This is a genomic window from Pantoea sp. JZ29 (genome assembly GCF_035190385.1).
GTDB classification, from domain to species: Bacteria; Pseudomonadota; Gammaproteobacteria; order Enterobacterales; family Enterobacteriaceae; genus Pantoea; species Pantoea stewartii.
The window spans coordinates 1,209,649-1,267,319 of sequence record NZ_CP045241.1 but is presented as its reverse complement, the minus strand read 5'-3'; the positions used below and the strand labels follow the sequence as shown (position 1 = coordinate 1,267,319).

Annotated in this window: 51 protein-coding genes and 1 pseudogene (2 of these 52 only partly in view); 27 read left to right on the top strand and 25 right to left on the bottom strand. The window is 55.4% G+C overall.

All coding sequences use genetic code 11. The features are described 5' to 3' along the window. Window positions 1–1,669: the 5' portion of an NAD-dependent DNA ligase LigA gene (gene ligA / locus GC090_RS06025; RefSeq protein ID WP_324021110.1), read on the bottom strand. Its footprint begins 350 nt before the window's first position; the window shows 1,669 of its 2,019 coding nt (coding positions 1–1,669); its start codon is at window positions 1,667–1,669; its stop codon lies beyond the left edge, outside the window. Between the two features lie 67 nt (window positions 1,670–1,736). Further along, window positions 1,737–2,735 (bottom strand): cell division protein ZipA, encoded by a 999-nt coding sequence (gene zipA / locus GC090_RS06020; RefSeq protein ID WP_324021108.1) that lies wholly within the window; start codon window positions 2,733–2,735, stop codon window positions 1,737–1,739. A 218-nt stretch (window positions 2,736–2,953) separates the two neighbouring features. Between zipA and cysZ the strand changes: the two genes are divergently transcribed. From cysZ to crr, 5 genes are all read left to right on the top strand, one after another. Then, complete coding sequence (gene cysZ, locus GC090_RS06015; RefSeq protein WP_054687328.1) at window positions 2,954–3,721, top strand: sulfate transporter CysZ; 768 nt, start codon at window positions 2,954–2,956, stop codon at window positions 3,719–3,721. A gap of 141 nt (window positions 3,722–3,862) precedes the next feature. After that, window positions 3,863–4,831: a cysteine synthase A gene (gene cysK / locus GC090_RS06010; RefSeq protein WP_033740801.1), complete on the top strand. Its 969-nt coding sequence runs from the start codon at window positions 3,863–3,865 to the stop codon at window positions 4,829–4,831. 390 nt (window positions 4,832–5,221) lie between these two features. Beyond that, window positions 5,222–5,479 (top strand): phosphocarrier protein Hpr, encoded by a 258-nt coding sequence (gene ptsH / locus GC090_RS06005; RefSeq protein WP_003848868.1) that lies wholly within the window; start codon window positions 5,222–5,224, stop codon window positions 5,477–5,479. A gap of 159 nt (window positions 5,480–5,638) precedes the next feature. Further along, window positions 5,639–7,366, top strand: coding sequence for a phosphoenolpyruvate-protein phosphotransferase PtsI (gene ptsI, locus GC090_RS06000; RefSeq protein ID WP_006117799.1), 1,728 nt, complete (start codon window positions 5,639–5,641; stop codon window positions 7,364–7,366). A gap of 42 nt (window positions 7,367–7,408) precedes the next feature. Continuing rightward, window positions 7,409–7,909, top strand: a complete 501-nt coding sequence (gene crr, locus GC090_RS05995; protein ID WP_006117800.1) for a PTS glucose transporter subunit IIA — start codon at window positions 7,409–7,411, stop codon at window positions 7,907–7,909. Between the two features lie 50 nt (window positions 7,910–7,959). On the opposite strand, the gene GC090_RS05990 is transcribed toward crr, so the two are convergent. The 10 genes from GC090_RS05990 to GC090_RS05945 all read right to left on the bottom strand — a co-directional run bounded on the left by GC090_RS05990 (window position 7,960) and on the right by GC090_RS05945 (window position 16,719). After that, window positions 7,960–9,309: an ATP-binding protein gene (locus GC090_RS05990; RefSeq protein ID WP_006117801.1), complete on the bottom strand. Its 1,350-nt coding sequence runs from the start codon at window positions 9,307–9,309 to the stop codon at window positions 7,960–7,962. Continuing rightward, complete coding sequence (locus GC090_RS05985) at window positions 9,306–9,986, bottom strand: response regulator transcription factor (protein WP_006117802.1); 681 nt, start codon at window positions 9,984–9,986, stop codon at window positions 9,306–9,308. Before GC090_RS05985 ends, GC090_RS05990 begins: the two co-directional genes overlap by 4 nt. A gap of 165 nt (window positions 9,987–10,151) precedes the next feature. Next, window positions 10,152–11,033 carry a cysteine synthase CysM gene (gene cysM / locus GC090_RS05980; RefSeq protein WP_054633373.1) on the bottom strand — a complete coding sequence of 294 codons (882 nt, stop codon included), beginning with the start codon at window positions 11,031–11,033 and terminating at the stop codon, window positions 10,152–10,154. Between the two features lie 115 nt (window positions 11,034–11,148). After that, complete coding sequence (gene cysA / locus GC090_RS05975; RefSeq protein WP_205950625.1) at window positions 11,149–12,237, bottom strand: sulfate/thiosulfate ABC transporter ATP-binding protein CysA; 1,089 nt, start codon at window positions 12,235–12,237, stop codon at window positions 11,149–11,151. Next, window positions 12,227–13,102, bottom strand: a complete 876-nt coding sequence (gene cysW, locus GC090_RS05970) for a sulfate/thiosulfate ABC transporter permease CysW (RefSeq protein WP_324021104.1) — start codon at window positions 13,100–13,102, stop codon at window positions 12,227–12,229. The genes cysA and cysW overlap by 11 nt, the downstream gene beginning before the upstream one ends. Beyond that, entirely contained in the window at window positions 13,102–13,935 is an 834-nt protein-coding gene (cysT, locus tag GC090_RS05965; RefSeq protein ID WP_006117806.1) for a sulfate/thiosulfate ABC transporter permease CysT, read from the bottom strand. Before cysT ends, cysW begins: the two co-directional genes overlap by 1 nt. Beyond that, on the bottom strand, window positions 13,935–14,951 hold the full coding sequence (locus GC090_RS05960) for a sulfate ABC transporter substrate-binding protein (RefSeq protein WP_172912874.1): 1,017 nt from the start codon (window positions 14,949–14,951) through the stop codon (window positions 13,935–13,937). The genes cysT and GC090_RS05960 overlap by 1 nt, the downstream gene beginning before the upstream one ends. A gap of 207 nt (window positions 14,952–15,158) precedes the next feature. Further along, entirely contained in the window at window positions 15,159–15,779 is a 621-nt protein-coding gene (locus tag GC090_RS05955) for an RpoE-regulated lipoprotein (protein ID WP_033740806.1), read from the bottom strand. Window positions 15,780–15,842: 63 nt separating this feature from the next. Further along, a complete protein-coding gene (locus tag GC090_RS05950; protein ID WP_033740808.1) occupies window positions 15,843–16,304 on the bottom strand; it encodes a DUF2919 domain-containing protein in 462 nt (153 codons plus the stop codon). Then, entirely contained in the window at window positions 16,294–16,719 is a 426-nt protein-coding gene (locus GC090_RS05945) for a GNAT family acetyltransferase (RefSeq protein WP_006117810.1), read from the bottom strand. Before GC090_RS05945 ends, GC090_RS05950 begins: the two co-directional genes overlap by 11 nt. A 209-nt stretch (window positions 16,720–16,928) precedes the next feature. Between GC090_RS05945 and amiA the strand changes: the two genes are divergently transcribed. Further along, on the top strand, window positions 16,929–17,774 hold the full coding sequence (amiA, locus tag GC090_RS05940) for an N-acetylmuramoyl-L-alanine amidase AmiA (protein ID WP_324021102.1): 846 nt from the start codon (window positions 16,929–16,931) through the stop codon (window positions 17,772–17,774). A 48-nt stretch (window positions 17,775–17,822) separates the two neighbouring features. Further along, window positions 17,823–18,737 carry an oxygen-dependent coproporphyrinogen oxidase gene (hemF, locus tag GC090_RS05935; protein ID WP_033740812.1) on the top strand — a complete coding sequence of 305 codons (915 nt, stop codon included), beginning with the start codon at window positions 17,823–17,825 and terminating at the stop codon, window positions 18,735–18,737. Between the two features lie 59 nt (window positions 18,738–18,796). On the opposite strand, the gene maeB is transcribed toward hemF, so the two are convergent. Continuing rightward, window positions 18,797–21,076: an NADP-dependent oxaloacetate-decarboxylating malate dehydrogenase gene (gene maeB / locus GC090_RS05930; RefSeq protein ID WP_324021100.1), complete on the bottom strand. Its 2,280-nt coding sequence runs from the start codon at window positions 21,074–21,076 to the stop codon at window positions 18,797–18,799. 360 nt (window positions 21,077–21,436) lie between these two features. On the opposite strand from maeB, the gene tal reads away from it, so the two are divergent. The 3 genes from tal (at window position 21,437) to GC090_RS05915 (ending at window position 25,122) form a co-directional block, all read left to right on the top strand. Then, entirely contained in the window at window positions 21,437–22,387 is a 951-nt protein-coding gene (gene tal / locus GC090_RS05925) for a transaldolase (RefSeq protein ID WP_033740815.1), read from the top strand. A gap of 63 nt (window positions 22,388–22,450) precedes the next feature. Next, window positions 22,451–24,451, top strand: a complete 2,001-nt coding sequence (gene tkt, locus GC090_RS05920) for a transketolase (RefSeq protein ID WP_033740817.1) — start codon at window positions 22,451–22,453, stop codon at window positions 24,449–24,451. A gap of 275 nt (window positions 24,452–24,726) precedes the next feature. Next, window positions 24,727–25,122, top strand: coding sequence for a VOC family protein (locus tag GC090_RS05915; protein ID WP_039339885.1), 396 nt, complete (start codon window positions 24,727–24,729; stop codon window positions 25,120–25,122). 159 nt (window positions 25,123–25,281) lie between these two features. Here the strand turns inward: GC090_RS05915 and GC090_RS05910 are convergent, their stop codons facing one another. Beyond that, window positions 25,282–26,643 carry a 2-hydroxycarboxylate transporter family protein gene (locus GC090_RS05910; protein ID WP_033740821.1) on the bottom strand — a complete coding sequence of 454 codons (1,362 nt, stop codon included), beginning with the start codon at window positions 26,641–26,643 and terminating at the stop codon, window positions 25,282–25,284. A 305-nt stretch (window positions 26,644–26,948) separates the two neighbouring features. Here GC090_RS05910 and GC090_RS05905 point away from each other — a divergent pair, with 305 nt between their 5' ends. The 3 genes from GC090_RS05905 (at window position 26,949) to ampH (ending at window position 30,637) form a co-directional block, all read left to right on the top strand. Continuing rightward, window positions 26,949–28,586 carry an ATP-binding protein gene (locus GC090_RS05905; RefSeq protein WP_324021097.1) on the top strand — a complete coding sequence of 546 codons (1,638 nt, stop codon included), beginning with the start codon at window positions 26,949–26,951 and terminating at the stop codon, window positions 28,584–28,586. Then, on the top strand, window positions 28,576–29,262 hold the full coding sequence (locus tag GC090_RS05900) for a response regulator (RefSeq protein WP_033740823.1): 687 nt from the start codon (window positions 28,576–28,578) through the stop codon (window positions 29,260–29,262). The genes GC090_RS05905 and GC090_RS05900 overlap by 11 nt, the downstream gene beginning before the upstream one ends. Window positions 29,263–29,473: 211 nt before the next feature. Continuing rightward, the gene (gene ampH, locus GC090_RS05895) at window positions 29,474–30,637 is read left to right on the top strand and encodes a D-alanyl-D-alanine-carboxypeptidase/endopeptidase AmpH (protein ID WP_324021525.1); all 1,164 of its coding nucleotides are present in this window, start codon (window positions 29,474–29,476) and stop codon (window positions 30,635–30,637) included. Here ampH and GC090_RS05890 read toward each other — a convergent pair. Next, complete coding sequence (locus tag GC090_RS05890; protein ID WP_006118388.1) at window positions 30,634–31,701, bottom strand: DUF1176 domain-containing protein; 1,068 nt, start codon at window positions 31,699–31,701, stop codon at window positions 30,634–30,636. The genes ampH and GC090_RS05890 overlap by 4 nt on opposite strands. 488 nt (window positions 31,702–32,189) lie before the next feature. On the opposite strand from GC090_RS05890, the gene GC090_RS05885 reads away from it, so the two are divergent. The 8 genes and pseudogenes from GC090_RS05885 to GC090_RS05850 all read left to right on the top strand — a co-directional run bounded on the left by GC090_RS05885 (window position 32,190) and on the right by GC090_RS05850 (window position 40,109). Beyond that, entirely contained in the window at window positions 32,190–33,020 is an 831-nt protein-coding gene (locus tag GC090_RS05885; protein WP_006118387.1) for a DeoR/GlpR family DNA-binding transcription regulator, read from the top strand. 11 nt (window positions 33,021–33,031) lie between these two features. Further along, window positions 33,032–34,012, top strand: coding sequence for a substrate-binding domain-containing protein (locus GC090_RS05880; RefSeq protein ID WP_324021095.1), 981 nt, complete (start codon window positions 33,032–33,034; stop codon window positions 34,010–34,012). A 2-nt stretch (window positions 34,013–34,014) separates the two neighbouring features. Further along, a complete protein-coding gene (locus tag GC090_RS05875) occupies window positions 34,015–35,520 on the top strand; it encodes a sugar ABC transporter ATP-binding protein (protein WP_110268322.1) in 1,506 nt (501 codons plus the stop codon). Next, window positions 35,513–36,501, top strand: a pseudogene (locus GC090_RS05870) (ABC transporter permease). Before GC090_RS05875 ends, GC090_RS05870 begins: the two are co-directional and overlap by 8 nt. Before the next feature lie 14 nt (window positions 36,502–36,515). Further along, window positions 36,516–37,568, top strand: a complete 1,053-nt coding sequence (locus GC090_RS05865; RefSeq protein ID WP_205955550.1) for an ABC transporter permease — start codon at window positions 36,516–36,518, stop codon at window positions 37,566–37,568. Next, entirely contained in the window at window positions 37,568–38,260 is a 693-nt protein-coding gene (alsE, locus tag GC090_RS05860) for a D-allulose 6-phosphate 3-epimerase (RefSeq protein WP_324021093.1), read from the top strand. The genes GC090_RS05865 and alsE overlap by 1 nt, the downstream gene beginning before the upstream one ends. Further along, entirely contained in the window at window positions 38,257–39,153 is an 897-nt protein-coding gene (alsK, locus tag GC090_RS05855; RefSeq protein WP_324021091.1) for an allose kinase, read from the top strand. Before alsE ends, alsK begins: the two co-directional genes overlap by 4 nt. Continuing rightward, entirely contained in the window at window positions 39,150–40,109 is a 960-nt protein-coding gene (locus GC090_RS05850; RefSeq protein ID WP_033740832.1) for a ribokinase, read from the top strand. The genes alsK and GC090_RS05850 overlap by 4 nt, the downstream gene beginning before the upstream one ends. A 45-nt stretch (window positions 40,110–40,154) precedes the next feature. Here the strand turns inward: GC090_RS05850 and nudK are convergent, their stop codons facing one another. From nudK to GC090_RS05835, 3 genes are all read right to left on the bottom strand, one after another. After that, complete coding sequence (gene nudK, locus GC090_RS05845) at window positions 40,155–40,733, bottom strand: GDP-mannose pyrophosphatase NudK (RefSeq protein ID WP_033740833.1); 579 nt, start codon at window positions 40,731–40,733, stop codon at window positions 40,155–40,157. 162 nt (window positions 40,734–40,895) lie between these two features. Further along, window positions 40,896–42,368: an L-asparagine permease gene (gene ansP, locus GC090_RS05840; RefSeq protein ID WP_033740834.1), complete on the bottom strand. Its 1,473-nt coding sequence runs from the start codon at window positions 42,366–42,368 to the stop codon at window positions 40,896–40,898. 272 nt (window positions 42,369–42,640) lie between these two features. Continuing rightward, window positions 42,641–42,913, bottom strand: a complete 273-nt coding sequence (locus GC090_RS05835; RefSeq protein ID WP_006118378.1) for a YdgH/BhsA/McbA family protein — start codon at window positions 42,911–42,913, stop codon at window positions 42,641–42,643. Window positions 42,914–43,163: 250 nt separating this feature from the next. Here GC090_RS05835 and narQ point away from each other — a divergent pair, with 250 nt between their 5' ends. The 3 genes from narQ (at window position 43,164) to acrD (ending at window position 48,947) form a co-directional block, all read left to right on the top strand. Beyond that, complete coding sequence (narQ, locus tag GC090_RS05830; protein WP_324021089.1) at window positions 43,164–44,852, top strand: nitrate/nitrite two-component system sensor histidine kinase NarQ; 1,689 nt, start codon at window positions 43,164–43,166, stop codon at window positions 44,850–44,852. A gap of 180 nt (window positions 44,853–45,032) precedes the next feature. Further along, window positions 45,033–45,665, top strand: a complete 633-nt coding sequence (locus GC090_RS05825) for a response regulator (protein ID WP_033740837.1) — start codon at window positions 45,033–45,035, stop codon at window positions 45,663–45,665. Window positions 45,666–45,830: 165 nt separating this feature from the next. Next, window positions 45,831–48,947, top strand: a complete 3,117-nt coding sequence (gene acrD / locus GC090_RS05820; protein ID WP_033740838.1) for a multidrug efflux RND transporter permease AcrD — start codon at window positions 45,831–45,833, stop codon at window positions 48,945–48,947. Window positions 48,948–49,073: 126 nt separating this feature from the next. Here acrD and ypfM read toward each other — a convergent pair whose 3' ends face one another. Further along, window positions 49,074–49,136 (bottom strand): protein YpfM, encoded by a 63-nt coding sequence (ypfM, locus tag GC090_RS23255; RefSeq protein WP_139015967.1) that lies wholly within the window; start codon window positions 49,134–49,136, stop codon window positions 49,074–49,076. Between the two features lie 386 nt (window positions 49,137–49,522). On the opposite strand from ypfM, the gene GC090_RS05815 reads away from it, so the two are divergent. From GC090_RS05815 to GC090_RS05805, 3 genes are all read left to right on the top strand, one after another. Then, window positions 49,523–49,891: an ArsC family reductase gene (locus GC090_RS05815; protein WP_133745420.1), complete on the top strand. Its 369-nt coding sequence runs from the start codon at window positions 49,523–49,525 to the stop codon at window positions 49,889–49,891. A 1-nt stretch (window position 49,892) separates the two neighbouring features. Beyond that, window positions 49,893–51,020: a succinyl-diaminopimelate desuccinylase gene (gene dapE / locus GC090_RS05810; RefSeq protein ID WP_324021087.1), complete on the top strand. Its 1,128-nt coding sequence runs from the start codon at window positions 49,893–49,895 to the stop codon at window positions 51,018–51,020. A 67-nt stretch (window positions 51,021–51,087) separates the two neighbouring features. Further along, window positions 51,088–51,231 carry a YpfN family protein gene (locus tag GC090_RS05805; protein WP_191091058.1) on the top strand — a complete coding sequence of 48 codons (144 nt, stop codon included), beginning with the start codon at window positions 51,088–51,090 and terminating at the stop codon, window positions 51,229–51,231. A gap of 37 nt (window positions 51,232–51,268) precedes the next feature. Here GC090_RS05805 and ypfH read toward each other — a convergent pair whose 3' ends face one another. From ypfH to dapA, 6 genes are all read right to left on the bottom strand, one after another. Further along, window positions 51,269–51,949, bottom strand: a complete 681-nt coding sequence (ypfH, locus tag GC090_RS05800) for an esterase (RefSeq protein WP_324021084.1) — start codon at window positions 51,947–51,949, stop codon at window positions 51,269–51,271. A gap of 73 nt (window positions 51,950–52,022) precedes the next feature. Then, window positions 52,023–53,990, bottom strand: coding sequence for a tRNA(Met) cytidine acetyltransferase TmcA (locus tag GC090_RS05795; protein WP_324021082.1), 1,968 nt, complete (start codon window positions 53,988–53,990; stop codon window positions 52,023–52,025). Next, on the bottom strand, window positions 53,987–54,850 hold the full coding sequence (locus GC090_RS05790; RefSeq protein WP_006120429.1) for a KPN_02809 family neutral zinc metallopeptidase: 864 nt from the start codon (window positions 54,848–54,850) through the stop codon (window positions 53,987–53,989). The genes GC090_RS05795 and GC090_RS05790 overlap by 4 nt, the downstream gene beginning before the upstream one ends. A 129-nt stretch (window positions 54,851–54,979) precedes the next feature. After that, a complete protein-coding gene (gene purC / locus GC090_RS05785) occupies window positions 54,980–55,693 on the bottom strand; it encodes a phosphoribosylaminoimidazolesuccinocarboxamide synthase (RefSeq protein WP_033740988.1) in 714 nt (237 codons plus the stop codon). Between the two features lie 143 nt (window positions 55,694–55,836). Then, window positions 55,837–56,868 carry an outer membrane protein assembly factor BamC gene (gene bamC / locus GC090_RS05780; protein WP_033740841.1) on the bottom strand — a complete coding sequence of 344 codons (1,032 nt, stop codon included), beginning with the start codon at window positions 56,866–56,868 and terminating at the stop codon, window positions 55,837–55,839. Between the two features lie 14 nt (window positions 56,869–56,882). Next, a protein-coding gene (gene dapA / locus GC090_RS05775) for a 4-hydroxy-tetrahydrodipicolinate synthase (RefSeq protein ID WP_033740842.1) crosses the window boundary here: on the bottom strand, window positions 56,883–57,671 show its 3' portion. It continues 90 nt past the right edge of the window; only the last 789 of its 879 coding nucleotides appear in the window; its start codon lies off the right edge, out of view; its stop codon occupies window positions 56,883–56,885.

Sequence of the window (57,671 nt, the reverse complement as noted above, 5' to 3'; positions counted from 1 at the left end):
CGACGACCGTGCCCACATCCTGAACCGCAATCAGCGCGTCCAGATCGGCATCCATGACCTTTTGCAGATCGCCAAAATGACTGGCCAGGTTTGCCGCCGTGGCTTCGCCGACTTCGCGAATACCCAGCGCATAGAGGAAACGCGCCAGCGTAGTGGATTTGGCTTTTTCCAGCGCGTCGACCACATTCTGCGCCGACTTCGCGCCCATACGATCTAACCCGGTCAGGGTTTCACGGCTGAGCCGGAACAGATCGGCCGGGGTTTTGACGTACTCTTTCTCGACCAGTTGATCGATAATCTTGTCACCCATGCCGTCAACGTCCATGGCGCGCCGCGACACAAAATGCTTCAGCGCTTCTTTGCGCTGTGCGCCACAGATTAAGCCACCGGTACACCGCGTGACCGCCTCGCCCTCAACGCGTTCAACATCGGAACCGCATACCGGGCACTGAGAGGGAAACACGATCTCACGGGCATTGTCAGGCCGTTCGGTGGTTACAACGTTGACCACCTGAGGAATCACATCGCCGGCACGACGAATCACGACTTTGTCGCCAATGCGCAGGCCAAGGCGTTCAATTTCATCGGCATTATGCAATGTGGCATTGCTGACCATCACGCCTGCCACCTGAACGGGTTCCAGCCGGGCAACAGGTGTAATAGCGCCCGTCCGCCCCACCTGGAACTCGACGTCACGCACAATCGTCATCTGCTCCTGCGCAGGAAACTTGAACGCCACGGCCCAGCGCGGCGCGCGCGCGACAAAGCCCAGCTTTTCCTGCAATTCCTGCGAATCGACTTTAATCACCACGCCGTCGATATCAAAACCCAGCGTGGCCCGCTCTGATTCAACCTCGTGATAAAACGCCAGCGCTTCATCGGCGTTCTGCACCAGACGAATACGGTCGCTGACCGGCAGGCCCCAGGCTTTGAACTGTTGCAGTCGCGCCATGTGGCTGCGGGGCATCTCGCCCCCTTCCAGCAGGCCCAGTCCATAGCAGAAGAACGTTAGCGGTCGTTTCGCGGTGATACGGGGATCCAGCTGGCGCAACGAGCCCGCTGCCGCATTGCGTGGATTGGCAAAGACTTTGCCCTCTGTACGGCGCGCCTCGGCATTGAGTTTTTCAAAGCCGCTTTGCGTCATAAACACTTCTCCACGCACTTCTACTCTGGCGGGAATATTGTCCCCTTTGAGGCGCAGCGGAATGGCACGGATCGTCCGCACATTCGTCGTGATATTTTCGCCTGTTGTGCCATCGCCGCGCGTCGCCGCGCGCGTTAATAAGCCATCTTCATACAGCAGGCTGACCGCCAGGCCATCCAGCTTGAGTTCACAGCAATAGGTGAGATCGTCGGTGCTTTTCAGACGATCCTGGACACGCTTATTGAAGGCCCTGAAGCTGGGTTCATCGAACGCGTTATCCAGTGACAGCATCGGCACTTCATGGCGTACCTGCTCAAACACCATCAACGGGGCGGCCCCTACGCGCTGCGTGGGGGAATCAGGCGTGATCAGATCAGGATGCTGTGCTTCCAGATCCCGCAGTTCCCGCATGAGGCGATCGTATTCCGCATCCGGCACTTCCGGCGCGTCCATAACGTGATACAGGTATTCGTGATGGCGCAACGTGGTGCGCAGTTCAGTGATGTGTTCCTGGACGGATTTCATATAACCCCATCAGATAAAAAACCCCCGACAGGCGGGGGTTCATCATAATAATTTGAAAAAGTGTGGATTACTCGCGGGATTCGACCACATCGCGGATACGCGCTTTGTAGGTTTCCAGCTTTTGCGGCGTCATCATCCGGCGTTCGTCATCCAGTACCACACCGCCCACATCGTCCGCGATACGCTGCGCGGACTGTAGCATCAGCTTAAAGTTCTGATTCGCATCGCCATACGACGGCACCATCATGAAAATGGAGACGCCAGGCGTGGTGAAGTCGGTCATTTCGTCAGGATTGAAGGAACCGGGTTTCACCATGTTAGCCAGACTAAACAGCACAGGACCGCTGCCTGCCGGACTGAGATGACGATGGAAAATGTTCATTTCACCAAACTGAAAACCGGCCTGCAAAATGCCCTGTAGCAAGGCTTCACCATTCAGCTGACCGCCTGAGTGCGCCGCGACATGCAGCACAAGCACCGCTTCTTTGGGCTTACTGCTGGTCTGCGGACGAGGTTCAGGTTGTTTCGGCTGCGGCGGCGGACTGACCACCTCAGGCTCTGGCTCATAGTCAGGCTCAGGTTCGGCCTGATAAACAGGATTGGGCTGAACGCTGTCCAGCGGATCGCTATCCAACAACGGATCGGCCTGAACCGGCGGTGCGGTAAAGGCTGGTGGCTGGCGAGTCGGTGCAGGCCGTTGTGGCGCACGTTCCGGTTGCGGTGCCGGGTCAAAAAGAGGATCGCTTTCAGGCTGCGGCGCAGAAGGCTGACGCGGGCGCTCCTTAACAGGCTCACGCCGCACTTCAGGCTGTGGCTCGTGGATGTCGTCAAAACGAGGCTCCTGGTGCCCGCGCGTATTACGCACACGCACTTCACCGACGCCGTCATCAACGTCGTCGGTCAGCGTCTCATCATCATGTTCATCACGTTGTTTCAAACGTTTGTGCGGGCGATCGCGGAAGACTGAAGAGCGTTCTTTACGGCTGGTCCACAGTCCGTGAATAAGAAGCGCTATAATGGCGATCGCGCCAACAACGATTAATATCAGACGCAAATCCTGCATCATTGTATTCTCTGTTGTTCCAATACCTTGCCACCGCGGCAAACTTTATTCTCTAACTGTATTTGCCCTGCCAGATAAGTGCAAGTCTGTGCAGTATTTTCTCACAAATAAGATAGCTTACCGCCACTTTTTCGTTGTTTTTTTACCCAAACGGCACCTGGTCAGCAGAAAAAGCCAGGTTATAGTAGGCGCGCCTTAACATCTTCAGGAGAACTGGCTCGATGGCTGTGAATAATTCCGTTTCCTCTTTTAATGGCGTGCACTATTTTAGCCAGGGCTGGAAGCTAATCAGGTTACCGGGCATACGGCGCTTCGTCATCATCCCCTTGCTGGTCAACATCCTGCTGCTAGGCGGCGCCTTTGTCTGGTTATTTTTCCGTCTTGACGAGTGGATCCCCAAACTGATGTCGCATGTGCCGGACTGGCTGCAATGGCTCAGCTATGTGCTGTGGCCGCTGTCGGTGATTTCGGTGGTGCTGGTGTTTAGCTATTTCTTTTCAACGATAGCCAACCTGATTGCCGCGCCGTTTTGCGGCCTGCTGGCGGAACAACTTGAGGGGCGGCTGACGGGTAAACCACTGCCTGACAGCGGCTGGCTGGGCATGGTTAAAGACGTGCCGCGCATCATGAAACGCGAATTACAAAAGCTGGGCTACTACCTGCCCCGCGCACTGGGCCTGTTATTACTTTATTTAGTTCCGGGTTTTGGGCAGACGGTGGCACCCGTGCTGTGGTTTATGTTCAGCGCCTGGATGTTGTCTGTTCAGTATTGCGACTATCCTTTCGATAACCATAAAGTCAGTTTTCAGCAGATGCGTCATGCCTTACGCCAGCACAAGACAGCCAATATGCAGTTTGGCGCGCTGGTGAGCCTCTTTACAATGATTCCCGTGGTGAACCTGGCCATTATGCCGGTCGCCGTGTGCGGGGCCACCGCGATGTGGGTTGATCGCTACCGGGCGAACCTGGCTCGTGAAAGCCTGCGCTGAACATATCAACTATCCTTATGCAATTTTCGGCAGGTCTTATCGCCATGAGACATATAGATATATGATTTCTTTCCTTCCGCCACGGGGCAGAACAGGTATGCTCAGAGGGTTCCCAATAATTCATACAGTTAAGGACAGGCTATGAGTAAGATCTATGAAGACAACTCTTTGACAATTGGTCATACGCCGCTGGTTCGACTGAACCGCATCGGTAACGGCCGCATCCTTGCGAAGGTTGAGTCCCGTAACCCGAGCTTCAGTGTGAAATGCCGTATCGGTGCCAACATGATTTGGGACGCAGAAAAACGCGGTATTCTTAAGCAAGGTATTGAACTGGTTGAACCGACCAGCGGTAACACCGGTATTGCATTAGCCTACGTGGCCGCCGCGCGCGGTTACAAACTGACGCTGACCATGCCGGACACCATGTCTGTTGAGCGCCGTAAGTTGCTTAAAGCCCTGGGCGCAAATCTGGTCCTGACCGAAGGCGCAAAAGGCATGAAAGGCGCGATCGCCAAAGCCGAAGAGATCGTGGCCAGCGATCCCGACAAGTATTTGCTGCTGCAGCAGTTCAGTAACCCGGCCAACCCGGAAATTCACGAGAAAACCACCGGTCCCGAAATCTGGGAAGACACGGATGGTGAAGTGGATGTGTTCATTGCCGGTGTGGGGACCGGCGGCACGCTGACAGGCGTAAGCCGTTACATCAAAAACACCCAGGGTAAGAAATCCTTGATCACCGTGGCCGTAGAACCCACTGACTCACCGGTGATTGCGCAGGCGATGGCGGGCGAAGAGCTGAAACCCGGCCCACATAAGATTCAGGGGATTGGCGCGGGCTTTATTCCGGGTAACCTGGATTTGGCGCTGATCGATTTAGCTGTCGGCATCACTAATGATGAAGCGATCGCCACGGCCCGTCGCCTGATGGAAGAAGAAGGCATTCTGGCCGGTATCTCTTCGGGTGCCGCCGTTGCCGCCGCGCTGAAGTTGCAGGAAGATGAAGCCTACGCCAACAAAAACATCGTTGTCATTCTTCCTTCTTCCGGTGAGCGCTATCTCAGCACCGCGCTGTTCGCCGATCTTTTCACGGAAAAAGAGCTGCAATAGCCCGTAGTTCGCCCTGGACAAACGCTTAAAAAGCACCCTGACGGGTGCTTTTTTGTGGCACAGATCTCACTTTTACCATGCAGCCAATTGATTTCAGTCGTGTGGCTCTGGTATTTAGACTGCCAATTATTTCGATGCCTGAAATTAATCCTCCTTTGAAGTGGATCAAGCTGAATCAAGTTTCAGATTTAGTGAAAGGGCGAATCACGGCATAATTACCCGGTGACGTGCTCAACTCGTGTTTTGACACGCAGCGGGAATGAAACACTCATTCAAGCGCATTTGTTCGATTGTAAGTTGTATACCCGCGCACCTACACAGGCTAAAGTTACGGCTCCAGGCTAGACTTTAGATCCATAACACTCATCCTGAAAACGTTGGGGAAATAGAATGTTCCAGCAAGAAGTTACCATTACCGCACCAAACGGACTGCATACTCGCCCTGCTGCGCAATTTGTCAAAGAAGCTAAAGCCTTCCAGTCAGAAATCACCGTGACCTCCAACGGCAAATCGGCCAGCGCCAAAAGCCTGTTTAAGCTGCAGACTCTGGGTCTGACTCAGGGCACCGTTGTCACACTTTCTGCGGAAGGTGAAGATGAGCAAAAAGCCGTAGAGCATCTGGTTAAGCTGATGGCGGAACTGGAGTAATCTCCTTTCTGCTCCGCTTAAAACGACTCTTCTGCGCCATTGTGTGCAACATCTTGATCGCGGACAACCTGTCCGCGTTATTGCTTTCGTAGAGTACGTGTCACACGACTATGGCAACGCAACGAGTCCAGTCAGCCATCGTGATAAAAAGGTAGGGTTATGATTTCAGGCATTTTAGCATCACCAGGTATCGCTTTCGGCAAAGCTCTGCTGCTGAAAGAAGACGAGATCGTCATCAACCGTAAAAAAATTTCAGATGACCAGGTTGAGCAGGAGGTTCAGCGCTTTCTGCAAGGGCGTAGCAAAGCGGCTGAGCAACTTGAAGCCATTCGTATCAAAGCCAGCGAATCCCTGGGTGAAGAAAAAGCAGCCATCTTCGAAGGCCACATTATGTTGCTGGAAGACGAAGAGCTGGAGCAGGAAATCATCGACCTGATCAAAAAAGATCACGCCACTGCTGATGCTGCTGTGAACTCCGTCATCGACGCCCAGGCAAAAGCCCTGGAGGAGCTGGACGACGAATACCTGAAAGAGCGTGCGGCAGACGTGCGTGACATCGGTAAGCGTCTGCTGCAAAACATATTAGGTCTGCACATTGTCGACCTGAGCGCAATCCAGGAAGAATCTATTCTGGTGGCGAAAGATTTAACGCCATCCGAAACCGCACAGCTGAATCTGAAAAAGGTGCTGGGCTTTATTACCGATTTGGGTGGCCGTACCTCGCACACCTCAATCATGGCACGCTCATTAGAAATCCCGGCGATTGTCGGCACCGGTAACGTGACCGCCACCATCAAAAACGGCGATTTCATCATCCTGGACGGGGTGAACAATGCGATTCACGTTAATCCGTCTGAGGCGGTTCAGGAAGAGCTGAAAGCGGTTCAGAATCAGTATCTGTCTGAAAAACATGAGCTGGCGAAGCTGAAAGATCTGCCGGCTGTTACGCTGGATGGCCATCAGGTTGAAGTCTGCGCCAACATCGGTACGGTACGCGATATCGCCGGTGCCGAGCGCAACGGTGCAGAAGGTGTTGGCCTGTACCGCACTGAGTTCCTGTTTATGGATCGCGACTCACTGCCGACTGAAGAAGAGCAGTTCCAGGCGTATAAAGCGGTCGCAGAAGCCATGGGATCGCAGGCCGTGATCGTCCGTACCATGGATATTGGCGGTGATAAAGACCTGCCTTACATGAACCTGCCTAAAGAAGAAAACCCGTTCCTGGGCTGGCGCGCCATCCGTATTGCGATGGATCGTAAGGAAATTCTGCATGCACAGCTGCGTGCTATCTTACGTGCCTCTTCTTTCGGTAAGCTGCGCATCATGTTCCCGATGATCATTTCGGTTGAAGAAGTGCGTACGCTGAAAGCGGAACTGGAGCTGCTGAAAGCGCAGTTACGCGAAGAAGGTAAAGCGTTTGACGAGTCAATCGAAGTGGGCATTATGGTGGAAACGCCTGCCTCTGCCGTGATTGCACGTCACCTGGCGAAAGAAGTCGACTTCTTTAGCATTGGGACAAACGATTTGACGCAGTATACTCTTGCAGTAGATCGTGGTAATGATTTGATTTCGCACCTGTATAACCCGATGACGCCTTCGGTACTGAACCTCATCAAGCAAGTCATTGATGCGTCTCATGCTGAAGGTAAATGGACTGGCATGTGTGGTGAGCTGGCAGGTGACGAACGTGCTACACTACTGTTACTGGGAATGGGGCTGGACGAATTCAGCATGAGTGCCATTTCTATCCCTGGCATCAAGAAAATTATTCGTAATACACATTTCGAAGATGCGAAGGCGTTGGCAGAGCAGGCACTGGCTCAACCTACGGCGGAAGACTTGATGAACCTGGTGAACAAGTTCATTAAAGAAAAAACGCTCTGCTGATCCACGAGATGCTGGCCCCAAATTACTGCTTAGGAGAAGATCATGGGTTTGTTTTCTAAACTTTTTGGCGAAAAAACAGATAGCGCTGGGACAATTGATATCGTAGCGCCTCTGTCTGGCGAAATCGTGAATATTGAAGACGTACCAGATGTGGTGTTTGCAGAAAAAATCGTGGGTGACGGTATTGCGATCAAACCAAGCGGCAACAAAATGGTTGCGCCGGTTGATGGGACTATCGGCAAGATTTTCGAAACCAACCATGCCTTTTCAATCGAATCCGATAATGGCATTGAGCTGTTCGTGCATTTCGGCATCGATACCGTCGAACTGAAAGGCGAAGGCTTCAAACGCATCGCCGAAGAAGGTCAGAAGGTTAAAAAAGGCGACGTGGTGATCGAATTCGATCTGCCGCTGCTGGAAGAGAAAGCAAAATCCACACTGACCCCTGTTGTCATTTCCAATATGGATGAAATCAAGGATTTGACAAAACTGTCTGGTCAGGTCGTCGTGGGTGAAACCCCGGTGATTCGCATCAAAAAGTAATACACAAACGGCACCTCAGGGTGCCGTTCTCTTATGCTTCACGTCTCTGCTTAATGCGGCTGCCAGCGGGGCAAACGCAGTGTCAGCTCCAGTCCGCCTTCAGGCCGGTTAACCGCCCTGACCTCGCCATGATGCGCCAGTACCACTTTACGCACAATTGCCAGCCCCAGCCCGTAGCCTTTACCCAGTAACGGCGAATTGACCCGGACAAAGGGATCAAAGATGCTGGACAGCTTATTCTCATCGACGCCTGGTCCCTGATCCCGCACCTGAATCGCCAGCCACTGTTGCTCAACCTGCAGGCTGACCTCAATGCGCTGACCCGGCAGCGAAAAGCGTAAAGCATTACGCAGCACGTTCTCAATGCCTCGCCGGCATAACTCAGCATTCCCGCGTACGGTATGATCGGCCTGCTCATCAACGTTAAACACGACCTCGACGCCGGGGATCTGCGCTTCATAACGGAGATCGGTAACCACCGCCTCTAATAAGCCGGCCAAATCAAAATAGTGTTCGCCCGGCACACTTTCATGCTCGGCACGCGCCAGGGTTAACAGTTCACCAATCATCTTATCCAGCCGCTGTGCCTCTTCGTCGATGCGATCCAGCGAGTCATTCACGTTTTCTGGCCGCTGTCGCGCCAGGCCCGTTGCCAGCTGCAGACGGGCAAGCGGCGAGCGCAGTTCATGAGAGATGTCATGAAGCAGGGCTTCACGGGCACGCACCAACGTGTCCAGGCGTTCAACCATGGCATCGAACGCCTGCGCCACGCTGGAGAGCTCGTCATGACGCTTACGCAGCGCAGGATAGAGCCTGATGCTTAAGTCGCCATTGGCTACCCGCGAAAAACCTTCACGCAGTTGTCGCATAGGGCGCGTCAGGTTCCATGCCAGCAGCAGGCTAAACAGCAACCCCACAGACCCGGCGAAAATGAACATGGGCTCAGGAATATTCAGGAAATTATGTGGCCGCCCCTCCCGGCTCATTGTGCGTATGCCTTTCAGATCGTACAGCAGCTCATAGCTCTTGCCGTCCGGGCTCTGTGCCTGGCGCACAAGATGGTCGGGAAAAAAGGATTTTTCGGGCGTTTCGGGCGCAAGCGGCGGTGCCTCTGCGTTGCGGAGATTATCCAGTGCGCGTACATGCAAAAACGCCCGATCTTCCGGGGCCCACTCCGCCATCATCGCATCCAGCGCTGACGGGCCGCCCCGCTCCAGCACCGACACGGCTGACGCCATCAGCGCGTCAGCCAGCCGCTGGGTGACCAAATATTCAGGGGGATGATGCCGTGTACCGGAAAGTGAGAAACCCAGCCAGATCAGCTGACTGATAATCAGGAAAACCAGCCAGAACCCCAGCAGGATCTTCCAGAACATGCGCCCACGGTAAGTTTGATTCATCGAATGCGATAACCAATGCTGCGAACGGTTTCGATGGTGATGCTGTCGGCGGTGAGCGCGCTGAGCTTCTGACGGATATTACTGATATGCACATCCACGCTGCGATCGTACGCTTCACGCGGTCGTCCCAGGCCTTTCTCAGACAGCTCGTCTTTCGTCACCACCCGGTCCGGTGAACGCAGCAGCAAATCCAGCAGATTAAATTCAGAGGCGGTCAGATCAAAGGCTTTCCCCTGCCATTCCGTCACGCGGTTGGCCGCATTGAGTGTTAACTCTCCCCATTGCAGCGTCTCTTTTTTATCCTGCAGAGGCGCATGCTCTTCAATCCGACGCAGTACGGCACGCAAGCGCGCCACCAACTCACGGGGATAACACGGCTTGGGCATATAGTCATCGGCCCCCATTTCCAGGCCGATAACCCGATCAATATTGTCGCCCTTGGCCGTCAGCATAATCACCGGCAGACGGCTTTGCTGGCGCACCTGGCGCAGGACATCGGTGCCGCTCATATCCGGCAGCATAATATCCAGAATCATGGCGCTGTACTCACCGGACAGCGCCCCCTGCACACCGGCAGTGCCGGTTAACACCAGTTGCGTATCAAAGCCTTCCGTGATCAGATACTGGCTCAGCATCGTGCCTAATTCTACGTCGTCATCTACCAGCAGGATTTTCATTGTTATCTCTCTTACGTCACTGGCGCTATTTTGAACCGGGCCAGCGAAACGCGCAGCCAGTTTTACGCGATCCTTACAGATGCCAGTAAGCTTAGCCAAATAAACAAGACTCAGGCAGCCGACGGCGCAGCATAAGCCTTCAGAGGGCGTAATGGCTGCGTGACGTTACTGATAAACGCCGGTAGAGAGATAGCGATCGCCACGGTCACAAACAATGGCCACCACGACGCTTCCAGGATGGGCGCTGGCAATACGCAGTGCGCCCGCGACCGATCCGCCTGAGCTGACGCCGCAGAAAATACCTTCACGCCGGGCCAGCGCCCGCATGGTCTCTTCGGCTTCCTGCTGCCCCATATCAATTACCTCATCCACCAACTCGGGCCGGTAAATGCCGGGCAAATACGCCTGAGGCCAGCGGCGAATCCCAGGAATGCTACTGCCTTCTTTAGGCTGCAGGCCAATCACTTTCACGCCCGTCTTATGTTCTTTTAAAAACCGCCCTACGCCGGTAATCGTGCCGGTGGTGCCCATACTGGAGACAAAATGCGTCATGCGCTGATTCGACTGGGCCCACAGCTCCGGTCCCGTGGTCTGGTAGTGGCCCAGTGGATTGTCTGGGTTATTAAACTGGTCCAGCACCCTTCCCTCACCGCGCGCCGCCATCGCCTGGGCTAAATCACGCGCGCCCTCCATGCCCTGCTCCCGACCTATCAGGACTAACTCGGCCCCATAGGCACGCATCGCATCCTGCCGCTCCTGGCTCATATTATCCGGCATCAGTAAGCGCAACCGGTAGCCTTTCATCGCCGCGATCATCGCCAGCGCGATACCGGTGTTGCCACTGGTGGCCTCAATCAGCTGATCGCCCGGTGTTATCTCGCCTCGCCGTTCCGCCTGATGAATCATCGACCAGGCTGCGCGATCTTTGACGGAACCGGCGGGGTTGTTGCCCTCCAGTTTCAGCCAGATCTCACTGCCATTGTCAGGCGTCAGGCGCTGTAACCTGATAAGCGGTGTATTACCGATTGTGTGTTCCAGAGTGGTCACGGTGCATATCCTGGCGAAACGATACCGTTACGAATCAGGCCAGAGCCTGAGGTATGGCGGTATAAACATTAAAAAAGGGCGGGACATTGTCCCGCCCTGCGTGAAAAAGAAAATATCAGGCGCTGTGCGCAAAGGCAACTGCCCGCAATGGCGTGGCGCCCTGATAGAGCCTGGCCTGTTGCAGCCCGACAAACAGGCGCTCGCCGCGCAGTGGCGCGGTCTGATCACCATCGAACACCAGCGAGAAAGGTTCGCTCTGCCAGCCCGCAGGCTGCACGACCAACTGCCAGAAATGGCCACGCGGACTCACCTCAAGGACCTGTACCGGTAAAGGGGTTTCCAGGCTGCTTTTACGCGAAACATCAATCTCCCAGGGACGCAGAAACAGATCAACCGCGCCCTGATGGGCGGAGGTATAGCCTAACGGCCAGTGATGCGCCCCGACATGGAACTGGGAACCATGAACCTCACCGTCAAAGCGGTTAACTTCGCCCAGGAATTCCAGCACGAAGCGCGTCGCCGGATCGCGCCAGACCTCATCCGGCGTGCCCACCTGCTCGATGCTGCCCTGACTCATCACCACGACGCGGTCGGCAACTTCCATTGCCTCTTCCTGATCGTGCGTGACAAACACGCTGGTGAATTTTAATTCTTCATGAAGCTGGCGTAACCAGCGGCGCAGCTCTTTACGCACCTGGGCATCCAGCGCACCGAAAGGCTCATCCAGCAGCAGAATTTGCGGCTCGACGGCCAGTGCTCTTGCTAGCGCCACGCGCTGCTTCTGACCACCCGAGAGCTGAGCCGGAAAGCGGTTTGCCAGATGCGACAACTGCACCATCTCCAGCAGACGTGTTACACGATTTTTGATTTCGGCACTGGATGGCCGCTCACGACGCGGCAGCACGGTCAGGCCAAAGGCAATGTTGTCAAACACGGTCATATGGCGGAACAGCGCATAGTGTTGAAAAACAAACCCGACTTTACGATCGCGGGCATGCAGGCGACTGACGTCATACTCATGAAAACGAATCTGGCCGCTGTTCTGATGCTCCAGCCCGGCGATAATACGCAGCAGGGTCGTTTTACCGGAACCGGACGGCCCCAGCAACGCCACCATCTGGCCCGACGGGATATCCAGTGAAATATCGTTCAGCACCGCTGTGCGACCAAAGGATTTGTTGATTTGTTTAATCTCAATGCTCATGATTTTCCTCCAGTTGCAGGCGTTTGTGCTGCTGCTCTAAGCGCCACTGCACAATGCTTTTCAAAAACAGGGTCAGGATGGCCATGACGGTCAGCAACGCGGCGGCGGTGAAGGCACCCACCGTGTTGTAATCCTGATGCAGCAATTCGACCTGAAGCGGCAAAGTGTAGGTTTCGCCACGAATGGAGCCGGATACCACAGATACCGCACCGAACTCGCCAATGGCGCGGGCATTGGTCAGCACCACGCCGTACAGCATTGCCCAGCGAATATTCGGTAACGTCACACGGCGAAACATCTGCCAGCCCGACGCGCCCAACAGCACCGCAGCCTCATCTTCATGACTGCCCTGGCTCAGCATGACCGGCACCAGTTCGCGAACCACGAACGGACAGGTCACGAAGACGGTGACCAGCACCATACCCGGCCAGGTGAACATCACCTGAATATTGTGGGCATCCAGCCAGCCGCCTGCCGGACCGTTAATGCCCCAGAACAGCAGGTACATCAGGCCAGCCACAACCGGCGAGACCGCAAACGGAATATCAAACAGGGTTAACAACAGCTGGCGACCAGGAAACGTAAAGCGGGTGACCAGCCAGGCCAGCAAGGTGCCGAAGACCAGATTAACCGGCACGGTAATCAGCGCCACCAGTACGGTCAGCCAAATCGCGTGCAGCATATCGCTGTCGGTCAGGTTACGCAGAGTCGGGCCAAGCCCGCTGTGCAGCGCTTCCCAGAAGATGGAGACCATCGGCACCACCAGCAGCAGCACCGAGATCAGCACACCCGTGCCGATAAGCAGCCATTTACCCCAGTTTACGGGCTGGCGATCGGCATGATTGAGTTGCGAAATATCAGCCATCAGTGACCTCCCAGACGACGGCCAAAGCGGCTCTGTAAGGTATTAATGGCAAACAGCAGCAGCAACGACGCCGCCAGAATGACCGACGCGATGGCGCTGGCGGCCGGATAATCAAATTCCTGCAGACGGACAAAAATCATCAGTGAGGTCACTTCTGTTTTCCAGGCAATATTGCCCGCGATAAAGATCACCGCGCCAAACTCGCCCAGGCTGCGGGTAAACGACAGCGCAGTGCCCGCCAGCAACGCCGGAGCCACTTCCGGCAGCACAACGCGACGGAAACTTTGCCAGGGCGTTGCGCCCAGTGTCTGCGCCGCCTCTTCGTATTCCGGACCTAACTCTTCCAGCACCGGCTGCACCGTCCGGACAACAAACGGGATACTGGTGAAGGCCATCGCCAGCGCGATACCAATCCAGGTGTAGGAAATCTTAATGTCGAAATGAGCAAACCATTGACCGTACCAGCCGTTTACCGAAAACAGACCGGCCAGGGTTAACCCTGCGACGGCGGTTGGCAATGCAAAGGGCAAATCCATTAAACCATCCAGCAGCGTGCGACCCGGGAAGCGATAACGCGTTAAAACCCAGGCCATCAGCATGCCAAACAGGGCATTGAACAATGAGGCAACGCCGGCCGACAGCAGCGTCACTTTATAGGCTGCAATCAGCTGGGGATTGGTCACCACGTCCCAGTATTGCTGCAATGTCATCTGCGACAACTGCATGATGAGGGCGCTGATGGGCAGCAGCAGAATCAGGCAGGTAAACAGCAGACTGGTGCCCAGGCTCAGGCCGAAACCGGGCAAAACACGTTTTTGGCTGGCTGCAAACATTATCCACGCCCCGCCGCTAACAGTTGATCCAGTTCACCGCCACTTTCGAAATGGGTTTTCATAACGTTATTCCAGCTACCAAATACGTCTTCAACCCGAAACAGCTGTGTGGCTGGAAAGCGATCTTTTTGCTGCTCCATCAGCTGCGGATTGTTCACGCGATAATAAAAGTCCGTAATGATTTTCTGTGCCTCGGGCGAATACAGCCAGGTCAGATAAACCTTCGCCGCGTCGGCTGTTTTATTGTGTTCAACGTTTTTATCGACCCAGGCGACGGGGAACTCCGCCAGGATATCGGTTTTTGGCACCACGACTTCGTAATCCTCTTTACCGTACTGATTACGAATGGTGTTGACCTCCGATTCGAAGCTGATCAGCACATCCCCTAAACCGCGTTCAGCAAAGGTGGTGGTGGCGCCGCGTCCGCCTGTGTCGAAAACCTCGACGTTTTTCAGAAACTGTGTCATCCAGGCGCGCGTTTTTGCCTGGTCGCCGCCGTCCGCTTTCTCTGCGGCACCCCAGGCGGCAAGATAGGTATAACGCCCGTTACCCGAGGTCTTCGGATTCGGGAAAATCAGCTTCACGTCGTCACGGGTTAAATCGGACCAGTCATGAATCTGCTTAGGGTTACCCTTGCGAACCAGAAACGCCATGGTGGAATAAAACGGTGAACTGTGATTCGGCAGGCGCGTTTGCCAGTCGGCCGGGATCAGTTTGCCTTTGTCATGCAGCACCTGAACATCCGTCACCTGATTATAGGTCACCACATCGGCACGCAGCCCTTGCAGGATGGCCAGCGCCTGTTTAGAAGAACCCGCATGCGACATTTTGATGGTGAGTTTATCGTCCGGATGTTGCGCATCCCACTGGCTGACAAAAGGCGCGTTCAGGGCGACGAACAGTTCACGTGAAACGTCATAAGAGCTGTTTAACAGCTCTGTGGCGTGCGCGGCGCCAGCAAGGCCCAGCGACAGCGCGATTCCGCTCACGATTTTTTTCATCGCTTTGAAGGTCATGGTTCACCCTGAAGAAATTTGATGCAGATCTCATCCGCAGATACAGCAGTTTATTTATAACTCAGCGTAAACCCGTAACGGTTTTATATATCGTTTGTTGATTTCAAAGTCGAAAAAGGCATAAGGCGGCGGGAAAAGAATGCGCAAAAACAGAATTGGGTTGGCAGGGCGCACTGAACGCCCTGCGGGAGGCAAAAATTACGGGGCTTAACGCTGCCAGACGAACTTGCTGAGTTTCCAGCTTTTCAGCGTGTCATCGGCGGGCAGTAATCCTTCCGGACCGTGCCAGGTCCCGCTGTAAACATAGCGTAGATGCGGGCTGCCAGGCACACGGCATTCGACGTCATGATTGTCTAACCCGGCAGCCACAATGCAGTTATTAAAGGCTTTGTCATATCTGGCGCTAAACGCATCGCCAATTTTGCTGCCGTCGGCACTGGCGATGTCGTTGTCCGTCACCTCAATGCGGTCAACCTGTGACTGACCATAGATGACCAGCTTAACCTGACCGTCCTTCATCGCCTGCCAGAAGGACACCACCTGACCGTTCTGGCCACGCATGCCCTGACGCAGATCGTAGTTGCCCTTAAGCCCGTCTTTGATGGCCGATTCGTTCATCGCCGTGGCACTGTTGATCCCACCAACGCCCTGATCGCTGATCGTCAGTGAAGGACCAAACCAGTTCCATGGCAGCGCAGAAGACCAGTGGTAACTCAATGGATTCCACCAGCGTACCTGCTGGCTGCTGTTGGCGTCAGGGCCGGAGGAACTGGCACACCCACTGACCAGCATGGCCACCGTCAGTATCGTGTAACGAACAGCTTTCATGAAAACTCCTGTTAATAAATAGACCTGGGCAAAACGGATTGGAGTCGCAAAGCGGCAAAAAGTTTATTCGGGATCGTGTGGCGGCAAAAAGCAGGCGCGAAGCCGGACACTGATCAGTAACCACAGCAGTGCCAGCAGATCAAACAGCGTAAACAGCAGCGGCAACGGTGAGCTGAGCAGATCGGTCTGGACGAGTTGTACGCTCTGCCAGAGCAAATTCGCCCCTAACGAGACCACCAGCACCAGGCGCCAGCTGCGCCACACTCGGGGTAAACGCGACCGGTAGCCCGTGAGCAACAGCCCCGACAGCGCTGGCAGACCTAACACCAGTCCTGACCAGAACGCCTGGCGATCCGGATAGAAAAGTGCCAGAAGATCGTTTCCCTGCTGACGTGACGCGCCGGCCATCACCAGGAGCCACCAGGTGCGCGACTGCAATAGCAGAATCAGCCAGAAAAGAAACGGCAGGCGCAGTTGCCCTTTGTCGTCGTACTCCTCAGGCGGCCAGACCGAATTAATATTCACGATCTTCGATTAAACGTTTGCCCAGCAACACCACATCGACCGTTTCATAATCCAGCTTTTCATAGAAGGCAACGACCTGGTCGTTCTCTTCCCGCACCATCAGGTGAATTTTAGGGCAACCGCGCGCAATGAGTTTTTTCTCCAGGCGATTCATCAGGGCATTGGCAAAGCCGCGGCCCTGATAATCCGGATGCACCGCCAGATAGTAAGCCGCGCCACGGTGACCATCGTAACCGCCCATTACGGTACCGACGACTTCGCCCCCGACTTCCGCCACCAGAAACAGGTCGGCGTCATGATGCATTTTGCGTTCGATGTCCAGCTCCGGATCGTTCCATGGCCGTAACAAATCGCAGCGTTCCCAGAGCGTGATCACTTCTTCAAAATCTTCCTGGCGGAAGGTGCGGATTTCCATCTTCTGTACCTGCAGTTCACCTCAATTTGCTGATTATCACGCTTTCTTCGGCGGGTGCAACCCTGGCTGCTGACGGCAACGTTAAAAAAAAAGAAATTGCCTGTTACCAGGCTGAAAAACAAAGTAATAACCTGAAATGGTTGAAAGATCGCACCGGGCATAATGTTACGCTATAACACGGTGCATTATGACTGCTCAGGGACATGCACATGCACTTACTCAAACGTTTAATTCATCGTCGCCAGCTGCTGCTGTCCGGGCTGGCGCTCGCCATATTGTCCCCGCGCGCGGTGCAGGCGAAGGAACAGCAGGCTTCGCTCTCTGCCCGACCTTCGTCGCCCAGGCCGCGGGTTAACAACGGCAAGCGCATCGTGATGCTCGATCCGGGCCACGGCGGTATCGATTCGGGTGCGGTCGGCGAAGAGGGTTCCGAAGAAAAACACATTGTTTTAGACATCGCCAGTAATGTGCGCAGTCTGCTGCAGTCACATCCGCGTATCGAGGTCCGCCTGACGCGTGACAGCGACCATTTCATTCCGCTCTACCAGCGGGTGGAGATTGCGCATCAGCACGGTGCGAACCTGTTTATGTCAATCCATGCGGATGGCTATACCAGCCCGGATGCCAGCGGTGCCTCTGTGTTCGCGTTATCCAATCGGGGTGCCAGCAGCAGCATGGCGCGTTACCTGTCGAAACGTGAAAATGACGCGGACAAGGTCGGCGGAGCCAACGTGGAACAGCAGGACCAGTATTTACAGCAGATTCTGTTCGATCTGGTGCAAACGGACACCATCAGAAACAGCCTGACCCTGGGCAAACACGTTCTGGACCAGATTCGCCCGGTGCATCACCTTCACAGTCAGTATACCGAACAGGCCGCCTTTGCCGTGCTGAAGTCGCCGTCCATTCCCTCGGTGCTGGTGGAAACGTCTTTTATTACCAATCCGCGCGAAGAGCAGTTGCTGGGCACGACCGCCTTTCGGCAGAAGATTGCCTCGGCTATCGCCACAGGTATCATTAACTACTTTGATGAGTATGATCGTCGAATGTCATAGTAGATCAGCTATAATCACGGCCAATTTTTACTAAGAGAAGCCTATCCCATGCCTGATATCTCCCGCGTAAAAACGTTCCTGCTGGATTTGCAGGATGAGATTTGTCGCAAGCTGACTGCCGAAGACGGTGGCGCGCAGTTCACTGAAGACCGCTGGGAACGCCCCGGCGGTGGCGGTGGACGAAGCCGTGTGCTGCGTAATGGTGCCGTGTTTGAACAGGCTGGCGTGAATTTCTCCCACGTTCATGGCGACCAGATGCCAGCTTCCGCGACGGCACATCGTCCTGAGCTGGCCGGATGCAGTTTCGAAGCCATGGGCGTTTCGCTGGTTATCCATCCCAACAACCCGTATGTACCGACCAGTCATGCGAATGTGCGCTTTTTCATTGCCGAAAAACCCGGTGCCGAGCCGATCTGGTGGTTTGGCGGCGGCTTTGATATGACGCCGTTTTACGGGTTTGAAGAAGATGCGCTGCACTGGCATCAGACCGCCTTCGATATCTGCCAGCCTTTTGGCGAGGATGTCTATCCCCGGTTTAAAAAGTGGTGCGACGACTATTTCTATCTGAAACACCGCGACGAGCAACGCGGTATTGGTGGGCTGTTTTTTGACGATATCCACGAGCCGGGCTTTGAACAAAGTTTTGCCCTTATTCAGGCCGTCGGCCGGGGCTTTCTGGACGCTTACCAGCCGATTGTGGCGCGCCGCAAGCACATGCCTTATGGCGACCGCGAACGGCAGTTCCAGCTTTACCGCAGGGGTCGCTATGTAGAGTTCAATCTGGTGTGGGATCGGGGCACGCTGTTTGGCCTGCAAACCGGAGGCAGAACGGAATCCATTTTGATGTCCCTGCCGCCCATGGTGCGCTGGGAATATAACTATCATCCTGAACCTGACTCACCCGAGGCCGCGCTCTACCGTGACTTCCTGCCGGTGAAAAACTGGCTCAACCTGCCTGAGTAATCCACGTTGCCGGCTCAGGAACGTGCCGGGGCGGCAACCCGGGTCGCCGCCCCGGTTGACTACAGCGGCTGCGTCTGCGCTTCCACCACCGCCAGCGCCACCATATTGACGATCCGGCGCACGGACGCGATGCGCGTCAGCACGTGCACCGGCCGGGTCATGCCCATCAGCACCGGCCCGACCGTTACGCCTTCCGAACAGGACACGCGCAGCAGATTGTAGCTGATGCGCGCCGCTTCCACGTTGGGCATGATCAGCAGGTTTGCGCTGCCTTTCAGCGGGCTGTCGGGCATGATTTCCCGCCGGATGCTTTCCACCAGCGCCGCATCGCCGTGCATCTCCCCGTCGATTTCCAGCTCAGGCGCGCGCTGTTGCACCAGCGCCAGCACATCGCGCATTTTCTGCGCACCAGGCGCACTGGAGGTGCCAAAGCTGGAGTGCGACAGCAACGCCACGCGCGGCTCAATCCCAAAGCGACGGACGGTTTCCGCCGCCATTAACGTTATATCCGCCAGCTGTTCCGGTGTAGGATCGGCGTTGACGTAAGTATCCGCAATAAACGTGTTGCCATTCGGCAGTAACAGCGCATTCATCGCACCGGCCACCTTCACATCACTCCGCAGGCCCAGCACGCGCTCCACAATCTCGTAGTGCTCGTTATAATCGCCGATGGTGCCGCAGATCAGCGCATCGGCCTCACCACGGTAGACCATGATGGCACCGATGAGGGTCGGATTGCCAATAACGGCGCGTTGCGCCTGCTCGGGGGTGACACCGCGCCGCTTCATCATCTGGTAATACTCATTCCAGTACGCTTTAAAGCGGGGATCGGATTCGTTATTCACGATTTCAAAATCCTTTCCGGCCTCAATTTTGAGCCCCTGTTTTTCTAACCGCATGGCGATCACGTTGGGGCGACCTATCAGGATGGGTTTCGCCAGCCCCAGCGAGACCAGCTCCTGCGTAGCATGCAGCACCCGCACCTCTTCGCCCTCCGCCATCACCACCCGTTTCGGGGCTTTACGCGCCTGGGAAAAGATCGGCTTCATAAACAGGTTGGTCTTATACACAAACTCCGTGAGTTGCTCCCGGTAGGCATCAAAGTCGGCCACAGGCCGGGTTGCCACGCCGGACGCCATCGCCGCTTTCGCCACGGCAGGGGCTATCTGCACGATTAAACGTGGATCAAAGGGTTTGGGAATCAGATAGTCCGGTCCGAAGCGCAGGTCCTGATCGCTATAGGCCGAAGCCACTACGTCGCTTTGTTCCGCCTGTGCCAGTTCGGCAATGGCGTGTACGGCCGCCAGCTTCATCTCTTCATTGATGGCGGTGGCCCCCACATCCAGCGCGCCACGAAAGATAAACGGGAAGCAGAGCACGTTGTTCACCTGATTAGGAAAATCAGAACGTCCGGTGCAGATAATCGCATCCGGCCGTACGGCTTTCGCCAACGGCGGCAGAATTTCGGGATGGGGATTTGCCAGCGCCAGAATCAGCGGATCTTTCGCCATGCTTTTCACCATATCCTGCGTCAGGACATCCGGACCGGAACAGCCCAGGAAAATATCTGCACCCTCGATCACGTCGGCCAGCGTGCGCTTGCCGTGATCCTCCACGGCATAATCGGCTTTGGTGGCCGCCATATTGGGTTCGCGGTTACGGTAAATCAGCCCTTTCGAATCGCACACCTGAATATGGTCTTTCTGCAAGCCCAGCGCGACCAGCAGGTTCATACAGGCAATGGCCGATGCGCCCGCGCCTGACACCACCAGCCGTACATCAGCGATAGCCTTGTTGACGATGCGTAGTCCGTTCAGCACCGCCGCCGTACAGATGATGGCCGTGCCATGCTGGTCATCGTGAAACACCGGAATTTTCATGCGCTGCCGCAGTTGCTGTTCGATATAAAAACACTCGGGCGCTTTAATATCTTCAAGATTGATTCCGCCAAACGTGGGTTCCAGCGCGGCAATCACCTCGATCAGCTTATCGGGATCCTGTTCGTCGACCTCAATATCAAAAACGTCAATGCCCGCGAATTTCTTAAACAGAACGCCCTTGCCTTCCATCACCGGTTTCCCGGCCAGTGCGCCGATGTTCCCCAGCCCCAGTACCGCCGTACCGTTTGAAATCACCGCCACCAGATTGCCGCGCGCGGTGTACTTGTGCGCCGCCAGCGGATCGGCGGCGATTTCTAAACAGGGCGCCGCCACGCCAGGAGAATAGGCCAGCGCCAAATCCCGCTGGGTGGCAAGAGGTTTGGTGGGGGAAACCTGAATTTTTCCGGGAGTGGGATACTGATGAAAATCAAGCGCACTCTGCTTCAGTTGGTCATCCATTTGACATCCTTCTTCGCCAGGTAAGTGGATGTTCAGTATAGAAAGCACACCATCACAAAGCGGTGAGGCGGTTCAAAGAACCTTCTTTCTTAACGCACAGATTGCCACAGTCTACCCTGCGTCATTTTTCATGGCTGCTATCCTTAATGGCTGGACAGTCATTATCCGCAGAAATGTCATCTCGGGTGGTTGCGCACAACCCTCATCGCACAACATTCAGAGAAAACGCATTTTCACTGCACCTGGTCTGTTGCAATGTGGTGAGTCGGCGTTACTACGACGGGTAATGTCTGCACTGATTAGGGCACGAGGCCAGAGGTGTTCCCTTTTGTTACAACGTATTTTTCAAGGAGTGTAGAAATGAACCAGCTTGAAGCCCTTAAACAGTTCACGACCGTGGTGGCTGACAGTGGCGATATTGAGTCCATCCGTAATTATCACCCACAAGATGCGACGACTAACCCTTCGCTTATCCTGAAAGCATCTGCTCTCCAGCCTTACAAACATCTGATTGATGACGCCATCGACTACGCGAAAAAACAGGGTGGCAGCAAAGAAACGCAGATTATTAACGCCAGCGATAAAGTGGCCATTAACCTCGGTATGGAAATTCTGAAAAGCATACCAGGCCGTGTTTCGACCGAAGTGGATGCGCGCCTCTCCTTCGATCGTGGCATGTGCGTCACGAAAGCAGAAAAGCTGGTCCGCATGTATGAAGAGCACGGCATTGATCGCTCTCGCATCCTGATCAAACTGGCCTCCACATGGGAAGGCATTAAAGCCGCAGAAGAGCTGGAAAAGAATGGTATCCAGTGCAACCTGACGCTGCTGTTCTCCTTTGCCCAGGCGCGCGCCTGCGCCGAAGCCGGGGTTTATCTGATTTCGCCGTTTGTCGGCCGTATCTATGACTGGTACAACAGCCGCAAGCCCATGGACCCGTATAACGTCGACGAAGATCCGGGCGTGAAATCGGTGCGCCGTATTTACGATTATTATAAGAAGCATCGCTATGACACCATCATCATGGGTGCCAGCTTCCGTAAGGTCGAACAGGTACTGGCGCTGGCCGGGTGTGATCGGCTGACGCTGTCACCTAACCTGCTGGAGGAGTTGCAGAACAGCGAGGCGCCCGTAGAGCGTAAGCTTGAGCCTTCCACTGAATGTTTCCATCAGCCGTCGCCGCTGTCCGAAGCGGAGTTCCGCTGGGAACATAATCAGGACCCTATGGCGGTCGAAAAACTGGCAGACGGTATTCGCCAGTTCGCCGTTGACCAGCAAAAACTGGAAGATGTGCTGGCGGCGCGCCTGTAGTTTTTCCCCTCTTTTACCGGGCGGGCTCACTCCCGCCCTGATGCTTAACAAGGGAGACCCTTTATGTCCTCACGCAGAGAGTTGGCGAATGCGATTCGCGCATTAAGTATGGATGCGGTACAAAAAGCAAAATCCGGTCATCCTGGTGCGCCAATGGGCATGGCAGATATCGCCGAAGTGCTGTGGCGCGATTTCCTCAAGCATAATCCGACCAACCCCGCCTGGCTGGATCGCGACCGCTTTATCCTGTCTAACGGTCACGGCTCAATGCTGCTTTACAGTTTGCTGCACCTGACCGGGTACGATTTACCGATTGAAGAGCTGAAAAACTTCCGCCAGCTGCACTCCAAAACACCGGGCCACCCGGAAATTGGCTACACGCCGGGCGTGGAAACCACGACCGGTCCGCTGGGTCAGGGTCTGGCAAACGCCGTGGGTCTGGCCATTGCGGAACGGACGCTGGCTGCGCAGTTTAACCGTCCACAACACGATATCGTTGACCACTTCACCTACGTGTTTATGGGCGACGGCTGTCTGATGGAGGGGATTTCCCACGAAGTCTGCTCACTGGCCGGAACGCTTGGTCTGGGCAAACTGATCGGCTTCTATGACCACAACGGCATTTCCATCGATGGAGAGACCGAAGGCTGGTTTACGGATGACACGCACAAACGTTTCGAAGCCTATAACTGGCACGTGGTCGGTGAAATTGATGGTCACGATGCCGAGGCCGTTAAAGCCGCAATTAAAGAAGCGCAAAGCGTCACCGATAAGCCGTCACTGATTATCTGCCGCACGGTTATTGGCTTTGGTTCACCGAATAAAGCCGGTAAAGAAGAGGCACACGGGGCCGCGCTGGGTGAAGAAGAAGTCGCCCTGACGCGCAAGCAACTGGGCTGGAATTATCCGGCGTTTGAAATCCCGCAAGAGATTTACCAGCAGTGGGATGCCAAAGAAGCTGGCGCGGCGCGCGAAAAAGCCTGGAACGATAAGTTTGCCGCGTATCAGCAGGCTTATCCTGAACTGGCCGCAGAATATACGCGGCGTATGAACGGCGAAATGCCCGCAAACTGGGAAGCGGAAACTGCCCGATTCATTGCCGATCTGCAGGCGAATCCGCAAAAAATCGCCAGCCGCAAGGCCTCGCAAAATTCACTGGAAGCCTACGGCAAAATGCTGCCTGAATTCCTGGGCGGCTCTGCCGACCTCGCCCCCAGTAACCTCACCATCTGGTCAGGTTCAAAATCCATCAAAGAGGATCCGGCCGGGAACTACATCCACTACGGTGTGCGTGAATTTGGTATGACAGCCATTGGTAACGGTATTGCCCACCACGGTGGTTTTGTGCCCTATACCGCGACCTTCCTGATGTTCGTCGAGTACGCCCGTAATGCCGCGCGCATGGCGGCCCTGATGAAGGCCCGCCAGATTCTGGTTTATACCCATGACTCAATCGGTCTGGGTGAAGATGGTCCAACCCACCAGCCGGTAGAGCAGATTGCCAGCCTGCGCGTTACGCCGAATATGAGCGTCTGGCGTCCGTGCGATCAGGTGGAAACCGCTGTAGCCTGGCAGGCTGCGATTGAGCGTCATCATGGGCCTACCGCCCTGATCCTGTCGCGTCAGAATCTGGCACAGCCGGAGCGTACGGCGGAACAGGTGGCGAATATCAAACGCGGCGGTTACGTCCTGAAAGACTGTGAGGGCACGCCAGACGTCATTCTGATTGCCACCGGCTCTGAAGTGGAGATCACGCTGGGCGCAGCAACGAAGCTGACGACCGGCGGCCATAAGGTGCGGGTCGTTTCACTGCCTTCAACGGATCTGTTCGACGCGCAGGATGCGGCTTATCGCGAATCTGTGCTGCCTTCCGCTGTGAAAGCACGCGTGGCCGTGGAAGCAGGCATTGCAGATTACTGGTATAAGTATGTCGGGCTGGACGGTGCCATTGTCGGGATGACTACGTTCGGTGAATCTGCGCCAGCAGAAAAGCTGTTCGCGGAGTTTGGCTTCACGATAGAAAACATCGTCAGCCATGCCGAAGCCCTGCTGAAACCGGCATAATCCTCGCACTCACGCGATCCGGCTTCCTCAGCCGGATCGCGGTTTTGCTCTCAGCACGCCAGCCTGACGCTGGCGTGCTGCTTTCTGAAAACCCACCTTCTTCGGTAACCACGTTTTTCGCCGTGCCCGTTGCAATCAAATCCTTTTCCTCGCCCGGACGCTCAATGGCTGGCAGCACAGAAACAATAAGTGTGATTAACGTTGCATCGCCCGTTCCGTTTCAGCGACAGTGAGGTGAACTCAGTTTTTCTGGTGATCCGCTGACGAGGTAAAGGATGAGAACGCAAAAGCGATGCATGGGCTATATTGCCGTGGTGGTTGATGATTACGACCGCGCCATTGAGTACTACCGGGATCAACTGGGTTTCACCCTAATTGAAGACACGCCCCAACCGGGCAAGCGCTGGGTTGTCGTCTCACCGAACCCCGACAGCGACTGCCATCTTCTGCTGGCGCGCGCATCAAACGAACGTCAGGCCGGTTTTATCGGAGACCAGTGCGGTGGCCGTGTCTTTTTGTTTCTTCAGACGGATGATTTTTGGCGGGATTATCACGCTATGAAGGCAAAAGGGGTGCACTTTTGTGAGGAACCCAGACAGGAAGCCTACGGCACGGTGGTAGTGTTTGAAGACATCTATGGCAACCGCTGGGATCTTTATCAGAATGCCTGAGACGGGATTCAACTGACGCTAAAGACCCTTAAAAGTGCAAAGCCCTCTCGTCATTAAACATATGAAGTGAAGTGCTCGCGCCCTGGTAACATACGATTGAAGCAGACGAAACGCGTCAGCAAGGCACCTTACAGGTCGCCTTGCTGACCTTAACAACCGTTACTTTAAAAAGTGGCTCAGCAGCAGCAAAGAGAGCGAAACGTTGATGGCTCCACCGATACGCGTCGCGATCTGAGCAAACGGCATCAGGCCCATGCGGTTACCGGCGGTAAGAATGGCTACATCGCCCGTCCCGCCCTGCCCACTCTGGCAGCAGGAAACAATGGCGACATCAATGGGATGCATGCCAATCTTTTTCCCGACAAAAAAGCCCGTTGCGACCAGCGCACTGACCGTGCTGATAATGACCAGCAGATTGGTGAGCGTAAACGCGGTGACCAGCACATGCCACGGCGTAATGGCCACACCGACAGCGAACAGGACGGGATAGGTCACTGCGGTGCGGAAAAAGCGATAGACCACCTGAGAACCGGCCAGAATACGGGGCGAAACGCCATTGACCAGTTTCACCAGCACGGCCAGGAACAGCATCCCTACCGGCGCAGGCAGCCCTGTCAGCTTCTGCCCCAGCATCCCTACCATATAGAGCAGCACCGCAAGCAGCGCCCCGGAGGCAATGGCCGTTACGTCAACTTTACCGGAAAAAACGGACTGCAGCGGCTCGGGCTCAACGTTCGTGACATTCGGCATCAGCTGGCCTTCCCCGGTGAGGTGCGGATAACGTTTACCCAGTTGGTTCAGGCAGCCGGAAATAATAATGGCGGTCACGCCCCCCAGCATCACCATCGGCAGGATACGGCCCAGCGCCACGCCCTGATCCATATGGAGCAACGCCGCATAGCCGATGGAGAGCGGAATGGCCCCTTCGCCGACGCCACCCGCCATAATGGGCAGAATGATAAAAAAGAAAATCTGGAACGGCTCCAGCCCCAACGCTAATCCGACGCCCATGCCGACAATCATGCCCACGATTTCACCGCACAGCATGGGGAAAAAGATGCGCAGAAAGCCCTGAATCAGCACCGTACGGTTCATGCTCATGATGCTGCCGACGATGATGCAGCAAATATAGAGATAGAGAATATTGGTCGATTTATAGAACTGCGTTGTTGAGGTCACCACAATATCGGGAAGTAACCCGTAATAGACCAGCGCAGAGGGAATAAAGGTTGCGCAGATAGCTGCGGCGCCCAGACGGCCCACCACCGGCAGACGTTTACCAAATTCACCGCAGGCAAAACCAAAAAAGGCCAGCGTGGCGACCATGACGACGATATCGCTGGCCAGTTTCCCGCTCAGGCAGTCCAGTGCAATGAGCACACCGGCCAGCACAAACAGAGGAAGAGGGATAATCCCGACTTTCCAGTTATCCATAATATGCCACCACTGCTCCTTCAGGGTTTTCCTGCGCGGTGAACGGGCCAGCGTATCAGACAGAAAAGAATTATCAGGTGAGCGCATTATTAACCTCTTTGCATCATCGTTTTTTTTCAGAATGCCGTGAAAAAAAGCGGAATTACGTGAAGGAGAAGGTATCTGGCATAAAGTTTTAATGGTGTTATTTCCAGAGCGTGATCCGCATCCTGGTAATCGTCGTGGTGTTTATGGTTTTTATTCCCCGCAGCCGTTGTTTGTCCTTTGCTGACGCTTCCCTGCCCTCTGAAAACGATTTAATCCCATTAATATCAAACAGATAAACGCATGTAGTGTCTGTTGTTAAAAAGATGATACATTGAAGTTATTATTCCAAAATGCGCGTGACAGTCATGAAATTGTCATTTCAAACGAAGCTGTTTCTTTCGCTCGTTGTTTTTTCGTCTGTCCTGTTCGTGTTACTGGGAAGCTATTACTACGTCAGCATCACCCGGCAGCTTTATCAGGCGATGAGCATGCGCGCGAAGGTGCAGGCAGACGAAATCGCGCTGATTCCGGAACTGAGAAAAGCGGTGGCGGATCGGGATATCCCGGCCATTAATATGCTGATGAGGGCTATTGCCCGGAAAAGCGATGCCAGTTTTATGGTGATTGGCGATAACCGTGGCCTGCACCTTTTTCACTCGGTGACGGCGGACCGGGTTGGCAAACCCCTGGTCGGCGGAGACAACGCGGCAGTACTGGCAGGGAAAAGTATCACCACCATCCGGACAGGCGGACTGGGAATCTCCCTGCGCAGCAAATCGCCTATCCTGAACGATCGCGGGCAGGTGGTCGGTATCGTGTCCGTTGGTTATCTCGCCCGCTATCTGGATGCCATCACGTTCAGCAACATGATCAACCTGCTGATCGTGGCGGCCCTGGTGCTTATCGCCCTGTTTATTTTCTCCTGGTTTTTCACCTGCAATATTAAAAAACAGATTTTCTCGCTGGAACCGCGCGAGATCGGCCTGATGGTCCGTCAGCAAAACGCCATGATGGAATCGATCTATGAAGGCGTGATTGTCATCAATGAACACCTGCAGATCGAAGTGATCAACCAGGCCGCCCGAAAGCTGTTAGGCCTTTCACAGTCCGCCGAGGCGCTGCGAGGGCAGTCTGTCAGCCAGATCATTTCGCCCGTCCCCTTTTTATCGCAGCCCGTGATGCTGGAGAAAGATACCCACGATGAGATTAGCCAGTTTAACGCGCTCACCGTCATCGCCAGCCGGGTACGTATCATGCTGGAGGACGCGCTGATGGGCTGGGTAATCTCCTTCCGCGATTTTAACGACATCGACTCCCTTAGCGCCCAGCTCAGCCAGGTGAAACGTTATGTCGATAATCTGCGCATTATGCGGCATGAGCAGCTTAACCGAATGAACACGCTTTCCGGGCTGTTGCACATGGGGCGTTTTGAAGACGCGATTGACTACATTGAGGCGCAGTCAGAACACGAGCAGGAGTGGCTGGACTTTGTCTCCGCACGCTTCAGCTCGCCACTGCTGTGCGGCTTGTTACTGGGCAAAGCGGCACGCGCCAGAGAAAAAGGCGTTATCCTCCACTTTGATCCCGCATGCCTGATGGACAAGCCCTTTCCCCCACTGTCAGAGGCTGAACTGATCTCGGTCATTGGCAATTTGCTGGACAACGCGATTGAAGCCACGCAACGCGCCCCGATGCCTCATGAACCTGTTGAAGTGCTGATTAAGCTCAGCGCCCGTGAGCTGATCATCGAAGTGGCGGATCACGGCGTGGGCATTGCACCTGCCATCCGCGAACACATGTTTGAACGTGGCGTCACCACGAAAACCCGGGGCGATCACGGTATCGGGCTGTATTTAACAAAAAGCTATATTACCCGCGCAGGGGGCACCATTGAGGTCAGCGACAATGTGCCACGTGGCGCCATTTTCTCGCTGTTTATCCCCTGCGCGCAAACCCACCGCTGTCCCGTAACGGAAACGGAGAAGGTCCGCGATGCAACATGAGCCTGTGACTGTCCTGATTGTGGAAGATGAGCCTGAACTGGCTCAGCTTCATGCCGAACTGATTGGTAAACACCCTGAACTCAGGCTGATCGGTATCGCCGGGTCACTGGCAGAAGCCAGACAGCAGCTTGCCATCAGTGCGCCACAGCTGCTATTGCTGGATAATTATCTGCCCGATGGCAAAGGCATCACCCTGATTGGCGATCCGTTGCTGGCCCACGCAAACTGTTCCATTATTTTTATTACGGCGGCCAGTGATATGGATACCTGTAGCCAGGCCATCCGCAACGGTGCCTTCGATTACGTCCTTAAACCTGTGTCCTGGAAACGGCTTAACCGCTCGCTTGCCAACTTTATCGCTTTCGCAGACCAGCAGCGCACATGGAAGATTGTCGATCAGAAAAATGTCGATGTCCTTTATCAGCTACAGGCGAAGAACTACCCGCACGATAACGGCAGCAAAGGTATTGAGGAAACGACTCTCGCGCGGGTCCAGACACTTTTTACGCCAGCCACCACGCGGCTTTTTTCGGTTGATGAGGTGATGACCGAAACCGGGCTCAGTAAAACAACCGCCCGTCGCTATCTGGAGCACTGCGTGGAAACCGGCTTTCTGACGGTAGAAATGCTGTATGGCAAAGTGGGCCATCCCAGGCGCATGTACAAACGGCCATGAACTGCGGCGCGCCACGCCGCCAGTGCAGCGGCTCGGTCCGGCGGCCTCTGCGGGGCAAAACATATCCCCCGTCCGCTGATGTCCATGGCCGCCATCGCCAGCTGACTGTAATCTGAAATAAAAAAAACTGTGCTTTGCTCTTCCCGTCATCCTTAAACTGATTACTATAGGTTTTCACCCGACTCCTATAGCGAAGCCCTCTCCGTTGAAAATGCGCACTCCTTATTTACTGGCTTTACTGGTTTCTTTGCTTCCCCTTAAAAGCACGGCGCAGGTTGCGCCCGATCCCTTACTGGCCTCCCAGATTGTCGATCGCTATGCAGAGCATATCTTTTATGCCAGTGGTGCCACCGGCATGGCCCTGGTGGCAATAGACGGTAATCAGCGCGTCTTTACCAGCTTTGGTGATACCCGGCCCGGCAACAATATTCGTCCGCAAAAGGATTCGTTAATTCGTATTGCCTCGCTCAGTAAATTAATGACCAGTGAGGTGATGGTAAAAATGGCCGAGCGCGGCGAGATTCGTCTGGACGATCCGCTGAGTAAGTATGCGCCTCCGGGAAAACGGGTCCCTGGTTTCGACGGTCAACCGATTCGGTTGATTAACCTCGCCACTCACACCAGTGGCCTGCCGCGCGAGCAGCCCGGCGGTAAGCCGCATCGTCCGGTTTTTGTCTGGCCTACGCAAAGTGAGCGCTGGAACTGGCTGAACACCGCCAGCCTGAAAGCGGCACCCGGCACCAATGCGGCCTATTCCAACCTGGGTTACGATCTGTTGGGTGATGCGCTGTCACGTGCGGCGGATAAACCTTATCCGGCCCTGTTTCAGCAGCTGATCACCCGCCCGCTGGGCATGAAGGACACCACGTTTACCCCGTCACCCGAACAGTGCGCCCGTTTAATGGTGGCGGAAAAAGGAGCCAGTCCGTGTAATAACACGCTGGCGGCTATCGGCAGCGGTGGCGTCTATTCAACGCCGGATGATATGGGACGCTGGATGCAGCAGTTTCTGAACTCCTCCGTGAATCGCCGCACGCCACAGATCGATCGCCTGCAGACATTAATCTACCGTCGCGATCAGCTTCACAAGGTGGATGGAATGGACGTGCCAGGTAAAGCCGACGCTCTCGGCATGGGTTGGGTTTATATGGGACCGTCAAAGGGGCGTCCGGGGATCATTCAGAAAACCGGCGGTGGCGGGGGTTTCATCACCTATATAGCGATGGTGCCGCAGAATAATGTGGGCGTTTTTGTGGTGGTGACCCGATCTCCCCTGACCCGCTTCACGCCAATGAGTGACGGTGTAAATAACCTGCTGGCGGAGTTGGTGGGCAATCAGACCGGTTCCCCCATGATGGTGCAGGCGATTCCTTAACGGCTGCCATCCGCAGAGGCTGACTGGCTTACCCAGAGCGTGGGCCAGTCATCGCTGCTGTGCCAGGCATCGCAGGTTGATTCTTCGGCATATTCCGCTAACACAAAGTGCTCACCGTTAAACTGCCAGCGGGACGCTGTACCGCAGTCGCCCAGTCCCCGCCCTTTACCAAAGGTGTAAAGCTGGCCGGTTGCCGCATCGTAATCCGCATTAATCAGCTCCAGCTGGCGCTCTCCTCCCTCGGGCGGCGTAAAGGGTAAAGTCAGGCTGACACCGCGTGCCACATAGGGCGGCGCGCGCGTCACTTCAAACGCCCGATCGATCACGTTATACGCCCCCATCTCACAGCTCACCAGCAGCAAGGCTTTTTTGTCCGTCAGCGGCGAGACGCTGACTTCGCGTCGCAGTGGATCGAGCGAACAGGTATCTGAATTAACCCGCCAGGTGCCGTAATCAATCAGGCCACTGGTTTCTTCCCGCGTCAGCGGTACAGGCGCGGCCATGGGAGGTGGCAGCTGCGGAATCGCCGGAGCAGCAGGCACGCCGTTGCGTTCGCCCCGTCGAACCCAGGCGCTCATGCTATTCACCCGCCCCTGTACGTCGTCCATGTACAACAGGGCCGCTTTCATGCCACGCAATGAAACCTGTGGGCTGGCGCTGAACGTCAGCTGCAGATTTTTTGCATCCATGGTGAGTTCAAGAAATTCGTTAATGGCAATCGGGTTGCGGGTGGCAAGATGATGCGGCTCTACGTCCCAGTGCTTGAAATCAGGACGAAGACGACGCTGATCTACCAGCAGATTATCTTTGAGCGCCGGCCCCGGCAGCGCACCACTATAGGCACTGCCGTAATCAATACGTAACAGGGGCTGGTCATCCGCCCCGGCATGTCGCGACAGGGTCATCACCAAACCACGGTCACCCTGCGTGCTGCGCGCAACGCAAAAGGCCGCGTTATTGCAGGTTAACTGCCAGTCAGAAAACAGTTTCTGCACCGGATCAGCCTGGACGGCGGCGACCATGAATAAAGGCAACGCAAACAGCGATTTCATCCTGTACCACATTAAGAAAATCGAGCCCCAACTTCTCTGAGTGGAAGATGATAGCGCAATCACGCACGTCACGACGTTCGCATTCTGTGAAGTGCCCAGCAAGCGCAGCTAACTGCCTAAAAAACATCCATTTTGCAACAGCCGTAGCGCCCTGTCGTGCGCAATGCGGTCATCATGCGTATTCGTCAGCGTTCTCTCAATCGGATTCGTCGGACTATCCGGACAGGCAAAGCGGTCAAATACACATAAACGGGCAAAAGCGGGCATGATAGAGTCGCTGCAGAATGCAGGATAAAATGTTCACAGCGGATCCTGAGACCGCTAAATAACCCTTATTTAGTGAGACAAATCACTAAACAATATTATTTCTTTCATTTCGTTTCATTAAAACCCAACACTGATCTCTTTATGCGCGTTGCAAAAACAGGTCCTGCGTACCCACGCTCAGGCCACATTTTTGCCGCGTGCCTTCCAGTACTTTATAGCCATCGGAGGCCATTATGTTGCCGATTGAACGCCAGCAGAGAATTATCGATGAATTAATGTGTAACGGACGGGTTATTGTCGCTGAACTCACCGCGTTATGTCGGGTTTCTCAGGAAACGATTCGCCGCGATTTAGCACAACTGGAAAAGAAAGGTATTTTACAGCGAAGCCATGGTGGTGCGGTTCCGGCTAAACGACACAGTGCAACGCTACAGGTTAATAATCGCGAGATTAATGAATCTGAATCGTCTTTTCGTCAACGCGTAAACGAACATGTTGACGCCAAAATGGCAATCGCGAAACGCGCGCTGGATTTTATTAGTGTGGGCGACTGCTTATTACTCGACAGTAGTACCACGTGTTTTTATCTGGCACGGCAATTACCGGATATTGAATTAACGGTATTAACCAATTCGTTACGCATTGTCCAGACGCTGGCAGCGCGCGGCAGTATTCGCACCATTTGTCTGGGCGGAGAATATTCAGATCGTTATGAAGATTTTCACGGCATTGTTACCGAGCAGCCGTTAAAAGAGTTTCAAATAAATAAGATCTTTTTTTCATGCAGCAGTCTGGGCAATGACGGTTATTTACGCGAAGGAAATGAACGTCATGCACATTTAAAACAACAGCTGATTCTGGCAGCAGAACGAAAACATTTATTACTGGATAGCTCTAAGTTTCTTCGGCCCTCATTCGCGCGTATTTGCCATTACCGTGATGTGGATTTTCTCATTACTGACCAGTTGAAAGATAAAGAGCTGGAACAGGAACTGGCCTGGAACGGCGTCAATATTATTGACTGCTCGCAGCGCCCCCAGTCTGTGCAGCTTATAAATAATTAAATGGAGCCTTTATGAAAAAACAGCTTATCGCCTGTTCGTTGTTCGCATTACTGGCTTTTCAGTCCCATGCGGCGGACAAAATACGCATGGGCATCGTGGTGAAAATCGGTGGTATTCCGTGGTTCAACGCTATGGAAGCCGGAATTAAAAGCGAAGCGGCCAAACGCGGCATTGACGCCTGGATGGTGGGGCCGACCGCAGCCGATCCTGCCCTGCAGGTGCGTGCCATTGAAGATTTGATTGCCCAGAAAGTGGACATTATCGGCGTCGTCCCCAACGATCCCAAAGTGCTTGAGCCCGTCTTGCAGCGCGCCCGTGAAGCCAGCATCAAAGTCATTACCCACGAATCGCCAGGCCAGAAGTTTGCAAACTGGGACTTTGAATTAGTGGATGCCGCAACGCACGGCATCAATCATATGAAAGCGCTGGCGCAATGTATGCATGACGAAGGGAAATACGCCATATACGTGGGGAGCCTGACGGTGCCGCTTCATCAGCAGTGGACCGATGCCGCGCTGGATTATCAAAAGCAGCACTATCCCAACATGCAGTTGGTTACGGACAAATTTGGCGTAGGCGAGTCCCTGGACGAGTCCATCCGTACCACCAATGAACTGATGTCTAAGTATCCCGATCTGAAAGGCATTTTAGCCTTCGGTTCGCAGGGCCCTATTGGTGCCGGTCGCGCCGTTATGAACCGCAATAAAACCAATCAGGTCTGTGTCATTGGGGCGTTCAGTCCGGGTCAGGGCGCGCAACTGGTTAACCGCGGGGCGATCAAGGGCGGCTATATCTGGAATCCACATACCGCCGGTGAAGTGTTTATCCGTATTGCCGAGAAGGTGGAGAAGAACGAACCGATTACGGACGGTATGACGATTGAAGGCCTGGGCAAGGTGAAAGTGGATCAGACAACGCACACCATTCTGGGCAACAACACGGAAAGTCTGGATAAAGCTAACCTGCCTAACCTGATCAAGCTGGGGCTGTAATGATGCAATCGGTCGCGCCGCAAAGGCTTATCACCCTGGAAAAACTGTCGAAAACCTTTGGGGGGAATCGTGCTCTGAGCGATATCTCGCTGACCTTGCTGGCGGGCGAAGTGCACTGCCTTGCCGGTACCAATGGTTGTGGCAAAAGTACGCTCATTAAAGTGATATCCGGCGTACATGCGCCGGATCGTGGCAGCGAAATTCGTTTAGGTGACGGAGACCGCTTGCCCCGTCTTTCGACTCAGCAGGCCAGAGACTTTGGTATTCAGGTCATCTATCAGGATCTGTCCCTGTTCCCGAACCTGAGCGTGGCCGAAAACATCGCATTTGAACACAATCTGCGCGGGTTATTTGGCTGGCATCAGCGCAAAACCCTGGTTGACAGTGCCCGGCGTATTGTTGAGGAACTGCAGTTTGACCTCAATCTTGACGACAGTGTCGCGCACCTTTCCATCGCTCAGCGACAACAGGTCGCCATTTGCCGCGCACTGGTGGCGGATGCGCGGCTGGTGATCATGGATGAGCCTACCGCTTCCCTCACCCGTACCGAAGTCAATCAACTGCTGCGCACGGTACGCTATCTCAAACAGAAAAAGATTTGTGTGGTCTTTGTCAGCCATCGCCTGGACGAGGTGCTGGAAATATCAGATCGCGTAACCGTCATTCGCGATGGCCGCAAGGTTGGCTGCTGGCCGGCGCAGGCTATGACACCGCACCATCTCACCGAGCTGATGACCGGGCAAAAACTTGATTATCAGTTAAAAACCCCTACGCGCAACGGTGATCGGGTCATTCTGGAAGTGGAAAACCTGCACCGTGCAGGTCAGTACCACGATGTTAATTTTCGGCTGTACGAAGGTGAGGTGCTGGGGCTGTGTGGTCTGCTGGGATCGGGACGTACTGAGCTGGCGCTTTCCCTGTTCGGCATGACCCGGCCAGACCGCGGCAGGATCTGGCTGGACAGTAAACCCGTGCGCTTTCGCAGTCATGAAGATGCCATCAAAGCCGGGATTGGTTATGTATCTGAGGATCGCCTGACGCTGGGGCTGATTCAGCAACAATCGGTGGCCGACAATATGGTGCTGCCCATTCTTAACCAGTTGCAAAACCGCTTCCACCTGATTGATGAATACCGCAAGAACAAGCTGATTCTTCAGTGGATTCAGCAACTTGGCGTGCGCGTTGCCGATCCACAGTTAGCCATCTCAACGCTGTCCGGCGGCAATCAGCAAAAGATTGTGCTGGCGAAATGGGTCCTGACGCAGCCGCGCCTGCTCATCCTCGATTCGCCCACTGTCGGCGTGGATGTGGGGGCAAAAGCGAGTATCTATCAACTTATTCACGAACTGGCACGCGAAGGCCTGTCGATCATTTTGATTTCCGATGAAGTCCCCGAGGTCTGGTACAACTGCGACCGCATTTTGCATTTCCGCGAGGGCACCATCCAGGCCGAATATCAACCAGACCGCATAGCGCAACAGCAACTGGCGGAGGTGATCAATGCCTGATTTTTCCCGTTTACGTCCTCATTCCAGTCAGGGCTGGCTGACGTGGGTATTGTTGCTGTTCATTGTGATTTTCTCCTTCGCCAGCGACCAGTTTCTGACCGTGCAAAACCTGCTGGATCTGGCCGAGAGTTACGCGGTTACCGGCATTTTCGCCCTCGGACTGTTTGTCGTGCTGGTGACCGGCGGCATTGATATTTCCTTTGCGGCCGTCGCCTCTGTGGTGCAGTACCTGATCGCCTCGCTGTTTGTGCATTACCAGTTTGCTAACGCGCCGCTGAGTATTGCACTGGCGATAGCCTGCGGCACGCTGTTTGGTGTCATTAACGCCTGGCTGATCACCTGGCTCCGGGTCGTCTCCATCATCATCACCATTAGTATGCAGTCGCTGCTGTTTGGCCTGCTGATGTGGGTGACCGGTGGACGCAGCCTGTATCAGCTTCCGGACTGGTGGATCACGCTGCGTAACGTGCTGCCGTTCGAATGGCAGGGACAAGCCTTTCAGCTCGGCCTGCCGCTGCTCACCCTGTTGCTCATTGCGGCGCTGACAGCGGTGCTCCTCAACAAAACACATTAGGTCGTCAACTCTATGCCGTGGGCGGCGATGCGGAATCCGCACGGCGTATCGGGATTCGCGTTGGCCTGATCTCCCTCTTTGCCTATGGCTGGCTGGGGGCCATGGCCGCGATTGGCGGACTGGTTCAGGTCTACCGCATGGGTGAAGTCGTCCCCAACGCCCTGGTGGGCGGTGAGCTGGATGTGCTGGCGGCAACCGTACTGGGCGGAGCCAGTCTGATGGGCGGCAAGGGCACCGTCAGTGGAACCTTGATGGGGGTTTTCCTGATCGCGGTTCTGAAGAACGGACTCAACCTGATCGGCGTATCCAACTACTTCATGAACATCGTGGTCGGTACCGTCATTATGGCCGCCATTGCTGTCACCCACTTTAAGAAGCGCAAAGAAACTGACGTCAGCTTTGTCTGAGGAGAGAAACAGAGATGAAAAGATTCGCTGCGTTAAAACCGGATGGCACCAATGTTGGCCTGCTGCTTCTGATTGCTTTCTCGCTGGCGCTGTTCGGCATTCTGTTACCCGGCCGCTTTTTTACCGACGCCACTTTCCTCAGCATGGCGTTCCAACTGCCGGAACTGGGCTTACTCACCCTGGCGATGTTTATTGCCATCCTGAGTGGCGGACTCAATCTGGCGATTATCACCACCGCCAATCTGACCAGCCTGTTTATCGCCTGGGTCTTACTAAACAGGGTGCCGGACGGGGCCGGAACCGCTCAGCAACTCATGTGGTTACTGCTGGCAGTACTGGGTGCGATGCTGATTGCTGCACTCATTGGCCTGATTACCGGCGTCATGGTAACGCGCATTGGCGCACATCCCATCCTGGTGACGCTGGCAACCATGATCACGATTAACGGCATCGGTATCTGGCTGACCAAAGGCGCGGCGGTAAGCGGTATGCCTCCCGTTGTAAGGGCTCTGGGTGCCGATACCTTACTGGGCGTGCCGTTGCCCCTGTGGCTCTTTCTGCTGGCGGCCGCCCTGCTGGCCCTGTTTCTGGGCAAAACCCGCGCCGGTAAGTGCATCTATATGGGCGGCAGCAACATCAACGCGACCTGGTTTAGCGGCATCAACACGCACCGTATGGTGATGCTGGTATATATCCTTTCCAGCCTGTTGTGCGTACTGGCGGGGCTGGTGATGATGGCGCGCTTTAACTCCGCCCGCATGGGTTATGGCGATGCCTATCTCTTACTCACCGTGCTGGCCATCATCCTTGGCGGCACCGATCCCAATGGCGGCTTTGGCCGGGTCACCGGCGTCGTGCTGGCGCTGATCGCGCTACAAATTCTTTCCACCGGGTTCAGTCTGATGAACATCAGTCCGCACGTCAGCCTGGCAATGTGGGGCGCGGTATTGATTGTGGTGCTGGCCGTTAAACAGGGCAAAGCCCGACTAAATGAAAGCCGGGCCGTAACGCGCAGCAAACGTTTAAGCGCGGCCCTGAATCCCTTGACTGAGAAAAAGGAAGTATAATGCGTATTCAAATCTCGCCGTCATTAATGTGCATGAATCTGATGGAGATTAAACAGCAGCTGGCGGTCCTGAACACCCGCGCTGATTTCCTGCACGTTGATATCATGGACGGGCATTACGTCAAAAACATCACGCTGTCGCCGTTCTTTATTGAGCAAATTCGTCCGCATACGCCCGTAGCGATAGACGTTCACCTGATGGTGGAACAGCCGACCAATTTTATCGAGGCCGTCGCGAAAGCGGGAGCAGACTATATCTGTCCGCATGCGGAGACCATCAACCGCGATGCCTTCCGGGTGCTCAACCTGATCCGCAGTCTGGGGAAAAAGCCGGGCGTGGTTTTAAATCCCGCTACGCCCGTGTCGTTTATTCATCACTATATTCATCTGCTGGAGAAGATCACCGTAATGACGGTCGATCCGGGTTATGCCGGGCAGCCATTTATTCCCGAGATGGTGCAGAAGATCCAGCAGCTTAAGGCCCTGAAACAGGCACAGGGCTATGACTTCCTCATCGAAATTGACGGCTCCTGTAATCAACGAACCTACCGCACGCTACTGGAGGCCGGCGCAGACGTGCTGATTGTCGGCACCTCAGGCCTGTTTAACGTGCATGACGATCTCAGCACCGCCTGGGACATGATGCGCAGCAGCATTGATGCCGCACAGGGACTGGCACAGGAGTCTGCATGAAACAACGCTGGCTTGGAATGGATATCGGTGGCACCAGCACCCGACTGCAACTGATGGAAGACGGCCAGCACTGGTGCGGATTCCGTAAAATAGCGACCGCCAGTTGGGCACAGCAAACGGATGCGCTTCACGCCCTGGGCGATGTGATTATTGACACGCTGGCGTCACAAACGATCAGCGGCGTAATGCTCGGGCTCCCGGGTATACTCAGCCGCGATCGTCAGCAGGTTATCTCGTTACCCTTTATTCAGGCGCTGGATGGGCAACCTGTGGCAGCCCAGTTGAGCAAGCGACTGGGCGTGCCGGTCGCCATGGATAAAGACGTCAACCACCTGATGTTATGGGATCTGCTACAGCTTGATGCCCTGCCCGACAACGCGGTGGGATTGTATCCCGGCACCGGTTTAGGCAACAGCCTGTGGCTGGAAGGCCGCTTTTATCATGGTCATCATGGCGGCGCGGGTGAACTGGGGCATATTCCCCTGCCCGGCAATGACCTGCCCTGCCCGTGCGGCAATCGCGGCTGTGCGGAAACGCTGATCTCCGGTCACTGGCTGAGCCAGTGGGCGGCGACGCATCAGCCGGACACCGCCCTGTCACAACTGTTTGCGCGACACGGGGATCATCCCGATCTGCAGGCCTTCGTCCAGCGGCTGGCGCACCTGATCGCCAGTGAAATGAACATCCTCGATCCGGAATACCTGATTCTGGGCGGTGGCGTGCTGGCGATGGCCGGTTTTCCGCTGGCGCAGTTACAACACCACATTCAGCGCAGTTTGCGGCCGCCCGTCACGCGCCACGGTTTACGGATCGTGTTCAGTCATGCCACCGATTACACGGGCTGCCGTGGTGCCTGCCTGGCTGCCGAACGCCACTTTGGGGAGCGAAAATGAAAGGCAAAGTCTGTGTGTTTGGTTCATTCAATCTGGATATTGTCGCCGGTATGCGCCGCTTTCCCCTGCCGGGCGAATCGCTGATTGCTCAGCACAGCATGATGGGACCGGGCGGTAAAGGTGCGAATCAGGCCACCGCCGCACTGCGCGCGGGCGCCCGGGTGCACTACATTGGCAAAGTGGGCAAGGACGACTTTGGTGTGTTTGCCCGCCGCCATCTGGAAAAAACCGGGTTTGATGCGATTACACTGTTCACCTGTAAGGAGAAACCCACCGGCAATGCGTTGATCTACGTTGCCGGAAACGACGCCGAAAACATGATTTCCGTCTATCCGGGCGCCAACCTTACCGTGACGGCGGCGGAAGTCACGCGCTGCAAACCCACCGTCGCGGCGGCGGACATCCTGCTGGTCCAGCTCGAGAACAACCTGAGCGCGATACAGCGCATGATTGATAATGCGCGGGCCGCCAATACCTTTGTGATCCTTAATCCCGCGCCGTTTCAAAAAATCAGCGATACGTTGCTGGCAAAAGTCGATCTGCTGACCCCGAACAGTACGGAAGCGAGGCTGCTGACCGGCATCAACGTCAACGATATCCGCAGTGCCCGGCAGGCGGCAGAAATTCTGCATCGCAAAGGGGCGCGCCAGATCATTATTACACTGGGGACGGCGGGTGCGTTACTGTCTGACGGCCAGCAGCAACGGCATATTCCCGTGTTTCCTGCCACCCCGCTGGATACGACCGGCGCGGGCGATGCGTTTAACGGCGCGCTGGCGGCCAGGCTCGCGGCGGGCGTTGCGCTGGATCAGGCGGCGCTGTATGCGGCCGCGTTTGCCTCATTATGTGTGGAGCGACCGGGTGCGGCCCATTCGATGCCTTCGTATGCCGAGGCACTGGCGCGTCTGCAGGCGCACCCGGAGTGCGTCGCCGACAGCGTGATGACGTGCGTATAAAGCGCAAAGCCGATGCGATGGTTTGCGCATCGGCTTCGTGCAGGATTACAGCGTTAGCCAGCCTGCGATCAGGGCGTGCTGCAATAACATGATGGTTTTACCATCACGAATGCGTCCGTCTTTCACCCACGCCATGGCCTGAGGAAAAGGCATTTCCAGCACATCAATGGCCTCATCTTCAACACCGCCACCAGCGTTCTCGCGCAGTGATTCGTGATATTCCGCCGCAAAGAAGTGAATCAGTTCAGTGACGCCGCCCGGTGACATATAGACCGAATACAGTTTTTCGACCTCGCCTACCGCATAGCCGGTCTCTTCAATGGCCTCTTTACGGATGCAATCCTCTGGCGAGTCGTCATCCAGTAAGCCCGCGCAGGCCTCAATTAACATTCCGTCTTCATTACCGTTCACGTAGGTCGCCACGCGAAACTGGCGCGTCAGCACCACACTGTTTTTTTCACGGTTATAGAGCAGAATTGTCGCACCGTTGCCGCGATCGTACACCTCGCGTTTGTGACGCACGACATCGCCATGGCTGTCGGTTAGCTCATAGGTGATGTTACGCAACACAAACCAGTTCTCAGACAGCAGCTTATCTTTGATGATAGTGATTCTGGACGACATAGGCGCTCCGCAAGTGAGAAGGGAGCCAATGATGATAGGTCGTGGGATGCAAGAAAACTATCTGAATTACGTGTCTGCGCACGCAATCATCAAGACCGCCCGAAACACCGAAAAAAAATGCCAGCACGCAGGCTGGCATTGATATTTCAGGCAAGATCACCGTCAGGATGATTTGCCATCGTGCTCGTGATGCTCGTGCTCCGTGGCGGCAATTTCGTTAACGCGCTTACGCACACCAAACCAGCCCAGAACCAGAATCACCGCAATCAGCGGAATAGAGGCAATAGTGTACGTGCCGTTTGGATAGTCAAACGCCATTAAGACCAGCACGCTGAACAGGAACAGCAGCGTCAGCCAGGAAGTGAAAGGCGCGCCCGGCAGCTTAAAGCTGACGTCGTCGGCCTTGCCTTCTTTAATAGCTTTGCGCAGACGCAGCTGGCACAGCACGATAAAGCCCCAGGACGAAATGATCCCCAGTGACGCGACGTTCAGGACAATCTCGAATACCTGTGACGGCACATAGTAGTTGAGTATTACGCCGACAACATAGACGCAAACGGTAACCAGAATCCCGGCATAAGGCACCTGCTGGCTGCTCATTTTTGACATGAATTTCGGTGCTGAGCCGCCCATCGACATGGAGCGCAGAATACGGCCTGTCGAGTACAGACCGGAGTTCAGACTGGACAGCGCGGCGCTGAGGACCACGATATTCATGATGCTGCCGATATACGGCACGCCCAGTTTAGAGAAGAAGGTCACAAACGGACTTTGCCCGGCCTGATAGGCATTCCACGGCAGTAACAGCACCAGCAGCACCACGGAACCGACATAGAACAAACCGATACGCCAGATTACGCTGTTGATCGCTTTCGGCAGCATGGTTTCCGGATCTTTACACTCACCTGCGGCTGTGCCCACCAGTTCGATCGAAGCGAAGGCAAAGACCACCCCCTGCACCAGCACCAGCGCCGGTAACAGGCCGTGCGGGAACAGGCCGCCGTTATCCGTGACCAGGTGGAAACCTGTTGCATTGCCGTCCAGCGGTTTACCGCTGCCCAGGAACACCACGCCGACCACCAGAAATATCACTATCGCCAGCACCTTGACTAACGCGAACCAGAACTCCATTTCGGCAAACCACTTTACGCCGATCATGTTCATGGTACCTACAATCGCCAGCGCGCCCAGGGCAAACACCCATTGTGGGACATCGCCAAACGCGCCCCAGTAGTGCATATACAGTGCCACGGCGGTGATATCGACAATCCCGGTCATGGCCCAGTTAACAAAATACATCCAGCCTGCCACATAGGAGGCTTTTTCACCCATAAACTCGCGTGCATAGGAAACAAAGCTTCCACTGCTGGGACGGTGTAAAACCAGTTCGCCCAGCGCGCGCAGAATGAAGAAGGAGAAAATGCCACAGACCAGATAGATTACCGCCAGAGCGGGACCCGCAGCCTGTAAGCGGGCACCTGCGCCCAGGAACAGACCTGTACCAATTGCGCCACCGATAGCGATCATCTGTACGTGACGATTACCCATGGCTTTCTTATAGCCGGAGTCGTGGGAATTGAGCCAGCGTCGTTTCGCAGCGCGCATGTCTGCTGCGGTTTTCTTCGTAGATTTCATAGCCTTCCTGTTTGTCCTGACCATAAGTCATCGCGCATCCAAACGATTGCGTTTAGCAGTGCGAAATGGGTTTTCTTCCTCTGTGCGTTTGCCTGTGAGTTAACGAAAAGCAGCGCGGGAATTTACGGCGATGAATCCTAACCGTTATGCAACATCGAAGCAAAATATACCGAGGAGATAAGCCGGACGATTTGTAAAAAACTTTTCTGAGATCACAAAAAAACCGGCCGACAGGCGACCGGTAAGGGCTACAGGGAAGGTAACAGAGGGGTTTAGCGGTAAATTTCGGCAGTACCGGTCCACAGGCTGGAGTCGCCGGGGTTATCAACCCCGATGACACGGAAATGACGGGCACCTTCTGATTTGGCCTCCTGCGAAAGCTGGCGGGTGACATCATCCAGAGAGCCGTTCACATTTGTCACCGAGACGCTGCCGATACGTTGCAGCCCCTGGGCTTCCTGCCGGTCCACTGCCGTGGCAGCAAGAGTAGAGAATGAAGCAGTGGCCAACAGAGCAGCGCTAAGGTACACAGGTAATCGTTTCATACTTCCTCCTGAACTTGCGTGGGTCACTGAGTAAAACATGGTGTTGAGTATTAGCGAGGCAATGAAAGCCAACATGGGCAAGGTGTAAAGCTATGGCAGTAATGTTCATCCGTAAGTGGACATTCCTGGGAAACGTCAACGGGGGTGAGTTTGCGTACACAGCGCCGCTGTTTTCGGGCATTTTGTAATAAGTCGTCGGGTGTCTCTGGCACCGCTCTTATGATTCCCTGTCAGTAAAGGTGTTATTGTCGTGATTGTTAAACGCTCTGTTACCAGAAGTATCGCGCTGTCGTTAACGTGGATTGTCTTGCTGGCGTTACTGACGACCGGCCTGGCGCTGCTGACGCTTTCCAGTAGCCTGCGCGATGCGGAAGCCATTAATCTGGCCGGATCGCTGCGGATGCAAAGTTACCGCCTGGCCTGGGATGCCAGAGCAGATCCGCATCTGCTGACGGCGCACCTGGCGCAGTATCAACAAACGCTCAATGCCGCCGTGTTACAGGAACTCGATCGCCCCTGGGTGCCGCGCAAGGTTATTAATCACTATCAGCGTTTACGCGAAGGCTGGCCCGGTCTGGCACAGCATCTGCAGGCGAACACGTCAGATGCCTGGCGGCAACAAATGCCCAACTACGTTGACGAAATTAACCGCTTCGTACTGGCGCTACAGCGCTACGCCGAACTGAAAATGCGCGTCGTGGCCATCAGCAGCCTGACGGGCGTGATCGCCATTGTTGCGCTCGCTCTGATGACGATCCGCTTTACCCGCCAGCAGGTCGTTAAACCCCTCAATGCACTGGTCAGAGCCAGCCGCTATGTGGAAAGCGGCAATTTTGCCTTTCCGCCCCTGCATGTGCAGCAGCAGAACGAGCTGAAAGTCCTGTCACAGACTTTCAGCAGCATGGCTGCACAATTACAGTGCCATTATCAGCAACTGGAACAACGGGTCCGCGACAAAACCCGGGACTTAACCCAGGCGAATCATACGCTCTCCTTACTCTATGAAAGCTCACAAATCCTGACCAGCCGTTCGCTGCAACCGGCGCTTTTCGATGATGTGCTGAACCGCATCGTCGGCAAAGAGAATATTGCCTTCATTCAGCTTCAGGGCGAGCAGTTTACCTGTGAGGCGGGCCAGCACGATCCCGCGCTGGCCTGGCAGCATTTACCGCTGAAACAGGACGATCAACGTGTTGGCACGCTGCGCTGGCAAACCGGCGGCACGGCCCCTTCCGCCGCGTTAATGGGCAGCCTGGCCGCGATGCTGGGACGGTCGATCTGGATCTGGCAAACCCAGAAGCAGTACCAGCAAATGCTGCTGATTGAGGAGCGCGCCACGATTGCACGTGAACTGCACGACTCGCTGGCGCAGTCACTGACTTACCTGCGGATACAGCTGATGCAGCTTCGGCGCAGCCTGTCCGCCTCCGATCAGTCGGCACAGGCGATCATTGCAGATTTTGATCGCGAACTGGCAGAGGCTTACCGCCAGCTACGCGAACTGCTGGCGACCTTTCGTCTGACGATCGAAAAGGCCGATCTGGAGGCTGCTCTGCACGTGATGATTGCGCCGCTTCAGTCTCAGACTGTCGCTGATATCCGGTTGACCTGCCAGCCAGGCCTGCAGCAACTGGATGCCCGGCAACAGGTCCACGTCCTGCAAATTGCCCGGGAAGCCGTCCTGAATGCCATTCGCCATGCGAATGCCCGTTTGATTACCGTCGACTACCAGATCACGGATACAGGTGAGCATTCACTGACAATCACTGATGACGGCACGGGCATGATCAGCACAGAAGAACCCCCGGGGCATTATGGTTTCATCACCATGACCGAGCGCGCAGCATGCTTGTCTGGCCAGTTAGACATTCGTTCGCAGCCGTGTGGAACACAGATTGTGTTGCGCTTTCCACCGCGTCCGGCATCAGAGATTGACTAGCCGCACGTAACACGGCTTTACTTTTATTGCATCTCGCATCACAGGGCATGTGGCAGATCAACGGCAGGCCATCGGGTTAATCTTTACAATGACAGCACCACAGAGGGTCGCTGCAGCCGCCGCTTGACGAACCGCATTGCCCATGCGACAACCTGCAGCGTCAGGTGACAGGGAGAAAACATGGAACAACCGACTTTAACAATCATGATTGTGGACGACCATCCGCTTATGCGTCGCGGTATTCGGCAGTTACTGGCGCTTGACCCGACGCTTCAGGTCGTCGCGGAAGCCAGCAACGGCACCGAAGCACTGGCCGAGGCCCGTCGCCTGACACCGGACGTCATCCTGCTCGACCTGAATATGAAAGGGTTGTCGGGCCTGGACACGCTGAAAGCGCTTCGTCATGAAGGCATCCACTCGCGGATACTGGTGCTGACGGTGTCGGATGCGCGCAGTGATATCTTCGCCATGGTGGATGCGGGAGCCGATGGGTATTTGCTGAAAGACAGTGAACCGGAAATCCTGCTAAACCAGATCGTACAGGCCACACAGGGCGAAAATGTCTTTAGCGAGGCGGTCCGGCATTCGCTCGCGACGCGTCACAACAGCGACGATCCGTTCCGTTTGCTGACCGAACGCGAACGCGACGTGCTTCAGGAGGTGGCGCGAGGCCTGTCCAACAAAGCCGTTGCTGATACCTTGCAAATTTCAGAAGAGACGGTGAAGGTACATCTTCGCAATATCCTGCGCAAACTTGAGGTTCGCTCACGCGTTGCGGCGACCATCCTGTGGCTTGAACGTCGACATCGTTGAGAAAAAGCGCGCCAATTTACACATTCTTTATAATTTCTCCACTTTTCAAACCCTGCCCGCACGTAAAGTAGTCGCCTGGTCGTGCGTGATGTCATGGAATACTTTCGTACGTTACGCGCTGCATCGGTCATATTAATAATAAAAGCAGTGAGGAGTGCCGATTCCATGTCGAATTTCTTTATCGACCGCCCTATTTTTGCCTGGGTTTTGGCAATTTTATTGTGTCTTTGCGGCACGCTCGCCATTATTTCGCTTCCCGTTGAGCAATATCCCGACTTAGCGCCGCCCAACGTGCGTATAACCGCGACCTATCCTGGTGCCTCGGCGCAAACGCTGGAAAATACCGTTACCCAGGTTATCGAACAGAATATGACCGGTATCGATAATCTGATGTATATGTCCTCGAACAGCAGCAATACCGGCCAGGCGCAAATCACCCTCACCTTTACTGCCGGCACCAATCCCGACGAAGCACGTCAGCAGGTCCAGAATCAGTTACAGGCAGCCCTGCGTCAGTTACCTCAACCGGTGCAGTCACAAGGTGTGACCGTCAATAAAACCGGTGACAGTAATATTTTGATGGTGGCATTTGTCTCCACTGACGGCAGCATGAACAAACAAGATATTGCTGATTATGTCGCCAGTAATATTCAGGATCCCATAAGCCGAATTGATGGTGTCGGTGAAGTGGATGCCTACGGCACCCAATATGCCATGCGCATCTGGCTCGATCCCTACAAGCTGACCGCCTATGCCCTGACCACCGATGATGTGGTGAATGCCATCAAATCCCAGAACACTCAGGTGGCCGTCGGCCAGGTAGGCGGTTTGCCGGCAGTCAATAATCAGGCGCTGAACGCCACGGTGAACGCGCAGTCGATGCTGCAAACGCCCGACCAGTTTAAAGCGATTACCCTGAAGAATAATCCCGATGGCTCCGTCGTCACGCTGGGCGATGTCGCAACGGTGGCACTCGGCGCTGAAAAATACGATTCCCTCAGCCGCTACAATGGCCAGGCCGCCTCCGGACTGGGCATCAAACTGGCCTCCGGTGCCAACGAGATGAACACGGATAAGCTGGTGCGGGCACGTCTGGATGAGTTATCACACTATTTTCCGCATGGGCTGGAAGCGAAGATCGCTTATGAAACCACGCCTTTTGTCAAAGCCTCAATCACCGATGTGGTCAAAACCCTGCTGGAAGCCATTCTGCTGGTATTTGGCGTAATGTATCTGTTTATGCAGAACTTCCGGGCCACGTTAATCCCTACCATCGCCGTGCCGGTGGTGCTGCTTGGCACTTTCTGTGTGATCTTTGCCTTCGGCTACAGTATCAACACCCTGACCATGTTCGCCATGGTGCTGGCGATAGGCCTGCTGGTGGACGATGCCATTGTGGTCGTCGAAAACGTCGAACGTATCATGAGCGAGGAAGGGATCTCGCCGCGCGCAGCCACCCGAAAATCAATGGGGCAAATTCAGGGCGCGCTGGTGGGGATTGCGCTGGTGCTGTCCGCCGTCTTTATTCCCATGGCCTTTTTTGGCGGCACCGTCGGCGCCATCTACCGCCAGTTTTCGGTGACGATTGTCTCCGCCATGATCCTGTCCGTGCTGGTCGCAATGATCCTGACGCCAGCCCTGTGTGCCACGCTGCTCAAACCCATCGCCAAAGGTGAACACCACGGCGAGCGCGGCTTCTTCCGCTGGTTTAACTATCATTTCAACCGCAATGCCGATCGCTATGAGCGTGGCGTTGCCCGCATTCTGCACACAGGCGGCCGCTGGCTGCTGCTTTATGTGGGGATAATTGGCGTCATGGCGTTTCTGTTTCTTCACCTGCCTTCGTCGTTTTTGCCACAGGAAGATCGCGGCATGATTTTGACGCAGGTCCAGTTGCCCGCCGGTTCCAGCATGGATCAGACCTCGGCGGTGGTGGCCAAAGTGGAAAAATACTACCTGACGAAAGAGAAAGATAACGTGCTGTCGGTCTTCTCAACGATCGGTTCAGGCCCCGGCGGGAATGGACAAAACGTCGCGCGTCTGTTTATCCGTTTGAAAGACTGGGGTGACAGACCGGGCGCCGATCGTACCTCGTTCGCCATCATTAAGCGCGCGGGTAAAGCCTTTAAACACATCAATGAGGCCATGGTCATTGCGAGCAGCCCGCCGGCCATTACCGGGTTGGGTAGCTCATCGGGCTTCGACCTGGAGATACAGGATCATGGCGGCATCGGGCATGACAAGCTCATGGCCATGCGCGACATGCTACTGGACAAAGCCAGCAAAGATACGCTTCTGTCCCGTGTCCGTCATAACGGCCTTGATGACAGCCCACAGTTGCAAATTGATATTGATGAGCGTAAAGCGCAGGCGCTGGGCGTGTCGCTGGATACCATTAACGACACGCTCGCCACCGCCTGGGGCTCAAGCTACGTGAACGACTTTCTGGATCGGGGGCGGGTAAAAAAAGTGTATGTGCAGGCTGATGCGCCCTATCGCATGCTGCCCGATGATATCGACAAATGGTACGTGCGTAACAGCAGTGGCACCATGGTGCCCTTCTCGGCCTTTGCCACCAGCCGCTGGGAAACGGGCTCGCCGCGTCTGGAACGCTATAACGGCTACTCCTCACTGGAGATCGTGGGAGAAGCCGCAGAGGGCGTGAGTAGCGGTACCGCGATGAACGAAATGGAGAAGCTGGTTGAATCCCTGCCGCTCGGTGTGGGCTTCCAGTGGACGGGGGCGTCGTATCAGGAGCGGTTGTCCGGCTCTCAGGCTCCGGCGCTGTACGCCGTTTCGCTGCTGGTCGTGTTCCTCTGTCTGGCGGCCCTGTATGAGAGCTGGTCGATTCCGTTCTCTGTGATGCTGGTTGTGCCATTGGGTGTGGTCGGCGCCCTGATCGCCACCTGGACGCGCGGGCTGGAAAACGACGTCTATTTCCAGGTCGGCCTACTGACCGTCGTCGGGCTTTCGGCGAAGAACGCCATCCTGATTGTCGAGTTCGCCAACGAGCTTAACAGCAAGGGCGGCGAGCTGATTGAATCCACGCTTGCGGCTTCACGCCAGCGTCTGCGCCCGATCCTGATGACTTCACTGGCCTTTATCTTCGGCGTCCTGCCAATGGCGATCAGTAGCGGCGCAGGGTCAGGCAGTCAGCACTCCGTGGGCACCGGCGTGATGGGGGGAATGATTTCCGCCACGCTGTTAGCCATCCTGTTTGTACCGCTGTTCTTTGTGCTGGTGCGTCGTCGTTTCCCGCTGAAAGAGAAACATCCCGACTAACCTGCCCGCCTGTCTGGCGAACCAGACAGGCAAAAAAAACGGCCTCTGGAAACAGCGGCCGTTTTATTTCTGTGTGTGGTAAGAACTACAGCAGAGGGGAAAGTGCCCTGCTTTTCTCGTCACGTGTTACTTGTTACGTAACATCGCTTCGATAAATTCTTTCCAGTTCCCCATTTCGGTGTCAATCATAGAACCCTCTCTTATTGTAGTGGCAATATTACGCCTTTTTTTTCGCCTGGTGAATACGTTTACACCTGTTAGTACTATCGGCAAAGACGCAAAAAAGCTGAGTCTTTTCTGATTTGCTGGCTGACGCACATTTCAGCAAAGCCTTAGCCTGACAGGTTTCGCGGGGTGCTTAACCAGGACGTAGCCTAAAAATGGCATTTAAGGAAATTCTTAAAGGAGAAGTGATAAACCAGGAAATCATTAGCGCTCAAACTGAAACCGTTTACGTACACCTCAGGGCTGTCTGTTTACGTATTTTATTCGATGCGGAGCGCCGCTGGCGGATGCTGCATAAGATCACACTATGGTAAACTGCTCAGCGCATTTTTACGGGACAGGAGTAGGCGATGAGCGGGCAATGGGTCATGTTTGGCATTAAAAATTGCGACACAATCAAAAAAGCACGGCGTTTTTTAGAGGCGGCCGGCGTGGATTATCGCTTTCATGATTACCGGGCTGACGGCCTGACCGACGAACAGCTCCAGCAGTTTATCGATGTCCTCGGTTATCAGGACCTGCTGAATACGCGCGGTACCACCTGGCGCAAGCTGCCCGAATCCGAGCGTGACAGCATTACGGATGCCGCCAGCGCCAAAGCGTTGATGCTGGCGCAGCCCGCGATCATTAAGCGCCCTGTGCTGCGCACCGCCGATGGCACCTTGCTGCTGGGTTTCAGTGAAACCCTTTACCAGAATCTTCTTCAGGAGAAGTCATAATATGTTTTGTCCGGTCATTGAGCTGACGCAGCAGCTTATTCGTCGTCCCTCTCTCAGCCCCGATGACGCCGGATGCCAGGCGCTGCTGATTGCCCGCCTGCAGGCAATCGGCTTCCACATCGAAACCATGAACATCGACGACACGCTGAACTTCTGGGCTACGCGCGGTGAAGGGGAAACCCTGGCCTTTGCTGGTCATACCGATGTGGTGCCACCGGGTGACGCCAGCCGCTGGATCAATCCGCCATTTGAGCCGACCATTCGCGACGGCATGTTGTTTGGTCGTGGTGCTGCCGACATGAAAGGCTCGCTGGCCGCCATGGTGGTTGCCGCAGAACGTTTTGTCGCAGTCAATCCTCACCACAAAGGGCGACTGGCGTTTCTGATTACTTCTGACGAAGAAGCCAGCGGCACCAACGGCACGGTCAAAGTGGTCGAGCGGCTGATGGCGCGTAACGAACGTCTCGATTATTGCCTGGTCGGCGAACCCTCCAGCAGCGAAATCGTGGGCGACGTCGTGAAAAACGGCCGCCGTGGCTCGATTACGGCTAACCTGACGGTACATGGGGTACAGGGCCATGTGGCCTACCCACAGCTTGCCGATAATCCGGTACACCGCGCGATGCCCGCGCTGAATGAACTGGTGGCGACCGAATGGGATCAGGGCAACGCGTTCTTCCCGGCCACCAGTATGCAGATCGCCAATATCCAGGCAGGCACCGGCAGCAATAACGTGATCCCCGGTGAACTGTTCGTGCAGTTCAATTTCCGCTTCAGTACCGAACTCACCGACAGCCTGATCCAGCAACGTGTGACAGAACTGCTGGATCGCCATCAGTTGCGCTACACCATTGAATGGAAGCTGTCCGGTCAGCCCTTCCTGACGTCACGCGGTAAACTGGTGGATGCCGTAGTCAACGCCGTTACGCACTATAATGAAATTAAGCCGCAGTTGCAGACGTCTGGTGGCACCTCTGATGGGCGTTTTATTGCCCGCATGGGGTCGCAGGTGGTCGAACTGGGGCCTGTGAATGCCACGATTCACAAAATCAACGAGTGCGTGAAAGCATCCGATTTGCAGATGCTGAGCCGGATGTATCAACGCATCATGGAACAATTGATCGCCTGACAGCGAGGAAAGGAGCGGGCCTGTGGAGTTTATTAAAGATTACTGGTGGATCCTGGTGGTCCTGCTGATGGTCGGTGTGCTGATGAATGTGTATAAGGATTTGAAACGCATCGATCACAAAAAGTTTATGGATAACAAGCCCGATCTCCCGCCTCATCGTGATTTCAACGACAAATGGGATGACGACGAAGACTGGCCGAAGAAGAAATAACGCGTTTGCGCCCTCGCGGTCGCGAGGGCGTGCCCGGTTACATTGTCATAATCACATCATCATCGCCGGGTTTAGCCCCGCCCAACGCCTCGTCAAAGTAGCGTTTCGGCACCGTGTACTGCAGATGATGCAGGGCAAAATTCATGCTGCGGTGGTCGATGGCGTGGGCCAGATCGTCCACAACATTCAGCGTGACGTCACCGCCGAGTGCGGTTAAACGCTGTTCGGCCTGATGAGCATGTGCCAGTGGCACGCGGTCATCATAATCGCCATGAATCAGATGCACCGTCGTGCGGGTGCTGGCGCTCTCCGGCAGGGTAATAAAACGTCCGCTGAACACCACTGCGCGGCCCGCCAGATCGTTGTGCGCTTTGATGCCCTCCAGCACCATGCTTCCGCCCTGTGAAAACCCGACCAGCGCCGTGGCTTCCGGACTTATGCCGCTCTGCTGCTGCCAGTGACGAACGGACTCAACAAACTGCGGCATACTGGCGTTAACGCACTGCTGCTCGCTTTTATCATGAAGTCCGGCCTCACTAAACCATTGACCGCCAGGCCCTGGCGATCCCACCGACACGACCAGCGCCGCAGGGAAGATTTTCGCAAACCAGCTGCCAATTTCCCCCATGGCGTCAGGGTTATCACCCACGGCATGGTAAAGCAAAAACAGCTGGGCAACTTTTGGGGGTTGCTGAACAATTACATATCTCAGTGTCATATCGACCTCCTGCTACTACTCTACGCGCCCTGGCGCAGGATCATATTGGGAATATTTGAACGAGTTGGTGGATTTATTGCAATTGCTGACGAAACCCTTCGCCATCAATGCTTTGCAACGCCAGAAGTGCTTCTGCGGCTTCCGCGCGCAGTGCGGTGATTAACGCCTTGCGTCCGTTTAGCTGCGCGGTCTGCGCCAGCCGGGACAGATTGGTGTCGGCCCTGACGGCCTGCCTGAGAAGGCGTAACGGAGCCTGGCTGACAATGACCAGACGCTGGAGCACCGCCAGGCTTGCTTCAAACGGGCGTTGTGCCCAGGCGAACCCGGCTGCGAGCCGGGCATCAAACGGGGTAAACGCGCAGTCATCGGCTGCGGACAAGGGCAATGCCAGTGGTATATGTGCGCTGAGAAATGACCAGTCCCGCGCCAGCTGCTGCGCCGCTTTCTGCTGCAACTGCCTGCCGGACGACGTCAGTCCCAGCAGCGCCATCGCGGCATAGCAACCACTGCTGGCTTCGCGCTGGCTGCCAATGCGCGCTAACGTAAAGCCACAGGCGCGCCAAAACGCCCATAACGCTTCAGTGTAGCCGAAACTCACCGAGATATAGTCGTATCCGGTCGCCGCCGCGCAGGCCGCCGTGACCAGTTGCCTGCCGGTTCCCTGACGGCGTCCGCGAGGTGCCACGGCAATCCGGCTGATACGTAAAGCCCGCAGCGTGGCGGCGTCGGTGAAACCGGCATGGGCCGCCAGTGACTGCGCCACCAGATTGCCGCGCGGCCGTCTGTGGCCCGCCCATACTGCCTGAGCTAACGCCTCGCTCAGTCCGCCCTCTTCCACCAGCCAGAGCGCGCCCTGCAATGCCGGGACAGTGCCCGCCAGCCACAGGTGCATACCTGGCGCATCCAGCAGACGGCGTAAATCCAGCGGTGAGGTGCGATAATGAGCGCTGGTAAGCAGCTGATAAGCCGCCCGTAAGGCGGGCATATCCGTGCGTTCCGCCCGACGCGGACCGCCCACTCTCGCAGGGGGCATATCGGGCGTTTCTTCAAACAGTAGCGCCTGATTCAGCCAGTTTTCCAGCGGATCGTTGAGCGCCCAGCGCAGCGGTTCATCCAGCGTAAAATGGCGCACCTGCTCCAGCTCCGCACAAAACTTCAGCATGAAGCCACGTCCGCTGCCTTCATAACCCTGAATGGTCGTTACCAGCAACACGCGACGAAAACGCGCTACCAGCGCATGCAGCAGCGGTGCGGGAATCGCCGCCGCCTCATCGACAATAAGCCAGTCAACGTCTGGCACGGTTTCCAGAGCCAGAATGGCATCGGGCGCCATAAAGCGGTAGTGCTCACCCGCGAAGGCAGACAGGACGCCCGTGGCCACTTTTGCCGGGGCGGTAATAAGGCAACGTGTGTTCTGGCGGGCGAGCATCCCGGCCAGAGCCGATTTCCCTCTGCCGCGTGCAGCGGTCAGGACCGCCACGCCTGCAGAAAGGCCGTTCAGCTGGCATAGGATTGTCTGCTGCTGGACGGTTGCCTGACTGTGCCATTCCGGTAAGGCTGGCCAGTCGGGCACGTTAAGTGGCGACGGCTGCCGCAGTAAGAGTCCCTGCGCATCCTGTTCGATCAGGCGTTGCAGATGGCGGATAAAGTGAGGTGTGGCAATGGGTTCGCTGACGTCGGCCCAACGCAGGCTGTCCGCGTCGGGTTGCTGTGGCCACTGTCGCCACGGCGGCACTAACAGCAGCAGCCAGCTGCCAGCCGTCAGCGTGCCCGCCAGCGCGGCGAATGCCTCGGCATGAAAGCCCGATCGGGCATCGAAGACGGCATGATGAAACTCACGCCCCAGTAAGGTACGGAACGCCGCTGGCACACAATGCGGGCCGGGGCCGAGAGGGACGTCACTCAGGCACAGCCAGTCGCCCGCCAGTGCGTCGAACCAGCGCGCAGCCATCGTCAGGCTGTAGTCAGCATCACCACTGATAACGGCTACCCGCCGTATGCCCGCCGACGCCATCGCGCGGCTGGCGGCCGCCAGCGTCATCCTTTACCGGCGAAGGTATCGCACTGGCCAGGATTGCCGGTGTCAAAGCCACGCTTAAACCAGGTATAGCGCTGTTGCGATGTACCATGGGTAAAGCTGTCGGGCACCACGCGCCCCTGACTTTTCTGCTGCAGGCGATCGTCGCCAATAGCTTCGGCGGCATTCAGGGCTTCCTGCAAATCGCCCACCTCAAGGATCTTCTCCTGTTCCATATAGTGGCCCCAGACGCCGGCAAAGCAGTCGGCCTGAAGTTCCATTTTAACGGACAGCTGATTGATCTGGCTTTGGCTGGCGCCCTGCTGCATCTGGCGTACACGGGGCTCAATGCCCAGCAGCTTCTGCACATGGTGGCCGACTTCGTGTGCAATCACATAACCCTGCGCAAAATCACCGCCTGCGCCCAGTTTGTGTTTCATTTCGTCATAGAACGAAAGATCGATGTAGACGGTCTGGTCTGCCGGGCAATAAAACGGTCCCATAACCGACTGCCCGGTCCCGCAGCCGGTGCGCGTGGCACCGCGATACATTACCAGTTTGGGTGGCGTGTACTGCTTATGCATTTGTCTGAACAGCTTGTCCCAGGTATCTTCGGTCGTCGCCAGAATGACCGAGGTAAATTTGGCCGCTTCATCCTGATGGGGATCGGCGCTGCGCTGTTGCTGTTGGCTACCCGGCGTCGCCTCGCCGCCCGTCAGCAACGGCGTCAGGTCATAACCGTAATAACCCGCGACGGCGACCAGAATCAGCATGATAATGCCCGCTTTACCGCGTGGCAGAGGAATGCGTCCTCCTCCCATGCCTGATGACTGATTACGGCGGTCTTCAACATTGTCGCTTTCGCGACGTCCTTGCCAGCGCATGTTTTGCTCCCTGTGGCCTGTTATGCAGATGGCATGATTTTAGTTGTGTGGGGCCGCAATCACCAGCTTTCCACCAAAATGAAAAAGGAGAGCCCGCGCTCTCCTTTTGCCGGCAGACGAAGGGCAGACTCAGTCCAGCTTCACGCCCAGGCGACGGGCCACCGCTTCGTAAGCTTCAATCAGGCCACCCAGGCTCTGACGGAAGCGGTCTTTGTCCATTTTATCCAGCGTTTCTTTGTCCCACAGGCGCGCACCGTCCGGGGAGAATTCATCACCCAGCACGACCTCGCCTTTAAACAGGCCAAACTCCAGCTTGAAGTCCACCAGGATCAGCCCGGCATCATCAAACAGTTTGCTCAGTACGTCGTTCGCCTTGTACGTCAGCTCTCGCATCCGCGCCAGGTTTTCTTTACTGACCCAGCCAAAGGTTTCGCAGTAGGATTCGTTGACCATCGGGTCATGCTTCTCGTCATCCTTCAGGAACAGGTCGAACAGCGGGGGATTCAGTACCATGCCCTCTTCAACGCCCAGGCGCTTAACCAGCGAACCCGCTGCGCGGTTACGAACGACGCATTCTACCGGTACCATCTCAAGCTTTTTCACCAGCGCTTCGTTATCCGACAGCAGGGCTTCCATCTGCGTCGGAATGCCCGCTTCCTGCAGCTTCGTCATGATGAAATGGTTGAACTTATTGTTGACCATGCCTTTGCGATCAAACTGCTCGATGCGGGCACCATCGCCTGCTGATGTATCGTTGCGGAACTCAAGTATCAGCAGATCCGGGTTATCGGTGCTGTATACGGTTTTCGCTTTACCGCGATACAACTCAGCTCGCTTTTGCATCTTATTAACTCCAAACATGAAAGATCCGGTTCTGAGGCAACATATTCAGGTCGATTGCCGTGACGCAATCGATTACCTCGACGTGCGCTATTATGCCAAAAAACAAAATAAAAAGGCCGGAGAATCTCCGGCCTGGGGTAATTTTATTTGTTCATTGCGGCCTGGAACACCGACACCAGCGCATCATTTTGCGCCTGCGTCAGCACATGGCCTTTAGGATCAATGAATTGCAGACTGGTTCGGTTATCGAGATCGCCAACCTGAACCTTGTAATCGCCGTTTGGCAGTTCAGGATCTTTGGCGCCAAGGCTGTCCCAGGTGCTGCTGCCCGGCGCTTTGTAGGTCACTTTCATGCTGCCGGTTGAACGGGTCGTGTCCGTGACGTCCATGCCGACGCGTTTCATTGCCGCAGGCAGGCGCTGCCAGGCGACGTTGAACGGCGTACGTAATACCAGCATAGGCAGGCCGGTATCATCCGCTGCACTCTGCACATCAATCGCACCGTTCACGCGGCCCGCTGCGGCGTTTTCATTCGCCGTGGCAACCTTGTCCATGCCCGCCGCAATCTCATTCAGCATCTGCGCGGTATAGCGTTGGATCTGCTCTGGCGAGGTGATGTTAGTGCCTTCCTGCTGCAGTTCCAGCAGACGCACGGTCAGCACCTGCTGATAGCTCTGTGATTTCACACTGATCTGGTAACGCCCGCGATATTGCTTGTCTTCATCTGCGCGGTTCCACTGCACCCAGTCGGTGGTCAGCTGCTGTCCGGCGTCATTGCGCGACGCAATCGGGAAGTTTTTCGCCTGCACAACGCCCACAACCTGCGACCAAATTGATCCACGGTTGTTGTCGAAAATCAGTGCGCCGGTGTTATTGCTGAACTGCGCGCGTGAGCCGTTCATCAAGGCCAGCGGCTGCGCCGGTGGACGGATATCCAGCTGCTTGCCAACCGGTGCCTGACTGGTTGACGGTGGGATATCGTATTCGCCGTTCTGAACAGGCAGAATCATGCCCGGCGGCGCTTTTAACTCACGCAGCCCGCTGGCCTGCAGGTAAGATTCATCACCGCTGACCTGGCGCTTATAACGCTGATCGTTCGAACAGGCCGACAACAGCATCAGGGTGGAAAGCCCCACCACCGTTGCAATCGTTGACCGCTTTACTGAGTAATTCATTCACACTCCCTAAATTATCGCAAACCCGCTTTCACCAGCGCCTGCTCCACTTTTGGCTGTGCAACCGCCGTCAGTGGCGTCATTGGCAGACGCAGCGTGTCATTAGCGATTAATCCTAGCTGTTTTGCCGCCCATTTAACCGGGATTGGATTAGGTTCACAGAAAAGCGTCTGATGCAGGTGCATCAGACGCTGATTCAGACGGCGAGCTTCAACGAAATTGCCCTGCTGTGCCAGTTTGCACAGTTCGGCCATTTCGCGTGCTGCTACGTTTGCCGTCACCGAAATGACGCCGTTACCGCCCAGTTGCATAAAGTCCAGTGCGCTGGCGTCGTCGCCACTCACCAGGATGAACGCATCATCAACCAGCTCTTGGATCTGGCTGACACGCGATAAGTTCCCGGTTGCCTCTTTGATTCCGATAATATTTTTGATTTCAGCGAGGCGGGCAACGGTTTCCGGCAACATATCACAACCGGTACGGGAAGGGACGTTATACAGCATCTGCGGCAGGCTGGTGCTCTCGGCAATCGCTTTAAAGTGCTGGTATAAGCCTTCCTGGGTAGGACGATTATAGTAAGGTGTGACCGTCAGGCAGCCAACAACGCCTGAATTTTCAAATCGTTTGGTCAGCGAGATGCCTTCCGCTGTCGCATTGGCGCCGGTGCCGGCAATCACGGGAATACGCCCATCCGCCAGATCCAGGGTTTGCAGCACCACATCACCATGTTCTTCATGGCTCAGGGTGGCTGATTCGCCGGTGGTGCCGACGGAAACGATCGCCGCAGTACCGCTGGCGACATG

Excerpts from the sequence above, each read along its gene's own strand:
- zipA (WP_324021108.1), bottom strand. The coding sequence starts at position 2,735 with ATGATGCAGGATTTGCGTCTGATATTAATCGTTGTTGGCGCGATCGCC.
- cysZ (WP_054687328.1), top strand. The coding sequence starts at position 2,954 with ATGGCTGTGAATAATTCCGTTTCCTCTTTTAATGGCGTGCACTATTTT.
- cysK (WP_033740801.1), top strand. The coding sequence starts at position 3,863 with ATGAGTAAGATCTATGAAGACAACTCTTTGACAATTGGTCATACGCCG.
- ptsH (WP_003848868.1), top strand. The coding sequence starts at position 5,222 with ATGTTCCAGCAAGAAGTTACCATTACCGCACCAAACGGACTGCATACT.
- ptsI (WP_006117799.1), top strand. The coding sequence starts at position 5,639 with ATGATTTCAGGCATTTTAGCATCACCAGGTATCGCTTTCGGCAAAGCT.
- crr (WP_006117800.1), top strand. The coding sequence starts at position 7,409 with ATGGGTTTGTTTTCTAAACTTTTTGGCGAAAAAACAGATAGCGCTGGG.
- GC090_RS05990 (WP_006117801.1), bottom strand. The coding sequence starts at position 9,309 with ATGAATCAAACTTACCGTGGGCGCATGTTCTGGAAGATCCTGCTGGGG.
- GC090_RS05985 (WP_006117802.1), bottom strand. The coding sequence starts at position 9,986 with ATGAAAATCCTGCTGGTAGATGACGACGTAGAATTAGGCACGATGCTG.
- cysA (WP_205950625.1), bottom strand. The coding sequence starts at position 12,237 with ATGAGCATTGAGATTAAACAAATCAACAAATCCTTTGGTCGCACAGCG.
- cysW (WP_324021104.1), bottom strand. The coding sequence starts at position 13,102 with ATGGCTGATATTTCGCAACTCAATCATGCCGATCGCCAGCCCGTAAAC.
- cysT (WP_006117806.1), bottom strand. The coding sequence starts at position 13,935 with ATGTTTGCAGCCAGCCAAAAACGTGTTTTGCCCGGTTTCGGCCTGAGC.
- GC090_RS05960 (WP_172912874.1), bottom strand. The coding sequence starts at position 14,951 with ATGACCTTCAAAGCGATGAAAAAAATCGTGAGCGGAATCGCGCTGTCG.
- GC090_RS05955 (WP_033740806.1), bottom strand. The coding sequence starts at position 15,779 with ATGAAAGCTGTTCGTTACACGATACTGACGGTGGCCATGCTGGTCAGT.
- GC090_RS05945 (WP_006117810.1), bottom strand. The coding sequence starts at position 16,719 with ATGGAAATCCGCACCTTCCGCCAGGAAGATTTTGAAGAAGTGATCACG.
- amiA (WP_324021102.1), top strand. The coding sequence starts at position 16,929 with ATGCACTTACTCAAACGTTTAATTCATCGTCGCCAGCTGCTGCTGTCC.
- hemF (WP_033740812.1), top strand. The coding sequence starts at position 17,823 with ATGCCTGATATCTCCCGCGTAAAAACGTTCCTGCTGGATTTGCAGGAT.
- maeB (WP_324021100.1), bottom strand. The coding sequence starts at position 21,076 with ATGGATGACCAACTGAAGCAGAGTGCGCTTGATTTTCATCAGTATCCC.
- tal (WP_033740815.1), top strand. The coding sequence starts at position 21,437 with ATGAACCAGCTTGAAGCCCTTAAACAGTTCACGACCGTGGTGGCTGAC.
- tkt (WP_033740817.1), top strand. The coding sequence starts at position 22,451 with ATGTCCTCACGCAGAGAGTTGGCGAATGCGATTCGCGCATTAAGTATG.
- GC090_RS05915 (WP_039339885.1), top strand. The coding sequence starts at position 24,727 with ATGAGAACGCAAAAGCGATGCATGGGCTATATTGCCGTGGTGGTTGAT.
- GC090_RS05910 (WP_033740821.1), bottom strand. The coding sequence starts at position 26,643 with ATGCGCTCACCTGATAATTCTTTTCTGTCTGATACGCTGGCCCGTTCA.
- GC090_RS05905 (WP_324021097.1), top strand. The coding sequence starts at position 26,949 with ATGAAATTGTCATTTCAAACGAAGCTGTTTCTTTCGCTCGTTGTTTTT.
- GC090_RS05900 (WP_033740823.1), top strand. The coding sequence starts at position 28,576 with ATGCAACATGAGCCTGTGACTGTCCTGATTGTGGAAGATGAGCCTGAA.
- ampH (WP_324021525.1), top strand. The coding sequence starts at position 29,474 with ATGCGCACTCCTTATTTACTGGCTTTACTGGTTTCTTTGCTTCCCCTT.
- GC090_RS05890 (WP_006118388.1), bottom strand. The coding sequence starts at position 31,701 with ATGTGGTACAGGATGAAATCGCTGTTTGCGTTGCCTTTATTCATGGTC.
- GC090_RS05885 (WP_006118387.1), top strand. The coding sequence starts at position 32,190 with ATGTTGCCGATTGAACGCCAGCAGAGAATTATCGATGAATTAATGTGT.
- GC090_RS05880 (WP_324021095.1), top strand. The coding sequence starts at position 33,032 with ATGAAAAAACAGCTTATCGCCTGTTCGTTGTTCGCATTACTGGCTTTT.
- GC090_RS05875 (WP_110268322.1), top strand. The coding sequence starts at position 34,015 with ATGCAATCGGTCGCGCCGCAAAGGCTTATCACCCTGGAAAAACTGTCG.
- GC090_RS05865 (WP_205955550.1), top strand. The coding sequence starts at position 36,516 with ATGAAAAGATTCGCTGCGTTAAAACCGGATGGCACCAATGTTGGCCTG.
- alsE (WP_324021093.1), top strand. The coding sequence starts at position 37,568 with ATGCGTATTCAAATCTCGCCGTCATTAATGTGCATGAATCTGATGGAG.
- alsK (WP_324021091.1), top strand. The coding sequence starts at position 38,257 with ATGAAACAACGCTGGCTTGGAATGGATATCGGTGGCACCAGCACCCGA.
- GC090_RS05850 (WP_033740832.1), top strand. The coding sequence starts at position 39,150 with ATGAAAGGCAAAGTCTGTGTGTTTGGTTCATTCAATCTGGATATTGTC.
- nudK (WP_033740833.1), bottom strand. The coding sequence starts at position 40,733 with ATGTCGTCCAGAATCACTATCATCAAAGATAAGCTGCTGTCTGAGAAC.
- ansP (WP_033740834.1), bottom strand. The coding sequence starts at position 42,368 with ATGAAATCTACGAAGAAAACCGCAGCAGACATGCGCGCTGCGAAACGA.
- GC090_RS05835 (WP_006118378.1), bottom strand. The coding sequence starts at position 42,913 with ATGAAACGATTACCTGTGTACCTTAGCGCTGCTCTGTTGGCCACTGCT.
- GC090_RS05825 (WP_033740837.1), top strand. The coding sequence starts at position 45,033 with ATGGAACAACCGACTTTAACAATCATGATTGTGGACGACCATCCGCTT.
- acrD (WP_033740838.1), top strand. The coding sequence starts at position 45,831 with ATGTCGAATTTCTTTATCGACCGCCCTATTTTTGCCTGGGTTTTGGCA.
- GC090_RS05815 (WP_133745420.1), top strand. The coding sequence starts at position 49,523 with ATGAGCGGGCAATGGGTCATGTTTGGCATTAAAAATTGCGACACAATC.
- dapE (WP_324021087.1), top strand. The coding sequence starts at position 49,893 with ATGTTTTGTCCGGTCATTGAGCTGACGCAGCAGCTTATTCGTCGTCCC.
- GC090_RS05805 (WP_191091058.1), top strand. The coding sequence starts at position 51,088 with ATGGTCGGTGTGCTGATGAATGTGTATAAGGATTTGAAACGCATCGAT.
- ypfH (WP_324021084.1), bottom strand. The coding sequence starts at position 51,949 with ATGACACTGAGATATGTAATTGTTCAGCAACCCCCAAAAGTTGCCCAG.
- GC090_RS05795 (WP_324021082.1), bottom strand. The coding sequence starts at position 53,990 with ATGACGCTGGCGGCCGCCAGCCGCGCGATGGCGTCGGCGGGCATACGG.
- GC090_RS05790 (WP_006120429.1), bottom strand. The coding sequence starts at position 54,850 with ATGCGCTGGCAAGGACGTCGCGAAAGCGACAATGTTGAAGACCGCCGT.
- purC (WP_033740988.1), bottom strand. The coding sequence starts at position 55,693 with ATGCAAAAGCGAGCTGAGTTGTATCGCGGTAAAGCGAAAACCGTATAC.
- bamC (WP_033740841.1), bottom strand. The coding sequence starts at position 56,868 with ATGAATTACTCAGTAAAGCGGTCAACGATTGCAACGGTGGTGGGGCTT.